Raw genomic sequence first — 53,958 nt, 5'->3', positions numbered from 1 at the left:
GACGCGATATCCATCAATTCGCAGCCCGGAAAATTGAGCTTCGTGTCGACACCGAATGGTGGATAGGAGGAGCGCTTAATCCCGTAGGCTGCATATCCCCAACGCCCAAGCAGCTAGCCTTGCATTTCTGCGGTCTCCCGCCGCATTGCGCCCATCTTGGTGCACCGCCAACATCAGGCTTCGATTCCGGAGGCTCATTATGGAAGACAACGGATGGTTGCTGTTGGCTGCTGCGGGCACCTTGCTCGCCGCCGCCCTGCATTTCGGCTGCATCGTTTTCGGTTCAGCCTGGTACGACGCCATGGGGGCCGGTGAAAGGATGGTCCGCCTGTCGCGCGAGGGCCGGTGGCAGCCGACCCTGATCACCGGCGCGATCACCCTCGTGCTCGTGATCTGGGCGCTGTACGCACTGGCCGGTGCAGGCATGCTCCCCGCCCTGCCGGCTGCCCGCTTCGTATTGTTCGCGATCACTGTCGTCCTGCTGTTGCGCGGGGTGGCAGGCCTGGCCATTGCCCGGTTCAGACCCGGCTACAACGGTGCCCGCTTCTGGATCGTCAGTTCGGCGACTTGCCTGATGCTCGGCGGGCTGTACCTGACCGGGACCCTTCAGGCCTGGCCTCGGCTGTAGGTGCAAGCCGAATCCGGTAAACCCCTCACTTTTCCGCCCGCCTCACAACTGGTGGCGTCCAAGTGCTGCGTTTCATTCACGATGGTTGGCGTTCGACGCCATGACCCGCTGATACATCCGCATCATGAAACCCAACTCGAATGCCGCCCTGGCCCGCTCGCCGCGCAACTGGCTGCGTCCTTCCGCCAATGCCGCCCAAGGCGTCGCGTTCGCGCCCTGCGCAAGACAGGCTTCGGCTGTTGCCATCCCAGCCAACACTGTCTGCCGATGCTTCCAGCGCCAGCCAACCAGAGGCAGTTCCCGGCAATGCTCAGTCGATGGAATACGACGACTGATGGGCCGTTGCAGGGCCTCCAGCAATGCCTGGTCCTCCTCGGCAACCTGCGCCGACAGCTCGATCATCTGGTAGGCATCCAGCAGCAGGTGTTGCAGGTACCGCAGGTAGGGCTCTCCATCGGCCCGGCTCTCGGGCGTGAGCGCCGCGAGCAGGCTGTCGACGGCTGCGCTGGCTTGCACCAATCGATAGCAGCCCAACTCTCGAAAGTCCCCCGGAGGCGAACATGCGTTCACCTCCTGCAACTGCTCGCTGAAGTCGGAAAGCAGCGGAAAGTAGGCGGTACGGCTCACGTCGCCGCCTCCCTGTCGCCCGGTTTGATTACCCGCTCATGCGCAGCCTCGTAGAGCGACCGCGCATCTCCCAGCAACAAACCCACCGCAAAGGACAACCGCGCGGCCTCACGCTGCACGAAATCGCCGTTCTCCGCTTGCTCCACCAGTTGCAACAGATCCAGCGCTGCGGACATGCGCTGGTGGGCGGTTTCGAACAGGTGGGCAGGACTGGCGCCGGCGTTGAAGAACATCACGTCGGAATAGGGCTGGGAGGGAGGAGCAAAGGCCTTGAAGTCAGGCATGGCGCACCTCCAGGGCGGAGGTGGTAACTCGGGAGGTGGCACGGAGGTGCGCGTGGGTAAAAGGTGGGTATCTGCTATCCATGGCAAGCACCTTGGTTGGGCCGTCGTTACCTGCCTGCAACCTTCCTACGGGTTGGGTGGCAGGGCCGTGCAAGGGTAGGAATACCGGCAACCAAGAACCGGATAGGCCAGGAGGCCTCCTCGCACGGCCCGCCATAGGTGTACTGGACAGCTTCAACGCCTGTTCCAGCAGCCATGTCGCGACCGTGTCTTGATTGAGTTCCGGGTTCCTACGCCCAGGTCACGGGATTGACCGTGACGAGGCGGGACTCTAAGCGGCGCGTTTGTAGGCGCTCAAGGCTAAATGTCTGTGGGAAATTTCTCTGTAGGACGGCGGGCTAGGCGCACAGGAAAGGCTGTAGGAAATGGCCTTCACCGTACGTCGCCGGGGTCAGGTCCGCCGACGCAAGGTAGTGTCCGGCCCGGATTGAAACTGGTCAAAAACTATACTGGGAGTGCGGGGGTGAAACGTGGGGGGACCATGCAGGAGGGCTCGCCATGCGTATCCTCAAACCGTTCATCTTCTTCCTGGCTTGCGCTGCCAGCGGGCTGGCCCTCGCTCAGCAACCCTGGCCAACCCCCAGCAGTTCTGGCGAAACCCTGCTTGCCTGGAATGGTGGCGGCCACGGCGGTGGCAAGCACTTCAAGGGCAACCGCCACGGCTATGGCCACAAACACTTCTACCGTCACCGCGCCTACCACAACCACGGCCCGCGCGTTATCTACGCCCCCCGCTACTACGGTGGCTACTACCTGGGCGAACGGCCCTATTACTACCAACACTACGGCAGCCCACGGATCGTGATTCAGTATTACGACCCGAGGCTGGGGATATTCATCGGGTCGGACATCGGGGGGTATTGAGCTCATACCTGAACTGCTGGTCGGCACCCGCTGGCCAGCAAGTCGTAAAGCGCAGAAATTTCGTTCGCTGAAGTTACTTCGCGGCAGCCAGGTAATGCGCAACCAGCGCATTGGCATGCCCGTGGCCCATGCCATGTTCAGCCTTGAGCCAGGCCACCATCTCCATGTGCTTCTTTCCGTTCACCGTTTCCAGCAGATTCAGCCAGTGGGCAATCGGCTGTCCGTATTTCTTTTCGATGGAGGGGAAGTACGAGGCCGGTCCTTTTACCTTGGTGTCTTCCGACATGGTGAAACTCCTTTGAATGTTTTCGGGCGTAACTACGTTAGTTCAGGACTGAACGTGCCGCTGGAAACATGACCGGGCCACTTGCTGATCGAGGCAGGAGGAGAACGATGCGGGGGGGGGCGGGGGAGAGCGGAGAGAGTGGGCGCCACCGAACGGCGGCGCCTTGGAACCATCAGTCCTGGCGGCTGGTGACTTCCAGCAGGTGATAACCGAACTGGGTTTTCACCGGGCCTTGCACGACGTTCAGCGGGGCGCTGAATACGACGGTGTCGAATTCCTTGACCATCTGGCCACGGCCGAAGGAGCCGAGGTTGCCGCCATCGCGGCTGGAGGGGCAGGTGGAGTGTTGTTTGGCGATTTCAGCGAAATCGGCGCCGCCTTCGATAGCAGCTTTGAGTTCATTGCACTTGGCTTCGGTGGAAACCAGGATGTGACGGGCGGTGGCGCGTGCCATGGTGGGTACTCCTCATAACATTGAGGGGGCAGAGCCTAGCGGAATTGGCGGCTGATTCAAGGTGCTTGGTCGGGGGTGGGGAGTGGATAGGTCGATCCTGCGGATCGATTGGCGAATGAATTCGCCCCCACAGGTTGCTTCCCCCACCCCCGGCCCCTCTCCCGGAGGGAGAGGGGAAAGCGCAGGGGGAGTTGGCCGGACCCCCGGTGCTGCGCCGGGCGGGCAAGCGATATGGCGCTTCATGTCAACGCGCCCAATGGGTTCGGGCGTTGGTGCTCGGCATGTGCTCTTTTACGGTGCGGCGGCTTTGGCATGCCTTGTTATGTTTGCCCGGCTTGAGCCTCGGCGACCAGCCAGTCCACCAGTTCGAGCAGCTGCGGGCTGGGCGCCGGGCGCTCGGGGTAGACCATGAAGTAGGCGCCGCCGGTGGGGACCTTGAGGTCGAAGGGCGCCACCAGACGGCCGGTAGCGAGGTCTTCGCCGATCAGCGCCCAGTCGCCCAGGGCTACGCCATTGCCTTGGGTGGCGACGGACAGGGCCAGGTCGAGGGTGTCGAAGTGGTGCCCGCTCCCAAGTTTGTCGAGGGTGGCTCCGGCGGCCAGAAGCCAGGTTTTCCAGTCCTGGTCATCACGGGTGGGGTGAAGCAGGGTGTGCAGCGCCAGGTCGGCGGTGCTGGCCAGTGGTATGGGGCCATCCATCAACTGCTGGGAGCACACGGGCGTGAGCTGTTCATCGAACAGGTGGTGGGCGACCTGGGCGCTGCCGGGCTGGGTGCCGTAGATCACCGCGGCGTCGAATTCTTCCCGGCGAAAATCCACGCCATATTGCACGGTGGTGGTCAGCTCCACCGGCACGTCCGGGCGCTCTGCCTGCCAGCGCATAAGGCGCGGCAGGAGCCAGCGCATTACGCAGGTGGGGGCCTTGAGTTGCAGGGCTTCGCGCTTTGCGCCGACTTGTTCGACGGCCTCGTCGATCAGGATGAAGACCTGCTGAATGCGCGGCAATAGCTCTCGCCCCTGGGTGGTGAGGCTGAGCCCGCGCGCCTGGCGTTGGAACAGTGGGTAACCCAGATGGCTTTCCAGCCCGGAAATCTGCCGACTCACGGCGCCCTGCGTGAGGTGCAGCAGTTCGGCTGCACGGGTGAAGTTGCAGCATTGGGCAGTGACCAGGAAGGTGTGCAGCGCAGGCAGGGGTGGGAGGCGTTTCATCAGGGCAGCCATGACGTGAGGACATGGCAAGTATGACGAATTTTGCCTTGTCATGGCCGCCGCCCGACGGGTCCAATTACGCATCCTACCTGCCCCAGCTCTTGCTGCCGCGCATTCAGCGGCAAGGCGCTCACTGTCACCCGCGCCGATTGCAGGTTCGGCGGCCAGAATCGACGGAATTACGCAATGCAGAACACTCTCCCGACCTACACCGAAACCCTCGCAGGCGTTTACATCGATGGTCAGTGGCTGACCGGTGGCGCCGAACTGGCGGTGATAAACCCGGCCACCGAAGCTCCACTGGCGACTATCGGCAGCGGTGATGCCACCAGTGTCGAGCTGGCTGTACAGGCCGCCAGCAAAGCCTTCCCAGCCTGGGCCCGCAGCAGCGGTGCCGAGCGCGGTGCTGTGCTGCGCCGTATTGCCGAGGGCGTGCGGCAACGCCGCGAAACCCTGATTCAGCTGCAGTCCGCCAACAACGGCAAACCGCTTTTCGAAGCTGCCATCGATGTTGATGACGTGATCGGCACTTTCGAGTACTACGCCGGCCTCGCGGAGGGTCTTGATGCCCAGCAGGACCGCCCGGTTGAGCTGCCCACCGAAGACTTCGCCGCACGACTGCGCCGCGAACCCTATGGCGTGGTGGGCCTGATCGTGCCGTGGAACTTCCCCATGGTGACCACCGCCTGGAAACTCGCCCCGGCCCTGGCCGCCGGTTGCACCGTGGTGCTCAAGCCCTCTGAAGTGACGCCGCTGCCGGAACTGGAACTGGCGCGCATCATCCACGAAGCCGGCCTGCCGGCTGGCGTGCTCAACATTGTGTGCGGCACTGGCCTGGCGGTTGGCGCGCCGCTGTCGTCCCATCCGAAGGTGGCCAAGGTGTCCTTCACCGGAAGCAATGCCGTGGGTGTGCAAGTGATGCAGCGTGCGGCGGAAACCGTGAAGGGCGTCAGCCTGGAACTGGGCGGCAAGTCGTCGCTGCTGGTGTTGCAGGACGCCGACCTGGAGCTGGCCGTGGAATTGGCGTGTGGCGGTGCCTTCTTCAACGCGGGCCAGATGTGCTCGGCTACCAGCCGCGTGCTGGTAGCCGCTCCCCTGATGGCGGATTTCCTGGCGCAGGTGCAGGCTCGCGCCGAGGCCACCAAGGTGGGTGACCCCTTCAGTGAGGATGTGGAGATGGGTGCCCTGGTGAACCAGGCGCAATACCAGCGCGTGCGTGGCCATATCGAGCGCGGCATCGCGTCCGGTGCGCGCCTGGTGTGCGGTGGCGAGCGTCCGGCGGAGCTTGCGCGCGGTTACTTCCTGCGGCCTACCGTGTTTGCCGATGTACCGCGAGACAGCGCCCTGTGGAACGAGGAAATCTTCGGCCCGGTGCTCTGCGTACGCAGCTTCGCCACCGAGGAGGAGGCTATCGAACTGGCCAACGATAGCGAGTTCGGCCTGGTGGCCAGCGTGGTGAGCCGCGACCTTGATGCCGCCGAGCGCGTGGCCAATGCCCTGCAGGCCGGCATGGTGTGGATCAACTCGCCGCAGGTGATCTTCCCGCAGACCGCATGGGGTGGTTACAAGCAGAGCAGCATCGGCCGCGAGCTCGGCCCGTGGGGGCTCTCCGCCTTCCAGGAAATCAAGCACGTGGTGCGGGCGGTCTGACACCTGCCTTCGTTGCGGGAACGATTTCGATCGCGAATGAATTCGCTGTGCCTTCCCCTGTAGGGGCGATTTCAATCGCCGAGCAGGCCGAAGGCACTGCCCCACAGTGGGTTGAGAGGCCGCTGCGAACCCCATCGCGAATGAATTCGCCCCCAAAACGACCCGCATGAAACCCAACAAGGCCGCCCTCGGGCGGCTTTGTCATGTCTGCTCTCCAGCCATGCATGGAAGACATGGCTCCGATGACGAATTTTCGATTGTTGCGCTATGCGGTGCGCCGCAGGATGACCGCGCCGGGCACTTCGCTGCCGCAGCTCCATACAAGAACAAGAGGAGTCCTCAATGGGCGAGCATGATCTGAGCAGAAGAAATTTCATCAAGACGGTGGGTGTCGCTTCGGTGGCCGCCGCCACCCTTTCGATGCCCTTCATCCGGGCCAGCGCCAGCGATACCCGCTTCCAGGGCAAGACCCTGCGACTGCTGACCTGGTCGGACGACACCGGGCTTGCGGCATTGCGCAATATCGCGGCCACCTTCGAGGCCAAGACCGGCGCCAAGGTGATCGCCGACCGCACCGGCAGCACCTCGGAAATGGTCGCCAAGCTGAAGGCCGGTGGTGATCGCCCGCAGTACGACATCATCACCCTCGCCGGGGTAGGTGCCGAAGGCCTGGCCAGTGCCGGGCTGCTGGAGAAGCCTGACCTCAACCGCATTCCCAACCTCAAGGATGTGCCCGCCCAGTACCAGACTGGCGCCAACGGCCACGGCATCGGTTACCTGCTGTGGTGCAACAGCCTGGTGTACAACACGCGCACCGTGAAGGACGTGCCGGACAGCTACGCCGCGCTCTGGGACCCGACCTACGAAGGCCGTCTGTTCCTGCCGCCGCCGAACTGGACCGAGGCCATGGACCTGATCATCATCGCGGCCAAGCTGGCCGGTGGTGATGTGCATAACATCGAACCGGGCTTCAAGAAGCTGGAAGAGCTGAAGGACCGCGTGATGACCCTGGGGGAGAACCCCAACCAGATCGCCGAGCTGTTCCGCACCAACTCCCTTGACATGGGCGGCCTCTACGCCCCGGCCTTCTTCCCCAAGCAGATCCGCGATCCCGCCTACAGCCTGGGCGCCACCTTCGGCATGAAGGAAGGCTTCTACACCGACCTGATGCTCTCGGTCATGCCCAAGCACCGTCCGGGTGATACCGACCTGGCTTACGCTTTCCTCGACCATTCGCTGGACCCGCTGGTGCAGGGCAAGATGGCCGAAGACATCTTCAATGGTCCGGTCAACTCCAAGGCGATCATCTCCGCCGAGGCGCGCAAGAGCCCCTTCATCCTTACGCCGGAGCAGATCGCAGAGAAGGCGATCATGCACGACAACGCCTTCCTCGCCACAGTCCACGACCAGTGGATTCGCCGCTACACGGAAATCTTCTCTTCCTGATGCAGCCACGGCGCCTGCCGTGAGTCGCGCCGGGCGGGTGGCTTTTGGCCGCCCGCCCGGGCGCGTGGTTTCCCTGTTCTGACGAGATGAGCGAAATGGAACACATTGATCTGACCGAACCGGTCGGCGCGGCACCGCTGCGTCCGGCGAAGGCGGTTTCCCCTACTGTTCGGGCCTGGCTCTTCCTTACCCCTTCAATGCTCTTTCTGGCCGTGCTGGTGGCCGCCAGCTTGCTGGTGCTGCGCATGAGCATCGGGGATAAGGGGGCCGAGTGGAGCGGGTTCAGCCTGGCCAGCTATGCCCAACTGGCTGAGCCCTACTATCTGAAGTCCCTGTTGCTGACCCTGCGCCTGGCGCTGTTCAGCGCGCTGATCGCGGTGGCCCTGGCGATTCCGGTGGGCTATTGCATGTCGCGTTTGCAGTCGCCTTTCCTGCGCCGGGTGTTCCTGGCCGCGGTGCTCCTGCCGTTGCTGGTGAACCTGCTGCTGCAAAGCTACGGCTGGCTGGTGATCCTCGGTCCGGCTGGCATGCTCAACCAGGCCCTGATGGGGCTGGGGCTGATCGACCGGCCGGTGATGCTGCTCTACAACCAGACCGGCGTGTTGATGGGGCTGGTGCAGACGGCTTTCCCGCTGGCGGTGCTGCCGATCGCCAGCGCCATGCGCGGCGTGTCGCGCACCTACGAAGAGGCTGCCGCGACCCTGGGCGCCAGCCGCGTGCGGGTGTTCTGCCAGGTGGTATTGCCGATGAGCCTGCCGGGCATCTTCACCGGCGCCACGCTGGTGTTCGCTTACAACGCCAGCAGCTTCGTGGTGCCGCTGCTGCTCGGTGGGCGGCGCGTGCCGATGCTGGCGGTGATGGTGCATGACCAGATCGCGCCGCTGATGAACTGGCCCGCGGCCTCCGCCGCTGGCGTGGTGCTGATCGTCACCACCTTGGCAATCATGACCTTCTCCGAGTACGTCACTGGCCGTCGCCGCCGCATGCTGGAGGCTTCGCAATGAGCAATCCGTTCCGTTCCCACGCAGCGCTTCCGGGGGAAACCGGCCGCTTCGCGATGATCCTCTCCGGCGTGATCCTGCTGCTGGCGGTGCTGCCGATCCTGACCATGATCGTGATGTCCTTCAGCGGCGCGTCGAACCTTGACTTCCCGCCGTCGAGCTACAGCCTGCAATGGTACGAAGCAGCCTGGCGCACCTTCGTCTCGCCTGATGCCAGTGATGTGCTGAGCCTGGGCCAGGCGCTGACCACCAGCCTGCTGGTGTCCTGCCTGACCATGGTGCTGGCCACCCTGGTCGCGGTGCCGGCGTCCTACGCGCTGACCCGCTGCGAGTTCCGTGGCAAGGCCGTGGCGCTGCAGCTGATGTCGCTGCCCCTGGTGTTCCCCATGGTGGTACTGGGGCTGGCTCTTTTGCTGGTGTTCGACAGCCTGCCGTTCCACATGGATACCTCGCGGCTGGTGATCGCCCACGTGATCCTCGCGCTGCCCTTCGTAGTGAAGAATTGCACGGCGGCCATGGTTTCCATCGGCACCGAAGTGGAGGAGGCCGCGCAGATGCTCGGCGCGTCGCCGCTGCGAGCGATCCGGGATGTGGTGGTGCCGTTGATGCGCTCGGGCATCCTGGCCGGGATGCTGCTGGCCTTCATCGTGTCGTTCAACGAGTTCACCGTTACCTACTTCCTCTACAACATCGATGTGATGACTGTGCCGATCTGGATGTACAGCCGCACCGTGTCGTCCCTCGATCCCACCGTATTTTCCTTTGCCGTGCTGATCGTGCTGATCGACTTCGCCCTGATCTGGGCGCTTGAGAAGCTGGTTGGCGATGGCGGCGTGTCTTTCTGAGTCGAGGTGAAGCATGTCTGGACTGATTCTGCAAAATGTCGAAAAACGCTACGGCTCCATTTGCGCCGTGACCGACGTCAACCTGCACCTGCCGGAGGGCAAGCTGGTGTGCTTCCTCGGCCCCTCGGGCTGCGGCAAGACCACCCTGCTGCGAATGATCGCCGGCCTGGAGAGCCTGAGTTCCGGGCATATCCACCTGGATGGCCAGGACATCGGCTACACGCCGGCGCACCAGCGCAACTTCGGCATGGTGTTCCAGTCACTGGCGTTGTTCCCGCACATGACGGTCGGCGAGAACATTGCCTACCCGCTGCGCCTGCGCAATGTGCCCAAGGTCGAGCAGCAGGCGAGGGTGGCCGAGCTGCTGCAGATGATCCAGTTGCAGCAAATGGTCGACCGGCCGGTGTCTCGGCTTTCCGGTGGGCAGCGCCAGCGCGTGGCCATCGCCCGCGCCATCGCCTCGCACCCCAAGCTGCTGTTGCTGGATGAACCCTTGTCGGCGCTGGACGCCAAGCTGCGCGAGTCGATGCAGATCGAGATTCGCCAGCTGCAACAGCGGCTGAACATCACCACCATCATGGTCACCCACGACCAGCGTGAAGCCATGACCATGGCCGACATAGTGGTGGTGCTGGGCGAGCATCGGGTGCAGCAGGTGGGCACGCCGATCGAGATCTACCGCAATCCGGCCAATGAGTTCGTCGCCGACTTCATCGGCACCGGCAACATCTTTGCGGCCACTGCCCTGGGCAGCGGGCGAGTCGGCCTACCCGGCGGCGCAGCGATCCAGGCGCCGATCTGCAACAGCATCCAGGCCGGTGCGCCGATCAAGCTGCTGGTGCGCCCGGAGGACCTGCAGCTGTCGGCACTCCAGGCCGGCGGCGCCAACAGCGTGCCGGGTACGGTGACCTTCGTACGGGACATCGGTGCCACCATCGAGACCACGGTGGAGTGCTCCGGCGTTTCCCTCACCGCGCTGACCACGCCTTGCCAGGACATCGGCCTGGCCATTGGCAATCCGGTGTCGGTGACCATTCCAGAGCATGCCTGCCGGGTGCTTTCGGCATGAGTCAGCAGGCTTCGGCTGCGCATTGGCCTGCACCGCTTCCAGGCGCACACTGGCGGGTGAATCTGGAAGTGGAGTACTGACCATGGACCTTCAACTTGAAAACCGCAGCGCCCTCGTGTGCGGTGGCAGCTCCGGGTTGGGCTTCGGCGTGGCCGAGGCCTTGGCCAGGGAAGGCGTGCGGGTCTGCCTGCTGGCGCGCAACCTGTCCAAGCTGGAACTGGCGGTGGAGCGTATCCGCAAGGCGGGCGGCGAAGCCCAGGCGGTGGCGGTTGACCTGAACGACCTGGGCGCTGTGGACATGGCCATCGAACAGATAGTGGCGGCTGTCGGCGCACCGGACATCCTGATCGCCAACAACGGTGGGCCGCCGCCGGTCAACGCGGTGGATTTCGATCCGTCGCTCTGGCATCGCCAGCTGGATGCCATGTTGCTGAGCACCATGGCGCTGGTGAACGCTTTCCTCCCCGGCATGCGCCAGCGACGGTTCGGCCGCATCCTGATGATTTCGTCCACCAGTGTGGTGGAGCCCATTCCTGGCCTGGTGCTGTCCAGCGCCTTACGCAGCGCCTTGGCCAATTGGGGCAAGACGCTATCGGCAGAAGTGGCCGCCGATGGCGTGACGGTGAATACCCTGATGCCCGGTTCGTTCTGGACCGAGCGCACCGAAACCCTGCTGTTGCGCGCCGCAGAGCGCAGCGGCACGTCGGTATCCAGCCTCATGGCCGAGGAGCAGGCGGCGATTCCGGTGGGCCGCTATGGCGCGGCGGAGGAGTTCGGTGCGATGGCCGCGTTCCTGGCCAGTCCCTTGGCCAGCTATGTGACCGGAACGCTGATTCCGGTCGATGGCGGCGTGCTGAAAGGTTGATTGGGTAGGCCTTCGGCCGGCTTGATTAATGAATTCGCCCCTACACGAGGCACGTCCATTCCTGTAGGGGCGATTTCAATCGCCAAGGGCCGCGAAGCGGCCCCACAATTCTCACCACGCGCACGACGGCTCGAAGCTGTCGGCCCGCGCCATATCCCACATGCGTTCGTAGAAGTCCGCCTCGATCTTTTCCTTGAGCAGGTCGCCTGGATTGAGGAAAAGGTGAATCTGCGAGAACAGGCGGATTTCCTTGTCCGAAACGCGTCGCACCAGGTGGCGGGGTTCCAACTGGTTGGGGTGATCCAGGCCGGCGGCCGCGAGCATTTCGGCCAGGGCTTTCAAGGTATTGCGGTGGAACATCTGCACCCGCTGTGCCTTGTCTGGCACCACCAGGGCGCGCTGGCGCAGCTTGTCCTGGGTGGCGACGCCGGTGGGGCATTTATTGGTGTGGCAGGACTGCGACTGGATGCAGCCAATGGCGAACATGAAGCCGCGTGCGGAGTTGGCCCAGTCGGCGCCTATGGCCAGCACGCTGGCGATGTCGAAGGCGCTGATGATCTTGCCGCTGGCGCCGAGCTTGATCTTGTCTCGCAGGTTCAGTCCCACCAGGGTGTTGTGCACGAACAACAGCCCTTCACGCAGGGGCACGCCGATGTGGTCGGTGAATTCCAGAGGCGCCGCACCCGTGCCGCCTTCCTTGCCGTCGACGACGATGAAGTCGGGGAGGATGCCGGTTTCCAGCATGGCCTTGGCGATGCCCATGAACTCCCAGGGGTGCCCCAGGCAGAACTTGAAGCCCACTGGCTTGCCGCCCGAAAGCTCTCGCAGTTTCGCGATGAACTGCATCATTTCGATGGGGGTGGAGAAGGCGCTATGGCGTGAGGGGGAGACGCAATCTTCGCCCATGGGCACGCCCCGGGTGAGGGAGATTTCCTCGGTGACCTTGTGCTTGGGCAGTATGCCGCCGTGCCCTGGCTTGGCGCCCTGGCTGAGCTTGATTTCGATCATCCGTACCTGCGGACTGCGCGCCTGGGTTGCGAAACGCTCCGGGTCGAACTGGCCGTCGCTGGTGCGGCAACCGAAGTAGCCACTGCCCAGTTCCCAGACGAGGTCGCCACCGTTCTCACGGTGGTAGGGGCTGATGCTGCCTTCGCCGGTGTCGTGATAGAAGTTGCCGAGCTTGGCGCCACGGTTGAGTGCGCGGATGGCGTTGGCGCTGAGCGAACCGAAGCTCATGGCCGAAACGTTGAAGACCGAGGCCGAGTAGGGCTGGGTGCATTGGGGCCCGCCGACCACCACACGGAAGCTGGACGGGTCACTGAGCGGCGCCGGGCGCATGGAGTGGCCGATGAATTCGTAGCCGGCGCGGTAGACGTCGATCAGGGTGCCGAAGGGCTTGTCGCCGCCTTCGTTCTTGGCGCGCGCATAGACCAGCGAGCGCTGGGCGCGGGAGAACGGCAGGCGGTCGTCGTCGGCTTCCAGCAAGTACTGGCGGATCTCCGGGCGGATGCCCTCGACCAGGTAGCGGATGTTGCCGAGGATCGGGTAGTTGCGCCGCACGGCGTGGCGCGATTGAAGTAGGTCGAACACCCCCAGCGCGCTAAGTGCCGCACCCAGTAAGGTGAAAGGCCATACCCATTCGTGACCGATGAAGGGCAGGCTGAAGAGAGTGAACAGGACGCAGAAGGTGAAGAAGGCGTAGCGGCTCAGCAGCGAAAGGCTCATGCGGACTCCTTGATTGCAGGTACCGGCACAGCGTAGTGCGAATGCGCGGTAATTGCCTTGCCGGGGCTCAAGGACAAGACCTTAATCGATGTAGGTTGGTGCTGAGCCTGCGAAGCCCAACGATTCGGGATTCCGCTGGCTTCTTGTGTTGGGCCTCGCTGCGCTCGACCAGCGTGACCCGGACCAACCTACGCATTGCATTCACTTGCTCCCAAAAACGAAAAGCCCGGCATCTGCCGGGCTTTGAGGGTTCGAAGCGAGTTTTTGATCAGCTTACGCGCTGGGCTTGCAGCAGACGGTCGGCACCACCTTCGGCAACGCGGAAGGCATTGGTGCGATCGGAGCCGCTTTCGGCGATGCGGTTGGCACCAGTGCGGTCGGAGCCACCTTCGGCGACGCGGTTGGCACCGGTACGGTCGGAGCCACCTTCGGCGACGCGGAAGGAATTGGTGCGGTCGGAGCCGCCTTCGGCGATGCGGTTGGCGCCGGTACGGTCGGAGCCACCTTCGGCGATGCGGTTGGCACCGGTACGGTCGGAGCCGCCTTCAGCAACGCGGTCCAGGACCATGAAGCTGCCTTCAGCGGCAACCGGGTCGATGGCCTGGGAGGAGGACTGCAGAGCGAAAACAGAGCTGCTCAGGGTGGCGATGAACAGTGCGGCGATGGCTTGAGTTTTCATGATCTGGGCTCCTCGAAGGGGGGGCTGGAAACTGGGTACGGAGCCAATCTTACGGATGGGGGGGTGATTAAAAAGTGATCACGCCCGATAGCGATCATTAACGCCATTGATGGTTGATTAAATTTATAAATATCAATGACTTGTGTTGTTTTGTGTCGCTCTCGAAGCAATTGGGTTCTGTTCGGCGCGTCCACAAGGGGTTAGGCAGCAGCAGGGGGCTTGGGTAGGTTGGTGCAGGGCCTGCGAAGCCTAACGATTCGGGATTCCTGATCCTATGTTTGTACGGCTTGCAGTCGCGAATGCTCCCGAATGCCGGAAAAAGAAAACGGCCCGCGAGGGGCCGTTTCTTGTACCGCGAAGTCGTCAGCCGCCGAGGTAGGCGTCGCGGACCTTGGGGTCGTTGAGCAGGTCGTCGCCGCTACCCTGCATGACGATGTGGCCGTTCTCCAGCACATATCCACGGTCGGCCAGCTTGAGCGCCTGATTGGCGTTCTGTTCCACCAGGAAGATGGTCACGCCGTCCTTACGCAGCTGTTCGATGATGTCGAAGATCTGCTGGATGATGATCGGTGCCAGACCCAGCGAAGGCTCGTCGAGCAGCAGCAGCTTGGGCTTGCTCATCAGCGCGCGGCCGATGGCGAGCATCTGCTGTTCGCCGCCGGACATGGTGCCGGCGCGCTGCTCGAAGCGTTCTTTCAGGCGCGGGAACAGGTGCAGCACCTTGTCCATCTGCTCCTGGAAGTCGCCCTTGGCGGTGAAGAAGCCGCCCATGGCCAGGTTTTCTTCGACGGTCAGGCGGGCGAACACGCGGCGGCCTTCCGGCACGACGGCGATGCTCTTGCGCATGATGTCGCAGGATTCCTGGCCAACGAGTTCTTCGCCTTCAAAGCGAATGCTGCCGCTGGCCGCGCGCGGCGAGCCGCACAGGGTCATCAGCAGAGTCGACTTGCCGGCACCGTTGGCACCGATCAGGGTGACGATCTCGCCCTTTTTCACATCCATGCTGACGCTGTGAAGCGCCTGGATCTTGCCGTAGAAGGTGGAAACCTTGTCGAAAGTAAGCATGGCTCAGGCCTCCCCCAGATAGGCTTTGATCACGTCGGGGTTGTTGCGGATCTGCTCCGGCGTGCCGTCGGCCAGGGGGGTGCCCTGGTTGATCACGTAGATGTGGTCGGAAATGCTCATCACCAGCTTCATGTCATGCTCGATCAGCAGCACGGTCACGTTGTGCTCGTTACGCAGCATGGCGATCAGCGCCTTGAGGTCGTCGGTCTCACGTGGGTTGAGGCCGGCGGCTGGCTCGTCGAGCATGAGGATGCGCGGGCGGGTCATCATGCAGCGGGCGATTTCCAGGCGGCGTTGCTGACCGTAGGCCAGGGTGCCGGCCGGGCGGTTGGCGACTTCGGTCAGGTTGACCTTTTCCAGCCAGTGGGCGGCGTAGTCCATGGCCTCGCGTTCGCTCTTGCGGAAGCCCGGAGTCTTCAGCAGGCCAGCGAGGAAGTTGGTGTTGAGGTGGCGGTGCTGGGCGACCAGCAGGTTTTCCACCGCCGTCATTTCCTTGAACAGGCGTACGTTCTGGAAGGTCCGCACCACACCTTTGCGGGCGATCTTGTGGCCCGGCAGGGCTTCGATCTGCTCGCCATCCAGACGGATGCTGCCGGAGGTCGGCTGGTAGAAACCGGTCAGGCAGTTGAACACGGTGGTCTTGCCGGCGCCGTTCGGGCCGATCATGGAGACGACTTGTTTTTCCTGTACGGTCAGCCCCACCCCGTTGACGGCCAGCAGACCGCCGAAGCGCATGGTGAGACCGCTTACTTCGAGAATCGGGCGGCTCATTGTTTCAGCTCCAGGTGGGGACGTTGCATCGGCAGCAGACCTTGCGGGCGCCAGATCATCATCAGCACCATCAGAGCGCCGAACATGAGCATCCGGTACTCGCTGAACTCACGCATGAGTTCGGGGAGCAGGATCATCACGATGGCCGCAAGGATTACGCCCAACTGGGAGCCCAGGCCACCGAGCACCACGATGGCGAGGATGGTCGCCGACTCGATGAAGGTGAAGGACTCAGGCGTCACCAGGCCCTGGCGCGCGGCGAAGAAGCTGCCGGCAAAGCCTGCGAAGCAGGCGCCCAGGGTAAAGGCGGAGAGCTTGATCACGGTGGGGTTCATGCCCAGCGCGCGGCAGGCGATCTCGTCCTCGCGCAGGGCTTCCCAGGCGCGGCCCAGCGGCATGCGCAGCAGGCGGTTGATCACGAACAGGGTCAGCAGCACCAGCAGCAGGGCGATCAGGTAGAGGAAGACCACCTTGTTCACCGAGTTGTAGGCGAAACCGAAGTACTCGTGGAAGGTCTGCAGGCCTTCTTCGGCACGGCGCTCGAACGACAGGCCGAACAGGGTTGGCTTGTCGATGTTGCTGATGCCATTGGGGCCGCCGGTCAGCTCGGTCATGTTACGCAGCAGGATACGAATGATCTCGCCGAAGCCGAGGGTCACGATGGCCAGGTAGTCTCCGCGCAGGCGCAGTACCGGGAAGCCGAGGATGAAGCCGAAGAAGGCCGCCATCAGGCCGGCGATCGGCAAGCACACCCAGAAGCCCAGGCCGTAGTAGTGCGAGAGCAGCGCGTAGCTGTAGGCGCCGACGGCGTAGAAACCGACGTAGCCCAGGTCCAGTAGACCTGCCAGGCCGACCACGATGTTCAGGCCAAGGCCGAGCATCACGTAGATCAGGATCAGAGTGGCGATGTCGACTGCACCGCGCGAACCGAAGAACGGCCAGACCAGGGCCAGGACGATCAGGCCGAGAATGAACCAGCGCTGGGTCGAGGGCAGGGTCAGGAAGTTGCTGGTCTTCTTCGACATGCCCGGCAGCTTGGGCGCAGCAGCCCAGGCGCCCTGGACTTTTTCACGCATCAGTTGCCAGAAGAACATGGCCACGGCGCACGCCGCGATGGCCAGCAGGGTGGGGGTGTCGGCACCGGTGACCACCAGGCCCACGCCAACGACGCTGAGTTTCAGGCCGAGGATGGGGTAGGCGACGGCCAGCACCAGGAGGGCGCTGAAGAACGCCGTTTTGAGTCGAGTGTTCATACCTTCTCCACCTCCGGACGGCCAAGGATGCCAGTCGGCCGGAACAACAGGACCAGAACCAGCAGGCTGAAGGCCACGACGTCCTTGTACTGGTCGCCGAAGATGTCGGCGCCGAAGGCTTCGGCTACACCCAGCACAAGACCACCGAGCATGGCGCCCGGAATACTGCCGATGCCACCCAGCACGGCTGCGGTGAAGGCCTTGATACCGGCGAGGAAGCCGATATGCGGGTTGATCACGCCGTATTGCATGCCCAGCAGCACCGCGGCCACGGCGGCCAGGGTGGCGCCGATGACGAAGGTCAGGGCGATGATGTTGTTGGTGTTGATGCCCAGCAGGTTGGCCATGCGGATGTCTTCAGCGCAGGCGCGGCAGGCACGGCCCAGGCGCGAACGGGAGATGAACAGCGTGAGACCGTACATGACCAGGAAGGTGACGACGAAGATCAGGATCTGCATGTAGGAGATCACCACGCCATTCATGGTGCTCTCGCCGAACACGAAGTTGCCCGGAATCAGGTTGGGGATGGCCTTGTCCTTGGAGTCCTGAGTCAGCAGTACTTCGTTCTGGAGGAAGATCGACATGCCGATCGCGGAGATCAGCGGGATCAGGCGGTTGCTGCCGCGAAGGGGGCGGTAGGCGACCCGTTCGATGCTGTAACCGTAAGCGCTTGCAACGATGATGCTCGCGGCGAAGGCCGCGACGATGACGATCGGAAGGCTTTCCAGACCGAGCATGGTGAGCCCGGCAATCACGATGAAGGCTACGTACGAGCCAATCATGTAGACCTCGCCATGGGCGAAGTTGATCATGCCGATGATGCCGTAGACCATGGTGTAGCCGATGGCGATCAGGGCATAAGTGCTGCCAACGGTGAGACCGTTAACCAGCTGTTGCAGATAGTGGTAGAGATCAGGCATTCCCTAACTCCTCGGGCATCACGAAAAGCGGCGCTTGTGGCGCAGCGGAGCCCGTAAAACACGGATAAACAAAGCCCACTGCCTAAGCAGTGGGCTTTGCGTTCAGGCGGGAAGCTTATTTAGCTTCGGTTTTGGTGCCGTCCTTGTGCCACTCGTACACCACGAAGCTGAAGTCCTTCAGATCGCCCTTCTCGTCGAAGGCCAGGTTGCCGGTCGGGGTTGCGAAGGAGTTGGCGCGCAGGGCGGCAGCTACCTTGGCGGTGTCGTCTTCGCCGGCTTTCTTGATGCCTTCGGCAATTACTTGTACCGCGGCGTAGGCCGGGAACACGAACGGACCGCTCGGGTCTTCGTTCTTGGCCTTGAAGGCGTCTACCAGGGCCTGGTTCTTCGGATCCTGGTCGAAGGACTTCGGCAGGGTTACCAGCAGACCTTCGGAAGCCGGGCCAGCGATGGCGGAGAGCTCCTTGTTGCCCACGCCTTCCGGACCCATGAAGCGTACTTTCAGACCTTTTTCAGCCGACTGACGCAGCAGCAGGCCGAGTTCCGGGTGGTAGCCGCCGTAGTAGACGAAGTCCACACCGGCCTGCTTCAGCTTGGAAACGATGGTGGAGAAGTCCTTGTCGCCGGCGTTGATGCCTTCGAACAGGGCGACTTTCACGCCTTTGCTTTCCAGGGTCTGCTTGACGGCAGTGGCGATGCCTTCGCCGTACTGCTGCTTGTCGTGGATGACGGCAACGGTCTTCGGCTTGACGTGATCGGCAATGAAGTTGCCGGCGGTCGGGCCTTGCAGGCTGTCCAGGCCGATGGTGCGGAACACCAGCTGGTAGCCACGGGAAGTGATGTCCGGGCTGGTGGAAGCCGCGGTGATCATCAGGATGCCTTCGTCTTCGTAAATGTCGGACGCGGGCTGGGTGGAGCTGGAGCAGAGGTGGCCAACTACGTAGTGGATACCGTCGTTGACGATCTTGTTGGCTACGGCAACAGCCTGTTTCGGATCGCAAGCGTCGTCATAGACCACGCCTTCGAGCTGAGAGCCGTTCACCCCGCCGGCCTTGTTGATCTGCTCGATCGCCATCTTGGCGCCGATGAACTGCATCTCACCGTACTGGGCAACCGCACCGGTCACCGGGCCAGCCAGGGCGATCTTGATGGTGTCAGCTGCTACGGAGTAGCTGGCGACACCGGCGAGAGCCATGGCGGCGAACAGTTTGGAAATCTGCTTGGTAGCCTTATTCATAGTGCTCCACTCTTGTGTTTTCGTTGTTGTTGTCCTGTTTGCCGAAGCTACGGGACAAGGTATTGCACCCCGCCAACATGCCCCGGCAACTGTACCGGAACAGTGTAGATTGCTGATTTGCGGCTTGAAAAGTCGGGTTTTGATGGCGGAATGATCTTGTGTCGCTTAATTGAAACAAACGTATAGAAATACGGCGTGTCTCGTGCGCGGCTGGCATCGTCAGGCAGGGCTTGTCTGAAAGTTGCTCGACGCTATCATTGCGCCCCCCAGTCCTTTCGTTACCAACCAACTCAAAACAAGCCATGAACGATAACGCTAGCACCCTCTATGCCAAGCTGCTCGGCGAAACCGCCGCCATCACCTGGGAAGAGCTGCAACCCTTCTTCGCCAGGGGCGCTCTGCTTTGGGTGGATGGCGCCGCAGACCTGGTCGGCGTGGCCCTGGCTGTAGCCGAGGACGACAAGGCCCAGGTCGCGGCGCTTCTGGCCGCCGGCAAGCTCAGCAAGGTGGAAGAGTCTCTCGCCCAGGATCTATTGGCGCGCGATCCGAAGCTCTGGGCTGTGGTGGTAGCGCCCTGGGTCCTGATCCAGGAGCGGGACGAGGCGCCGATCGTTCACTGAGCCGGCGTTAACATGGAGGTCAGGGAAGGCCTCCAGGAGTGTGCTGCCCTTTTTGATCGTGCACCGGTCAGGGGCGGCCAGCGAAACTGGTGGAGCGGGCTAGACTCAACCCACCTTCTTCTTCTCTTTGATATCGACAGGGAGCGTAACCATGTTCGAACCAGGCCATGTACATCGGGCCAGCGTGCCCGGTTTTCCGGGGCAGCAGTTTTCCATCGACCTCTATTACGAAGCGCGCCCGAATGCGAAGGAAGGCACCATGCTGCACTTCCGCATGGTCGGCGAAATCGAGGGCAAGTCATTTACCGAAGAGTTCGAGATGCACCGCGACACTGCGTTCAACTTCGCCAGCGTGGTTTCCAAGGTGGCGGTGAAGAACGGTCTGCACCCGAATACCACGCTGATCATGCGTAACCACAAGGAATACGACCAGATCTTCGAAGATATCCGCCGCGTGCTGGGTGCCGAACCCGGTGAGAAGGTGAACTTCGACCATCTCGAGAAAGACGGGTTCTGATCCTTGCTCCGGATGTAAGCCGCCTTGCGGTTTACACCTTTCCATCAAGGAGGCCTTTGGCCTCCTTTGTTGTTTCTGTGGGGGTGGAATCGCCCCCACAAGGCATCCACTTTGTGTTCGCACTATCTATGCACTGACCCAGCGTTGGCGCATCCAGCCGCTCAGGGCATCCACTCCCAGTACCAGAATCAGCATTGCCAGGATCACGCTGGCCGCCTGGGCTTCCTGGAACAGGGACAGGCTCATGTAGAGCATCTGCCCCAGCCCTCCGGCGCCGACGAAGCCGAGCACGCTGGCCATGCGGATGTTGTTCTCCCAGCGATAGAGCATGTAGGCCACCAGTTGCGGCCAGACCCCCGGCAGGGTGCCGTAGCAGAAGGCGGCAACTCGTCCGCCGCCATTCAGACGGATGGCTTCGGCGGGTTCGGGCGGGGTGTTTTCCAGGGCCTCGGCGAACAGCCGGCCCAGCACGCCGGCGGTGTGCAGGGCCAGGGCCAGGGTACCGGCGTTCGGACCCAGGCCGGCAGCCAGGACCATCAGCGCAGCCCAAACCAGTTCAGGCACCGCACGTAGCGCATTCAGCAGCAGGCGCGCGGTCCCTTGGGCCAGGCTGCCGAAGCGGCCGGCGGCAGGCAGGGCGATGAGCAGGCCCAGCAGCGCCGCCAGCAGCGTGCCGAGGGCCGACATCGCGAGCGTCTCCAGGGCGCCCCAGCCGATGGCCTTGAGGTGTGCGGTGGAAAAGTCCGGGTGGAGGAAGCGCATGGCGTAGCTGCCCATCTGGTGCAGGGCGTCGCCACTGACCAGGGCGCCAAGGTCGACGCCCAGCCACACGAAGGACGCGACTGTCGCCGCCAGCAAGGCGACGATCACCAGGATATTGCCCGGCCTCACGCGAATCTCCCGCGCAGGAAGCGGCTGAGTTGGTCGGCCAACAGCACCAGGGCGAGGAAGGTCAGCAGCATGCTGGCAACTTCGCCGCCGGCGAACATGCGCATCGACAGGTCCATCTGCTGGCCCAGGCCGCCGGCGCCGACGAAGCCCATCACGACTGAGGCGCGCACTGCGCACTCCCAGCGGTAGACGGTGTAGGAAATCACTTCTGCCGCTGCGTTGGGCAGTACGCCATAGGCGAACGCCGCCAGACGTGGGCTGCCGGCGGCAAGCAGTGCGCGGGTGGGGCGTGGGTCGACGGACTCGAAGATCTCCGCGTAGACCTTGCCGAGCATGCCGCTGTAGGTGATGGCGATGGCCAGCACCCCGGCGGTGGGGCCCAGGCCCACGGCGCGGACGAACAGTAGTGCCCAGACGATTTCCGGAACACTGCGCAGGAAAATCAGCAGGCCGCGCACCGGCCAGCGCAACACCTGTGCCCACCAGGCTGGACGCCCGCCGCGGTGCAGGGCCGACAACGAAAGGGCTCGACTGGCCCAGAGGGAGGCGGGTAGGGCGATCAGCAGCGCCAGACTCATGCCTGCGGTGGCGATGGCCAGGGTTTCCAGCGTGGCGCGACCTAACAGATGAAGGAACTCCTCGCCGTGCTCGGGTGGCCAGAAGGCCGACAGGAATTGCCCCATGGTGCGGGCGTTGCCCTCATCCAGCAGCACTGCCGGGTTCAGTTCGCTCAGTTCCAGCCCAGGCCAGAGCAGCGCCAGGGCCAGCAGGGTGAGCAGTAGGCGGGGCAGCGCGGCGGGGTCGCGTGGTGTGGCTTTCAGCATCGCGGAATGTGCAGCACGGGGGCCGCTATGGGCGGCGAGGATGGGGTGTCGCCGTGCAGTTGCTCGTTGGCGTAGAGGGTATCCAGGTCAGCCTGGCTGACAGCTTCCCGCGGGAGGTCGAAGGCAACACGGCCGTCGCGTACGCCGATGATGCGCGGAAAATGTTCCAGTGCCAGCTCCACGGCGTGCAGACTCGCCAGCAGCGTGACGCCACGGCGACTGGCGTCGGCGCAGAGTACGTCGAGGGTGTGATCGGCGAGCACCGGGTCCATTGCGGAAACCGGCTCGTCGGCGAGGATCAATTCGGGTGCCTGGTAGAGCACGCGGGCGATGCCCACGCGCTGCAATTGGCCGCCGGAGAGCTGGTCGCAGCGCTCGAAGAGCTTATCGGCCAGATCCAGCCGTGCCAGGGCGGCCTGGGCGCCGGTACTGTCCAGGGGATGCACCAGGCTGAGCAAGCCTTTGCCCAGGGACCATTGGCCGAGCTTGCCAGCCAGTACTGCGGTGACCACCCTTTGGCGTGGTGGCAAGGGCGGCGCCTGGTGCACCAGACCGATGCGCGCCCGCAGGCGCTGGCGCTCCCGCGCGGAGAGCGACCAAGGCGTCGCGCCGAGCAGTTGGAACTGCCCGGCGGCGGGTTTCAGGTTGGTGGCGAGCAGGCGCAGCAGGCTGGTCTTGCCGGCGCCCGATGGGCCGATGATGGCTACCCTTTCACCGCTACCGACAGTGAGATCGATGCCCCGGAGTGCAGGTTGGCCGTTGGCGTGGACCAGATCCACGCCATGCAGCGACAGGCTCACTTCAACAGGCCGGCCGAGCGTGCGGCTTCCTCTATGCCTTTGTAGTTCTCGGGCTTGGTCGGAATGAAACGGCTGGCGGCCTGCAGGTCGAGGATCGCCTTGTGTTCCGGATTGGCTGGGTCGAGCGCGAGGAAGGCCTGTTTGATTTTCTCGGCCAGGGCGGGGTCCAGGGTTCCGCGCACCGTCCAGTTGTAGTCGTAGTAGGTCGGGGTGGTGGCGAATACCTTCACCTTGCTGGTGTCGACCTTGCCGGCGTCCACCAGTTTCTGCCAGACGCTGGCGTTGAGCACGCCGCCATCGACCTTGCCGGCCTGGACCCAGGCCACTGTGGCGTCGTGGGCGCCGGAGTAGGCAACTCGGGAGAAGAACTGCTCGGGCACGATGCCGTCCTTCTGCATGAAGTAGCGCGGCATCAGGCTGCCGGAGGTGGAGGAAACCGAGCCGAAAGCGAAGGTCTTGCCCTTGAGGTCCTGCAGGGACTTCACTGCCGGGTCGGCGCTGATGAACTTGCTAGTGAACTTCTCGTCCTGCTCGCGTTGCACCAGGGGGATGGCGTTGCCGGTCTTCAGGCGAGTCTGGACGAAGGTGAAGCCGCCGAGCCAGGCCATGTCCAAACGGTCGGCCGCGAGGGATTCGACCACGGCCGCATAGTCGGCCACGGGAACGAACTCTACTTTCATGCCCAGTTGTTTTTCGAGGTACGCACCGAGCGGCTTGAACTTGCGCAGCAGTTCGGTTGGCGCTTCGTCGGGAATGGCCGAGACCTTGAGGACGTCGGCGGCCTGGGAAACAACAGCGGAAAAAGACAGTGCGATGCCTGCCACGAGGGCGAGAGAGCGTTTGAACATAGGATTCTCCGGTTCAATAGCGGAAAAGGCAGGCGGATTATAGTGAGCGCCCGGCGGCTTGGTAGCTTCACGTTGCTGGCCAGGCGTTTAAGATGTGCGTTTCGCTAATTGCCTGGAGCTTCGGCATGACCGATTCCCTGCCTTCCATCGCTTTCGCCGGCATCGGCCTGATGGGCCTGCCCATGACCCGCCGCCTGCTGGCCGCCGGTTACCCGCTGACCGTATGGAACCGCTCGCCAGAGAAGTGCGCGCCTCTGGTTGAATTGGGTGCACGCCGCGTGAAAGCACCGGCCGAACTGTGCGCCGAGGCGGACATTGTGATGCTCTGCCTGGCGGACACCCGCGTGGTACGCAAGGTGGTGTTCGGTGAGGGCGGCATTCTTGAAGGCGCTAAGCCGGGACAATTGCTGGTGGATTTCTCCAGCCTGGAACCTGCCGCCACCCGCGAGATGGCAGCCGATCTGGAGGCTCGTACCGGCATGCGTTGGATGGACGCGCCGGTATCCGGTGGTACGCCCGGTGCCGAGGCTGGCACCCTGGCGATCATGGCCGGCGGTCATGAAGACGATGTGGAGCGGGTGCGGCCGATCCTCGCCCACCTGGGCCAGCGACTGACCCGCATGGGTGCGGTCGGAGCCGGCCAGGTGACCAAGGTCTGCAATCAGATGATCGTGGCCTGCAACGCCCTGGTAATTGCCGAAGTGGTTGCCCTGGCGGAAAAGGCCGGTGTGGATGCGAGCCTGATCGCCACGGCGCTGGCCGGTGGCTTCGCGGATTCCAAGCCGCTGCAGATCCTCGCGCCGCAGATGGCCGCGAGCCATTTCGAACCCATCAAATGGCACGTGCGCACCCTGCTGAAAGATCTGGATACCGCAGTGCGCCTGTCTCGCGAGCACGACTCGGCAACGCCGCTCAGTGGCCTGGCGGCCCAACTGATGCGCCTGCACGGCAGTCAGGGCAATCTGGAACGCGATCCGGCTACGCTGGTGGAAATGTATCGGGAGAATCATTGATGAAGATCGCCGCGAACTTGTCCCTGCTGTTCACCGATCGCCCATTGATTGAGCGTGTCATAGCCGCCCGCGTCTGCGGATTTGACGGCGTCGAGGTGCAGTTCCCCTACGAGTTGCCGGCGATCCGCATGAAGGAAGTGCTGGAAGCAGCCGGTCTGCCGCTGGTCCTCTTCAACCTGCCGGCTGGCGACCTGATGGATGGCGGCCCTGGCCTCGCGGCCGTGCCGGATCGACAGGAGCAGTTCGACGATGCGCTGGCGCAGGCACTGAGCTACGCCGCCATGACTCGCCCGCGCTTCGTCAATGTGCTGGCAGGGCGGCAGGCCGAGGGCGTCAGCCGTGATCGAGCCTTGGCCTGCCTTGCGGCCAACCTGCGCAAGACAGCTGAAGCCTTTGCGGTGCTGCATATTGGCGTGGTGTGCGAGGCGATCAACCCGCTGGATATGCCTGGTTTCCTGATCAACACCCCGGAGCAACTGGACCGGTTGCTGCGCGATGTCGACCACCCCAACCTCAGTGCCCAGTACGACCTCTACCACATGGCCCGGCAGGGCGTGGACGCGGCGGCGGGTATTCGCCTGCTGGCTGGTCGCATCGGCCATGTGCAGTTCGCCGACTGCCCCGGCCGCGGTGAGCCGGGCACGGGCAACACCGACTTCGGCCCTGCCATGCGTGCCCTGCAGGAAGATGATTACCCCGGGTGGCTGGGAGCCGAGTACAAGCCCACCGGCGTCACTGCCGACACTCTGGGCTGGCTGCCGGACTGGAAGGCCAGGCTGGCCTGAGCCCACGAGAATCTATGTGGAACGTGCGCGAGTGGGAGCGAATTCATTCGCGATGCGAGTGGGCTGCCCGCTGGTGAACGCCTACGGGACTGCTGTGCAGTCCTTCGCGACTGAAGTCGCTCCTACAGATACCCCGATCGAATTGTTTCAGAGAGAGAACCATGACCGACCCCATACGCCTCACCCAGTACAGCCATGGAGCTGGTTGCGGCTGCAAGATTTCTCCCAAGGTGCTGGAAGTGATCCTTGCCGGCAGCGGCGCACAGAACCTCGACCCGAAACTCTGGGTAGGCAATGCCTCCAGGGATGATGCGGCGGTCTATGCGCTGGATGATGAGCGCGGCGTAGTTTCCACCACTGACTTCTTCATGCCGATTGTCGATGACCCCTTCGACTTCGGCCGTATCGCTGCCACCAACGCCATCAGTGATATCTACGCCATGGGCGGCGACCCGCTGATGGCCATTGCCATCCTCGGCTGGCCGGTGAACGTGCTGCCGCCGGAAGTCGCCCGCGAAGTGATTCGGGGTGGTCGTTCGGTGTGCGATGAGGCGGGAATCCCGCTGGCCGGTGGGCACTCCATCGATGCCCCCGAGCCGATCTTCGGCCTGGCCGTCACCGGCGTGGTGGACAAGCGCAACATGAAGCGCAATGACACCGCCACCGCTGGCTGCAAGTTGTACCTGACCAAGCCCCTGGGCATCGGCATCCTCACCACGGCGGAGAAGAAGGGCAAATTGCGCGAAGCCGACGTGGGCCTGGCCCGCGACTGGATGTGCACGTTGAACAAGCCTGGCAGTCGCTTCGGCAAGCTCGCCGGCGTCAAGGCGATGACCGACGTCACAGGCTTCGGCCTGCTTGGCCACCTGGTGGAAATGGCCGACGGCAGTGGCCTGACCGCCCGTATCGATTACGCCAAGGTGCCCAGCCTGCCGGGCGTGGAGTACTACCTGGAACGCGGCTGCGTGCCCGGTGGGACCCTGCGCAACTTCGAGAGCTATGGCGACCGCCTGGCGCCGCTCGCAGAAGTGCAGAAACTTCTGCTCTGCGACCCACAGACCAGCGGCGGCCTGCTGGTGGCGGTGGCGCCGGAAGGAGAGGCGGAGTTTCTGGCCGTGGCCGAGGAGCTCGGCCTGCAACTGGCGCCCATCGGCCAGTTGCACGAGCGACAGAGTCTCGCGGTCGAGGTGTTCTGATGCGTCCGGACACCTCGAATTACCGCGAAATCTTCCTCGATGACCTGCCGATGATGGATGCCCGCGCCCCGGTGGAATTCTCCAAGGGCGCCTTCCCCCATACGGTCAACCTGCCGCTGATGACCGACATCGAGCGGCAGAAAGTGGGGACGTCCTACAAGCAGCATGGCCAGCAGGCGGCCATTGCCCTGGGCCACCAGCTGGTGAGCGGCGCGACCAAGGCGGAGCGCATCGAGGGTTGGGCTGCCTTCGCCCGCGCTAATCCACAGGGTTACCTCTACTGCTTCAGGGGCGGTCTGCGTTCGCAGCTGGTGCAGGAGTGGTTGAGGACGGAAGCGGGGATCGAGTATCCGAGGGTGAGAGGCGGCTACAAGGCGATGCGGACCTTTCTCCTGGAAACGACCCAGGACGCAGTCAACCAGTGCGATTTCGTGCTGGTGGGCGGCCTGACCGGCACTGGCAAGACCGATGTGATCGCGCATCTGGCCAACAGCCTGGACCTCGAAGGCCACGCCAACCACCGAGGTTCGAGCTTCGGTAAGCGCGCGACTCCCCAGCCCGCGCAAATCGATTTCGAAAACGCACTGGCCATCGACATCCTCAAGAAGCGCGCCGCCGGCCATGAACAGTTCGTGCTGGAAGACGAGGGGCGCATCGTCGGTAGCTGCTCGGTGCCGCTGGAGTTGTACCAGGGCATGCAGCAATACCCGCTGGTCTGGCTCGATGACAGTTTCGACGACCGGGTGGAGCGTATCCTGCGGGATTACGTGGTCAACCTCTGTGCCGAGTTCATCGCCACCCACGGAGACGAACACGGCTTCACCCGCTTCGCCGAGCGCATGCGCCAGAGCCTGGACAATATCCTCCGGCGCCTGGGCGGCGAACGTCACCAGCGGATGTCGGCATTGATGGAGGCTGCCCTTGCCGAGCAGGAAGCCACCGGCAATGTGGAGCTGCATCGTGGCTGGATCGAAGGTTTGCTGCGCGAGTATTACGACCCGATGTATGCCTTCCAGCGCGAAAGCAAGTCGACCCGGATCGAGTTCGCCGGCGAACAGGCAGCCGTCCTCGAGTATTTGCGTCATCGCCAGTCGGCGCGCCGCTGACCGCGACTTCAGGCCGGGCTGGAGTCCTTGGGGCGCAGTGGCAGCACATTGCTGCCGCTCAGTCCGTAGGAGCTACGCAGGAAGGCTTCGATGGCCTCCAGCGACTGTGGGCGACTGAGCAGGTAGCCCTGGATGTAGTCGCAGCCTTGGCCATGGAGAAACTCCAGCTGTTCGCGAGTCTCCACCCCTTCGGCCACCACGTGCAGATGCAGGGTGTGGGCCATGCCGATGATGGCCTGGACGATCTCCATGTCGGCATGGCTGCCGGGGATGTCCATGACGAAGGAACGGTCGATCTTGAGCGTATCCAGGGGCAGTCGCTTCAGGTAAGCCAGGGATGAATAGCCGGTGCCGAAGTCATCGATGGAAATGCTCACGCCGAGGCTGCGAATGCGCTCCAGCAGGTACAGCGCCTGGTTGACGTTGCACATCAGGGCGTTTTCGGTGACCTCCAGCTCCAGCCTTTGCGGCCGTAGCCCGCTTTCCTCCAGGACACGCTGCACTTCGTCCGCCAGTTCATTGCGGCTGAGGTTGAGCGCCGAGCAGTTCACCGCCACTCGCAAGTCGTGGAATCCCTTGGCGGCCAGGCTGGCCAGGTCGCGACAGGCGCGGCGCAGCACCCAGCCGTCCAGTTCGGCGATGAAGCCATTGGCTTCGGCCACACCGATGAAGCGGTCGGGAGAGAGCAGGCCAAGTTGTGGATGCTGCCAGCGCACCAGGGCTTCCAGCTTGGTTACCTGGCCGCTGTTCAGGTCCAGGATGGGCTGGTAGTTGAGGAACAGGCCCTGATCCCTGGCCAGCGCCAGGTGCAGTTCTTCCTCCAGTTGCAGCTCGAATGTCGCCTTGTGCTTCAGGTGGTGGCTGAAGAAGTGGAGGTTGTTGCGACCGCTGCTCTTGGCCTGGTAGAGCGCGAGGTCGGCGTGCTTGAGCAGTTCCTCGCAGGTCTCGCCATCATCCGGAAAGAGGCTGATGCCGATGCTGGTGGTCATGGTGACATTGCGCCCGGCCAGGGTGATGGGCTCCTTCATGCGGTGCATGATGCGTTGGGACAGCGCCTTGGCTTCCATCAGGCTACCGAGGCTGGCCAGCACGCAGAACTCATCTCCTCCCAGGCGTGCGATGACATCCTCCCGGCGCAGTACGCTGCGTACCCGCTCTGCCACGACCTTGAGCAACTCGTCTCCGGCGTCGTGGCCGAGGCTGTCGTTGACGCGTTTGAAATGGTCCACGTCCAGGAACATTACGGCCAGCGGTTGCTTGTACTGGGCGTGCTGTTGAAGCTTCTCGACGAAGAAATCGTTGAATGCACGACGGTTGGGCAGGTTGGTGAGGGCGTCGTAATGGGCGACGTTCTGCAGTTTGACCTTAACCTGCTCCAGTTCCCGCAGCAGGTTGTTGACGTGTTGCAGGTCACGTTCCTTGCGTTGCAGCTTCTTGTCGGCCCAGGCCACGCACAGGGCGAACAGCAGCACCATGCCAGCGATCACCGCGAGACTGAGGCCGAGCTGTACGGCATTGTCGGCTTGTTTGAGGTGAAGTTCGGTGCCCGCGGGAACCGCCAGTTGCAGGGCCAGCATGCCGGTGAAGTGCATGCTGCAGATGGCGCCGCCCATGGCCAGGCTGGCGGGAATCTTCAGCAGTTGGTGGCCTTCGCTGCGCTCACGGAAGAATGCGGAAAGCAGCATGGCAGCCAGGCTGGCGGCCACGGCTACACCCACAGATACGACGACCATGACGGGGTGATAGTACTGGGTCGCCACCGAGCGGATCGCGGCCATGCCGCTGTAGTGCATTAGGGTGATGCCAAGGCCGATTGCCAGTGCCGCCGCGAGGTAGTGGCGGGGTTCGACGTTGGTCCGGCCGAGGGTGTACATGCCCACCAGTGAGGCGGAAACCACCATGACCAGCGAGAGCGTGGTGGTGGGGATGTCGTAGTCGATGGTGATAGGCGCTTCGAAGGCCAGCATGGCGATGAAGTGCATCGCCCAGATGCCGCCCCCAAGGCACCAGGCCCCAAGCCAGCACCAGCGCCGCCGGGTTTCCGGTTGCTGCGCATGGGCCACTCGTTCAGCCATGTCGAACGCGCAGTAACCGGCGCCTGAGGCGACGAGGAAGGCCAGCAACACCAACCAGCTGTTATGGGTGCAAGCCAGGAGGATCTGGCCGTCCGCAGGAAGATCGGTACCGAAGCGCAGACCCAGCCAGTCCATAGAGGGCGTTCCCATGCAGACTATTGAATATTCGGGGGAGGGAGTGCTTGCTGGCACCGTGCCTTCAGTATAGCCAGCGGTTGGCCGCTTCCTGAGACGATCGTACCTTGGCGCTGAACGGTAGTTCGCGAGGGATGACCGGCCAGCAGGGCTGTTCGTTCCGGCAGCATCGGGTTACATAAATCCCACGAATTTTCGCAGACAGTGGCCGGCCGCACGCTCTAGATTGCAGCCTGGACCCCGGCTTGCGGTTATCCGGGCGCCTTACAACAACAACGAGACCGACTCATGCAGCAATCTCTTCAAGCGGCCAATGCCTGGCGCGTGCTCTTCCTGCTTTTTCTGGCCAACCTCTTCAATTTCTTCGACCGGACCATCCCGGCCATCATCATCGAGCCGGTGCGCCACGAGTGGAGCCTGAGCGATTTCCAGCTGGGCTTGATCGGCACTGCCTTCACCCTGGTTTATGCGATAGCTGGCGTGCCGCTTGGACGCATGGCCGACACTGGCGCGCGGAGGAAGATCATGGGCTGGGGCCTGGCGGTGTGGAGCGGCCTGACGGCCGTGAACGGCCTGGCCTGGAACTTCTGGAGCTTCCTGCTGGTACGCATGGGGGTGGGCATTGGCGAGGCCAGCTACGCGCCGGCTGCCAACTCGTTGATCGGTGATCTTTTCCCCGCCCACAAGCGTGCCCGTGCCATGGGCATCTTCATGCTGGGCTTGCCGCTGGGGCTGGTGCTGGCGTTCTTTACCATCGGTGCGATGGTGAAGGCCTTCGACAGTTGGCGTGCGCCGTTCTTCATCGCCGCTGTGCCAGGGATCATCCTGGCGATCTTCATGTTCTTCATCAAGGAACCTGCCCGTGGCGCCGCCGAGGCTGTGCAGGTGTCCACTGCAACCCCAATGGACAAGCCGCTACGCCGGGTGCTGGCGATCCGCACATTCTGGTGGCTGACCGTTGCGGGCCTGACCTACAACTTCGCCACTTACGCCACCAACTCCTTCATGGTGCCGATGCTGCAGCGCTACTTCCTGATGCCCCTCGAGCAGGCGGCAGTCGCCACCGGCATCATTACCGGCCTGACCGGATTGGTTGGCCTGACCCTGGGGGGCTGGGTGGCGGATAAAGTGCATCAGAAGTCTGAACGTGGCCGTCTTCTGCTGGCGGCATTCAGCATGGCGGTGGCGGCTGTCTGCACTGGCTATGCCCTGTTCGCCGGACGCATCGAGATCGGCCTGTTCGTAGGAGTGTTCAGCCTGGGCTGGCTGTTCGCCTACAACTTCTATACCTGCGTCTACACCGCCATCCAGGATGTGGTGGAGCCGCGCCTGCGGGCTACCGCGATGGCGCTGTTCTTTGCCGGTCTCTACCTGCTCGGCGGCGGTCTCGGCCCGGTAGTGGTGGGGCTGCTGTCGGACCATTACTCCCAGGCGGCGATGCTGGCGGCCGGTGCCAGCGAAATGAACGAGACGTTCAAGGCCGTGGGGCTGCATAACGCAATGTTCCTGGTGCCGGTGGCACTCACCCTGACCATGCTGGCGCTGTGCCAGGCGGCACGCTGCTTCGTGCGCGATGCGGCGAACATGCGCCAGGGGATGGTGGCAGCCGCGGCCTGACAGTACTCCGTAAGCAAGAAGGCCCGCATTTCTACGGGCCTTCTTGTTAGTGGGGTTCTCTCCTGTGGGGGAGTGGACCGGCCAATTACCCCGCTACCAGCACCCGGATCGACTCCAATCGCAGCGCGGCCTTGTCCAGCAGTTGCTGGCCTTCGTCACGCTGGTGGCGGACGGCTTCCAGCTCGCTGTCGCGCACACTCGGGTTGACCGCCCGAAGTGCGGTGAGGCGGGCCAGTTCTTCGTCCAGTTCGGCCTTCAGACGGCGCTTGGCTTCGGCAACGCGCTCGGCATGGCGCGGGGCGATCTTGGCTTCGGCGGCGTTGATTTGCGCTGCGAGCACGTCGCGCTGGGCCTGGACGAATTTGTTGGCGCTGCCGCGCGGCACGCTTTCCAATTGGTCGTTGAGGGTGTCGAAGGCCACCTTGGACGCCAGGTCGTTACCGTTGCCATCCAGCAGGCAGCGCAGGGCCTTGGGTGGCAGGAAGCGGCTCAGTTGCAGGGCACGCGGGGCGACGGCTTCGCTGACATAGAGCAGTTCCAGCAGCACGGTGCCGGGCTTGAGCGCCTTGTTCTTGATCAGCGCCACCGCGGTGTTGCCCATGGAGCCGGAGAGCACCAGGTCCATGCCGCCCTGCACCATGGGATGTTCCCAGGTGAGGAATTGCATGTCCTCGCGGGACAGGGCCTGGTCGCGGTCGTAGGTGACGGTCACGCCTTCGTCGTCGCCGAGGGGGAAGCCGGCGTCCAGCATCTTCTCGCCAGGCTTGAGCACCAGAGCATTCTCGGAGTGGTCTTCACTGTCGACACCGAAGGCTTCGAACAGAGACTCCATATAAAGAGGCAGGGCGAACTGGTCGTCCTGGTCGAGAATGTCCTCGACCAGGCGCTCGCCTTCGCCGGCACCACCGGAGTTGAGTTCCAGCAAGCGGTCGCGGCCGTTGTGCATTTCACCTTCCAGGCGTTTGCGCTCGGCTTCGGCTTCGCTCACCAGGGCATCCCAGGCGCTGTCATCACCCCCTTCGAGCATCGGCAGCAGACGCGGTCCGAACTTGTGCTGGATGGCGCTGCCGGTAGGGCAGGTGGCGAGGAAGGCGTTCAATGCCTGGTGGTACCACTGGAACAGGCGCTCCTGCGGACTGGTTTCCAGATAGGGCACATGGAGTTGGATGGTGTGTTTCTGGCCGATCCGGTCGAGGCGGCCGATGCGTTGTTCCAGCAGGTCCGGATGGGCCGGCAGGTCGAACAGCACCAGATGATGGGCGAACTGGAAGTTGCGGCCCTCGGAGCCGATTTCAGAGCAGATCAGCACCTGGGCACCGAATTCCTCGTCCGCGAAGTAGGCGGCGGCGCGATCGCGCTCGAGGATACTCATGCCTTCGTGGAATACGGTAGCCGGGATGCCGGAGCGCACGCGCAGCGCGTCTTCCAGGTCCAGGGCGGTTTCCGCGTGGGCACAGATCACCAGCACCTTGAACTTCTTCAGCATCTTCAGGGTGTCGATGAGCCATTCGACGCGCGGATCGAAGCGCCACCAGCGTTCGGTTTCGTCGCTGTTGTCCTGCTGGGACTGGAAGCTGACTTCCGGGTAGAGATCAGGGTGCTCGCCGATAGGCAGCTCCATGTACTCGACCGGGTTGGGCAGCGGGTAGGGGTGCAGCTGGCGCTCGGGGAAGCCCTGCACGGCGGCGCGGGTGTTGCGGAACAGCACGCGGCCAGTGCCATGACGGTCGAGCAACTCGCGCACCAGGCGTGGTGCGGCTTCTTCGTCGCCACCGGCAAGGGCGTGCAGCAGACCTTCGCCTTCTTCGCCGAGGAAGCCCTTGATGGTTGCTTCGGCCTTGGCGCTCAGGCGGCCCTGGTCCAGCAGTTCCTGGACGGCTTCGGCCACCTGGCGATAGTTGGCGCTTTCCGCACGGAAGGCCTCCAGGTCGTGGAAACGGCTCGGGTCCAGCAGTCTCAGGCGCGCGAAGTGGCTTTCCAGACCCAGCTGTTCCGGGGTGGCGGTGAGCAGCAGGACACCGGGGATGACCTCGGCCAATTGCTCCACAAGACGGTACTCAGGGCTGGCCTGCTCCGGATGCCACACCAGGTGGTGCGCTTCGTCGACGACCAGCAGGTCCCAGCCGGCGGCAAAGGCTGCATCCTGGGCGCGGTCGCTGCTCTTGAGCCACTCCAGGGACACGAGAGCCAACTGGCTGTCTTCGAAGGGGTTGCTGGCATCGCTCTCGGCGAAGCGTTCGGCATCGAACAGGGCGACCTGCAGGTTGAAGCGACGGCGCATTTCTACCAGCCATTGGTGCTGGAGGTTCTCCGGTACCAGGATCAGTACCCGGCTGGCGCGGCCGGAGATGAGCTGGCGGTGGATGACGAGGCCGGCTTCGATGGTCTTGCCCAGGCCTACTTCGTCGGCCAGCAGTACGCGCGGCGCAACGCGGTCGGCTACCTCACGAGCAATGTGCAACTGGTGGGCGATCGGCTGGGCGCGGGCGCCGGACAGACCCCAGAGGGAGGATTGCAGCAGGCGCGAGCGGTGTTCCAGCGTGTGGTAGCGCAGGGCGAACCACTTGTGCGGGTCGATCTGCCCGGCGAACAGGCGATCGTTGGCCAGGCGGAACTGGATGAAGTTGTTCAGCTGGGTTTCCGGGAGGATGCGAGGTTCGTTCTGGGCAGTGATGCCGTGATAGATCAACAGCCCATCGATATCTTCGACTTCCTGGACATTGAGCTTCCAGCCGTCGAAGTGGGTGATCTCGTCGCCCGGAGCGAAGCGCACGCGGGTCAGCGGCGCATTGCGCAGCGCGTACTGGCGGGTCTCGCCAGTGGCCGGGTAGAGCACGGTGAGCAGCCGGCCATCCGATGTCAGGATGGTTCCGAGCCCAAGCTCTGCTTCGCTGTCACTGATCCAGCGTTGCCCCGGTTGATACTGCTGCGCCATGCGTGTCTCCCTGAATTGAAAAAAGCCGCGTATGTTAACGGAACCGAAGGCGCAGGGCGACGCCGGATACGGGCCGTATATCCGCAGAAGTTTAGCGAGCGCCGGTAAAGAAACCCCCCAAGTGGCCGACAGACTGACCAAAGGAGGGCGCGATCATGTTGCCACCCATTCCGCAGGGCCTGGTCCCCGTCACGGCCCAACAGGACGTGGTCAAGCCGCGTCCTGACATCGCGCCCGTCACTCCCATGCAGGAGAGTGCGCAGGAAAGCGCCGTGAGCCTGGACAAGCGCCATCCCCAGGAGGCCGAGGAACTGCTGCGCGAAGAGCAGCGTCGTCGTCAGCGGAGAGGTTATTCGCCCCAGGAACTGGCGGCCGGAGAGGTCGCCGAGGAAGATCAGGCCGTTCTCCAGGAGCTGCCACGTCAGGGGCTATGGGTGGATGTGGAGGTCTGAGGCGCGCAGAATGAGGCGTCTTGATTCCTGAAGCCTATACCGGTGGATCTGTTCGACGATATTCCCCTTCAGTTGCCAAACGCCGAGCTGCACTACGAGCCACACTTCCTTTCTCCGGACGTGGCCAGTGACTGGCTGGCGCGTTTGGTGGCCGAGACTGCCTGGGAGCAGCCACAGGTTCATCTGCATGGCCGCTTTTATCCGGTTCCCCGATTGGTGGCCTGGTACGGTGATGCCGAGGCCAGCTACCGCTATTCCGGCCTGACCCACGAGCCGCTGCCCTGGACGCCGTTGCTGGCGGAGATTCGCGCGCGGATCGTGGCGGCGGTGGGGCAGCCCCTGAATGGCGTGCTGCTCAACTACTATCGTGACGGTCAGGACTCCATGGGCTGGCACAGCGATGACGAGCCCGAGCTTGGCAGCAATCCGTTGGTCGCCTCGCTCAACCTGGGCGGCACCCGTCGCTTCGACCTGCGGCGCAAGGGTGGCAATCGCATCGAACATTCCCTGGAACTTGGCCATGGCGCACTACTGGTCATGAGTGGGCCGACACAGCATCATTGGCAGCACCAGGTGGCGAAGACCCGTACCGCTTGCGCCCCCCGTCTCAACCTCACCTTCCGATGGATTCGCTGATGAGCAACGACGACAACCTGATCGATTTCGGCGCCGAGCGCGACAAGCGCATCCATGACGTCCACGACAAGCGTCTGAACGACATGCGCAAGGCCTTCGAACAAGCCATGCCACTGTCCAAGGGCAAGAAGCCGAAGAAACCGAAGAAACGCTGAGAACCGCTCCTTTTCCTGCCCATTGTGGGAGCGAATTCATTCGCGAATGAATTCGCTCCCACTGTTCGTTTTGCCCCTCCCGCTTCCTGCCAGATGCTCCGAAAATTGACTTGGATCAGTGCCCTGGCAGGCTTGCCGCGGGCGCTCCAGGGCTATTGATCCAGATCAATTTCTCCTGCCTGCCGTGCGGGTAACTTGAACCCATCGAAGCAACAACGCCACAACGCAGGAGGCAGATCATGTTCGTCGATACAGTGGTTCTCGCCGGTATAGGCACCGTCGGTCTCATGGTCGCTTTCTTCGCCGGTGTTGGTTACTTCATCTGGAAGGACTCGCACAAACGCAAGCCGCGTTGAGTTTTCTGGGTTTACAGGCACGCAAGGCACCTCGGGCGACTTCGGTCGCCCATTTTTTTGTCCCCACTTTTCTTCCTCCGCAGCCCGCGCCAGACTGGCGCCATGTCGATCCAGCCCCTTTCCCGCCTCAATGAACTCGACCCGCAGCAGTGGGATGCCCTTCTGCCGGACGATCAGCCATTCGTGCGCCACGCCTTTTTATCCACCCTTGAAGAAAGCGGCAGCGTGGGTGGTCGCAGCGGATGGCATCCTGCCCACCACTTGCTGCGCGGATCGAAGGGCGAGTTGCGTGCCGCGTTGCCGGCTTACCTGAAGAGCCATTCCTATGGCGAATACGTATTCGACTGGGCCTGGGCCGATGCCTGCCAGCGCGCGGGCATCCCCTATTACCCCAAGTTGTTAGCGGCCGTGCCCTTTACCCCGGTGGGAGGCGCGCGCGTGCTGGCGGTGAATGACGCCGCAGCGAGCGAACTGCTTGATGCGGTAGTCGTCGATGTAGCCACTGACAATTTGTCCGGACTGCATATCAACTTCACCGACTCTTTTGCCGACCACCATTTGCGCGGGCGCGAAGGCTGGTTGGAGCGCTTGGGTTGCCAGTTTCACTGGCGCAACCACGGGTACCGGGATTTCCAGGATTTCCTCGACGCGTTGAGTTCACGCAAGCGCAAGCAGATCCGCAAAGAGCGCGAACAAGTAGCGGGGCAGGGGATCGAGTTCCAGTGGCGCCAAGGCCGGGAGTTGGATGAAGCGGATTGGGATTTCGTTTACGCCTGCTATGCCAACACCTACCGGGTGCGGGGCCAGGCGCCATACCTGACGCGAACCTTCTTCAGCCTGCTGGCGGAGCGGATGCCGCAAGCCATTCACGTGGTGTTGGCGCTGCAGGCAGGCCGGCCAGTGGCCATGGCATTTTCGCTACAGGGCGGAGACACCCTCTACGGGCGATATTGGGGTTGTCTGGCGGAGTTCGACAGGCTGCATTTCGAAACCTGTTTCTACCAGGGAATCGATCAGGCTATAGCCACGGGTCTGCAGCGCTTCGATGCGGGTGCTCAGGGCGAGCACAAATTGATTCGGGGATTCGAGCCAGTGATCACCCGCTCCTGGCACTGGCTCGCCCACCCCGGCTTGCGGGCTGCTGTGGGTGATTTCCTAGTGCAGGAGCGGGTTGGCGTGCTGGCCTACGCCGAGGAGGCGCGAGGCTTGCTGCCATATCGGCAGGATTGATCAGCCGATATGGGGGAGGTCGGGAGTGGCGGTGCTGCCACCCCACTCGAGGAAGCGGAGCTTGTGGACTTCGCCCTCGCTGTCTTCGTAGACGAGCGTGACGGGCACTACACCGGTCTTCTGGGAGGTGTCGGTGCGGTGCAGCACTTTCTGGATATCGACTTCCATCCCGTAGTGGTAATCCACCGGCGCGATGCCGGAGCCTTGATTCTGGGGGCCATCCTGGGCGAATACGCTGGGCGCGAGGCTAGTGAGCAGGGCGCTTACAACCGAGGCCATTTTCATAAGGCTTGTTTTCCTCTGTTGGGTTTCGCTTACAAGGGACTTAATCTGACCGACTGAAAACGGTTAGTTCAGCGCCCACGATCCGAGTGCCTCGTCTGAGCGTTTTTTGATCATTCGCAATTGCCCAAGCTTGAGGGGTTGCGACCGTTTGTCGCAGTTCCTGAAAAAATTGATCGTGGTCTACCTCGTACCGCGGTGCCATGTACGAGAAGCCGGGTACCCGGAGAAGGGGCGCCCGGCTCATTTTTCTCAGCTGTTGCTGGTATGGCTGCCCCATTCGAGGAAACGAACCTTGTGCAGGTCGCCCTGGCTGTCCTCGTAGACCATGGTTACCGGAACCACGCCTGCACGCTGGGTTGCGTCGGTGCGATAAAGGACGCGCTGCACGTCCAGTTCCATGCCGTAGTGATAGTCGACTGCGGGAATGCCGGCGCCTACGTCACGATGGTGGTCCTGGGCGAACACACTTGGAGCGAGGCTGGCGAGCACGGCGCTGACGGCGGATGCGATCTTCATGGGCTGATCCTCTCGGGTTCCGTGGTGGGTTTGAGGTGAAACCGGATACGGGGTCCATATGACCAGCCAGATGCGCCAGGTTGAAATCGAAGCGCCTTGTATTAGAGATCAGCCGCGTCGATGGAGCGACGCGGCTGGTACTCATTCCACGCCGACGAACCCTCCGGTCTGGTGCTGCCAGAGCCGCGCGTAGAGACCACCGCACTCCAGCAACTGCGAGTGACTGCCGCTTTCCACTATTCGCCCCTTGTCCAGCACCACCAGGCGATCCATGCGCGCGATGGTGGACAGACGGTGGGCGATGGCGATGACCGTCTTGCCGTGCATGAGCGTTTCCAGACTTTCCTGAATGGCGGCTTCCACTTCAGAGTCCAGTGCAGAGGTGGCCTCGTCGAGGATCAGGATGGGGGCGTCCTTGAGCAGCACGCGGGCAATGGCGATGCGCTGGCGCTGGCCGCCGGAGAGCTTTACGCCGCGTTCGCCGACATGGGCGTCGAAGCCGCGCCGACCGTTGGCGTCCGAAAGCTGTGGGACGAATTCGCCGGCGCGGGCCTTTTGCACCGCATCCAGCAGTTCGGCATCGCTGGCGCCGGGGCGGCCATAGAGCAGGTTGTCGCGGATCGAACGGTGCAGCAGCGAGGTGTCCTGGGTGACCATGCCGATCTGAGCCCGCAGGCTTTCCTGGGTTACCTGGGCGATGTCTTGGCCGTCGATGAGGATGCGTCCGCTTTCCAGGTCGTAAAGTCGCAGCAGCAGGTTGACCAGGGTCGACTTGCCGGCACCGGAGGGGCCGACCAGACCGATCTTCTCGCCAGGCCGCACCACCAGGTCCAGGCCCTCGATCACTCCGCTGCCCTTGCCGTAGTGGAAGGCGATGTGCTCGAAACGCACTTCGCCTCGCTCTACCCGCAGCGGTGCGGCGTTCGGGTGGTCGGTCACCTGGCGCGGCACGGCGATGGTCTGCATGCCGTCCTGTACCTGGCCGATGTTGTCGAAGATGCCGGTGACCACCCACATGATCCAGCCGGACATGCTGATGATGCGGATCACCAGCCCGGTGGCCAGGGCAATGGCGCCGACGCTGATCAGACCCTGGTTACAAAGCCACAGGGCCAGGCCGCAGGTGCTGACGATCAGCAGGCCGCCCATGATGGTCACGGTGGCGTCCATGGCGGTGATCACTCGCGCCATCGCCTGGCTCTTCCGGGTTTGGTCGCCGATGGCTTCTCGGGCGTAGTCCTCTTCCTCGCGGGTATGGGCGAAGAGCTTGAGGGTGGCGATGTTGGTGTAGCCGTCGACAATGCGCCCCATCAGCCGCGAGCGGGAATCGGAGGATTCCACGGAGCGCTGCTTCACTCGCGGCACGAAGTAGTAGAGCGCATAGAGGTAGCTGGCTATCCACAGCACCAGGGGAATCATCAGGCGCCAGTCGGCCTCGGCGAACAACACCAGGGAACTGATCGCATAGATCAGCACGTGCCAGAGGGCGTCCACCGCTTGCACCGCCGAGTCGCGCAGGGAGTTGCCGGTCTGCATGATGCGCTGGGCGATGCGCCCGGCGAAGTCGTTCTGGAAGAAGCCCAGGCTCTGTTTCAGCACGTAGCGGTGGTTCTGCCAGCGGATCAGGTTGGTCAGCCCGGGCGTGATGCTCTGGTGCACCAGCAGATCGTGCAGGCTGTTGAACAGCGGTCGCAGGATCAGTGTCACCACGGCCATCCAGGCCAGTTCTGCACCATGCCGCTGGAAGAGTTCTCCGACCGGCGTGGCCTGGACCAGGTCGACGAGGCGGCCGAGGAAGCTGAACAGTGCCACTTCGATCAGGGCAACGATCAGCCCCACCAGCAGCAGGGCGCTGAAGATCGGCCATACCTGGCGCAGGTAATAGACGTAGAAGCGCAGGACGCTGCGCGGCGGCATTTCGTCTGGCGCCTGACGAAAGACGTCGATCAGACGCTCGAAGCGTTGGAATAGCATGGCGAATCCATCCGAAGGATAAGCGGTCGACCCGGGCTTCCTTCCCGGGTCGAGAGCGTCAGAGCCGCTTGGCGGAGAGAATCACTACCGGCTGCAGCGGTACGTTCTGGAACATGCCGCGATTGCCGGTGGGCACATTGGCGATCTGGTCCACTACATCCATACCACGCACTACCTTGCCGAACACCGCATAGCCAAAGTCGCGGCTGCCGTGGTCGAGGAAGGCGTTGTCGTTGTGGTTGATGAAGAACTGGCTGGTGGCCGAATTCACCGCCTGGGTACGAGCCATGGCGAGGGTGCCACGCAGGTTGCGCAGGCCGTTGTCGGCTTCGTTCTTGATCGGGTCACGGGTGTCCTTCTGGCTCATGTCGGTATCGAAGCCGCCACCCTGGATCATGAAACCAGGGATCACGCGATGGAACACGGTGCCGTTGTAGAACCCAGCATCCACGTAGTCGAGGAAATTCTTCACGCTGACAGGGGCCTTGTCGGCTTCCAGTTCCACCTCGATTTCCCCAGCACTGGTGGTCAGAAGCACATGGGGCTTGTCGGCGGCCATCAGGCTCAGGGAGACGAACAGGGCGCAGGCGCCCAGGACGAGTTTCTTCAGCATGGGATTTGGTCCTTTTTGCGCTCCACTTCAGCAATGAAGTCGAGCAGGGTGGTGTTGAAACGTTCGGGTTGATCGAGTGGGGTGGCATGGCGGGAATTCTTGATGACCACCAGGCGCGCGTTCGGTAGTTCCTTCACATAGGTCTCTTTCTTGGCGACCGGGGTGTAGTCACGGTCGGCGGTGATCACCAGTGTTGGGCACTTGATGCGCTGCAGGCGATCGCGTACGCCCCAGCCAATGATGGCGTTCAGCGCGGAAAGGTAGGCGCGTTTGTCGTTCTGCGGCCAGCGTTCTTCGATCTTGCGGCGCAGGTCAGCCTGCTCGGGCAACGGGAACAACAGGCCGCCGAGAGCCTTGGCGATGCTATCGAGGCTGAGCAGGCGCGAAAGGGTCCAGCGCTTGGCGATTTCCAGGTACTCCTTCGGCGAGTGGGGTTTCACCTCGGGACCGCTGTTGACGATGGTCAGGCTGCGCAGCAGTTCCGGGTGATCGACGGCGAGCTGGAAACCGATCATCCCGCCCATGCTGATGCCGACCAGATGCACGTCGATCAGCTTGAGGTGCTCGATCAGCGCCGTCACGTCATCGGCGAAGGCGGCGATGCTGTAGCGCTCATTGGGCTTGTCGGAGCGGCCGTGGCCGCGCACATCGATGACGATTACCCGATAGTGGGCGGCCAGGGCAGGGACCTGGTATTCCCAATCGCGGGTGCTGGAGCCGAGACCGTGAATCAGCAAGACCGGCATGCCGCGGCCGTAGTCCTCGTAGTGCAGTTGGCAACCGTCGTTATCGAAGTAGGACATGCGTGGACTCCTGTCAGACGCTGGAAAGTGGCGCGGCGAAGGGGGCGTCCAGCGGCGCGGAGTCGAAGGTCTTGATCAGTTCGACCAGGATCTGCGACGCCGGCCCCAGGGCCTTGTCCTTGTTGGCATATAGATAGAACGCGGGGTGGCGGCTACCGCCCTGTTCCATGGGAAGCGGCTTGAGCTGCCCTTCCTTTATTTCCCGTTCGATGAGATGTCGTGGCAGCCAGGCGAAACCCAGTCCGCTGCTGACGAAGTTGGCGGCCGTGGACAGGCTGCCAACCGTCCAGCGCTGTTCCGCGCCCAGCCAGCCGACGTTGCGCGGCTGGGTGCGGCCGGTGTCGCGGATTACCACCTGCAACTGGCTTTCCAGGTCCTGGAAGCTGATCTCCCGCTGCAAACGATGCAGAGGGTGGTCTGGGTGAGCGACGGCGACGAACTCCACCGAGCAGAGTCCGGCCCCCAGGTAGCCCTGGATATCCAGCGTGGTGATTGCGAGGTCGGCTGAGCCTTCCAGCAGCACTTCCTCGACGCCGGACAGTACTTCCTCGCGCAGGCGCACGCGGCAGCCCCGGCTTTGCGGCATGAAAGCGGTGAGGGCACGCACCAGGCGGGCGTTGGGATACGCTGCGTCCACCACCAGGCGCACTTCGGCTTCCCAGCCCTGCTCCATATGGTGGGCGAGTTCTTCGAGCTGGCTGGCTTGCTTGACCAGTTGCCGCGAGCGGCGCAGCAGCACTTCGCCGGCTTCGGTCAGCACCGCCTTGCGCCCTTCGATGCGCAACAGGGGCACACCCAACTGCTCCTGCATCCGCGCAACGGTATAGCTGACCGAGGATTGCGAGCGGTGGGTCGCTTCGGCTGCCTGGGCGAAGCCGCCGTGGTCCACGACCGCTTGCAGGGTTCGCCACTGGTCCAGTGTCACGCGCGGGGCTTTCATGCGGAGCTGCTCCTCTAGCTGCTTATGCCGGCAGATTGCGCGCGCTCATGGCGCTGATTCCGCTTGCGGCGCTCTGTTAAGCTGGCGTTCTCTGCACTGGAGATCGCCCATGAAAAAACTGTGCTGTGCCTTGCTCGTCGTGTTGCCAACCCTGGCTTTCGCTTACCCCATCGAAGTGGAGAAGCAGTACAACGGCGCCGAGCTCGTCTACGACACCACGGACATCGACAACAACCTGGCCGCCATCAACATCCAGAACGTCGGTGGAACCACGGCAGAGTGCAAGGTGGTGTTCGTCAACGGACCCGAGACTCCCAAAGTGCGCAAGGCTGTCATCGAGAGTGGCAAAAGCGCCTACCTGACGGCCAACTTCAACCGCGCGATTATCAAGCTGCGGATCAAGCTGACCTGCAATCCCAAGTAGTCGGGGCGCGGATTCGGGCACAGCAAGCAGCCTAGTGCCCTTCCTGCTACAAATCAAATTTCTTGATACTTAGAAGCGGATATTTACGCTTTTTAATCGATTCTTGTCGAAATAATCTGCGCCCCATCGACGCAATCAACCCCCCGATGGAGGTAGCCCCAAATGTCCCGTGTACTCGTCATCGAAAGCAGCGCCCGTCAGCAAGGTTCCGTTTCCCGCCAACTCACCCAGGACTTCATCGCCAATTGGCAAGCCGCCCATCCGGCCGATGAAATTACCGTTCGCGACCTCGCCGTCGATCAGGTACCGCACCTGGACGCCGACTTGCTGGGTGGCTGGATGAAGCCCGCGGACCAGCAGAGCGACAGTGAGAAAGCCTCCCTGCAGCGCTCCAACCTGCTGACCGAGGAACTCCTGGCTGCCGACGTACTGGTAATGGCCGCTCCCATGTACAACTTCGCCATCCCCAGCACTCTGAAGTCCTGGCTGGATCATGTGCTGCGCGCTGGCGTTACTTTCAAGTACACCGAAACCGGTCCGAAAGGCCTGCTCACCGGCAAACGCGCTTTCGTCCTGACTGCTCGCGGTGGCATCTACTCCGGCAGCCCCCTGGACCATCAGGAGCCCTATCTGCGCCAAGCCATGAGCTTCATCGGGATCCATGACGTGACCTTCATCCATGCCGAAGGGCTGAACATGGGCAACGAGTTCCAGGAGAAAGGCCTGGCTTCGGCCAAGGCGCAACTGGCCCAGGTGGCCTGATTCACCGCGTCGCTCCTCGCTCCCTCCAGGTGCGCTGACGCTCCGTGCGCGCACCTCGCCTGCCCGGCCTGATACAGGTCGGGCTTTTTTGTTGGTGTCTGGGGGAGGTCGTCGGCCTCGATGGCGAATGAGTTCGCCTCCACCGGTAGGGCGCAATGCCGTTTTCAACAATGCGGGCGGCGGCCCTGCCCGGATGGTCAGATTTCGCCCTTGATAAGCTTCCGCTCGCGGCAAGGAAGGCGTATGTTCGCCGGCTGCTTTGCGAGGCCCCAGATGATTTCGCTCCACTCCCTTTCCTGCCTGCTGAGGCGGCCATGAGGCTGTCCGGTCGAGGTGTTGCGCTGTCGCTGACGGCGTCCGTCCTGTTTGCCCTGATGCCCGGATACGTGCGGGAGCTGGCGCCGCTCGATGGCGTGCAGATTTTCGCCCAGCGCGTGCTCTGGTCGATTCCGGTAGTGCTCCTGATGCTGGCGCTGACGCGCCAGTGGTCCACCTTTGTCAACGTGCTCGGGCGTCTGCGTCGTGAACCCTTGCTGTTGGCGTCGTTGCCGCTCGCGGCGGTGCTGATCGGCCTGCAATGGGGGCTTTTCCTCTGGGCGCCCCTGCAGGGGCGGATGCTGGAGGTTTCCCTTGGCTATTTCCTGTTGCCCCTGGCGATGGTGGTGGCAGGGCGAGTGTTCTATGCCGAGCACCTTCGGCCGCTGCAGTTGCTGGCGGTGATCTTTGCGTTGATCGGGGTGCTGCACGAGTTCTGGCTGACGCGAGCGTTTTCCTGGCTGACCCTGGTCACCGCCCTGGGGTATCCGCCGTATTTCATGCTGCGTCGCTGGATGAAGCTGGATGCATTGTCCGGTTTCATCCTGGAAATGGCGGTGCTGGCGCCACTGGCCATCTGGCTGATCCTGAACTTCTCACCGCCGGGTGCTTTCAGCCAGGCGCCGCAACTCTGGTGGCTCATTCCCGGTCTGGGGTTACTGGGCACCCTGGCTTTTGCGGCGATGATGGCGTCCAGTCGACTTCTCCCGCTTGGATTGTTCGGGATTCTCAGCTACGTGGAACCGGTGCTGCTGTTCGCGGTGGCAGTGGCCTTCCTCGGTGAACCGTTCAATCCCGCACAGCTCTGGACCTACCTGCCGATCTGGCTGGCAGTGCTGCTGATTGGCTGGGATAGCGCCAAGCTGTTACGCAAGCAGGCCCGACAAGGCCTGTAGCACGTGGTCCCGCAGCAGTGGGGCGAGGTTCTCCGGTTGAGGCTCGCCGGGTTCGAACCAGGCCAGTTCTTCCAGTTCGGCCGCCGCTTCCACGCCGTGGGGCAGACGGGCGACGAAGATTTCTGCGTCCACCCAGGTGTTCGCTTCGTTGGCGGCTGGCGCGTGGAAACGGCCCAGTGGATTCAGGGCTGATGCGTCAAGTCGCAATTGCAGCTCTTCCCATAGTTCACGCTGCAGCGCCTGCAGCGGACTTTCGCCGTCCTCGCGCTTGCCGCCCGGCAACATGAACGCATGGGTGCCACGCTTGCGCACCAGCAGCAGGCGGTCTTGTGGGTCCAGCAGGCATGCGGCGGCGATATTCAGGGTGGTCATGGTGTCTCGGCTTCCGGCAGGAGTTGGTAGTGCAGCTGCACCACGCCGGTGGGAAAGCTGCGCTGCTCGCGAAGCTGGAGGCGGCGCCCGAGGCCGGTGGCGAACATCGGGATACCCGCGCCCAGAAGCAGCGGTATGAAGCTGACCACCAGTTCGTCGAGCAGCCCGGCAGAGTAGCAGGTCCCCGCCAGCGAACCACCTCCCACCAGCCAGATTCGTTTGCAGCCGGCGGTGGTCAGTTGCTCGATGGCCTGGGCTGGCGTGTCGTGGCTGATCTGCACCGCTGGCGCTGCGGGAGACATATCGCTACGGGTCAGCACGATGCAGGGCTTGCCCGGGTAGGGCCAGTCACCGCCGAAGGCCAGGATGGTTTCGTAGGTTGCTCGTCCCATCAGCAGGCCGTCGACGCTGTCGTAGAACGCCTGGAAGCCGTGGTCGTCTCCCGAGGCCTCGATCGGTTCCAGCCAGTCGACGCTGCCATCGGGACGGGCAATATATCCGTCAAGGCTGGCGGCTACGTAGTAGATCAGCGCTGCGCGCATGACGAGGCTCCGGAAAACGAGTGGGAAAAGCCTATACCCGCTTGGCGATTCCGTCGCTGTATCGCTCGGAAATCGGGCGTTTGCTCGCAACTCCGGGTAACCTATGCAGCTGTTTACGCTTTCGATCGAGGTAGTCCTGTGTTTTCCCAATTCGCCCTGCACGAACGTCTGCTCAAGGCCGTTGCCGAACTCAAATTCGTCGAGCCGACTCCGGTGCAGGTGGCGGCCATTCCGCCTGCCCTGGAAGGGCGCGACCTGCGGGTGACAGCCCAGACCGGTAGCGGCAAGACCGCCGCCTTCGTCCTGCCGTTGCTCAACCGACTGATCGGCGAGGCCAAGCCGCGCGAACGCATCCGCTCGCTGATCCTGCTGCCGACTCGCGAGTTGGCCCAGCAGACCTTGAAGGAAGTGGAGCGTTTCTCCCAGTTCACCTTCATCAAGTCCGCCCTGGTTACCGGCGGCGAAGACTTCAAGGTGCAGGCCGCGCTGTTGCGCAAGCTGCCGGACGTCCTGATTTCCACCCCTGGGCGCCTGATCGAGCACCTCAATGCCGGCAGCCTCGACTTGCGTGAAGTGGAAGTGCTGGTACTGGACGAGGCTGACCGCATGCTCGACATGGGCTTCGCCGAAGACATGCAGCGCATCACCGAGCTGTGCAGCAACCGCGACCAGACCCTGCTGTTCTCCGCCACCACCGGCGGCAACGCCCTGCGCGAAGTGGCCAACAAGGTGCTGCGCGATCCGCTGCACCTGCGCCTGAACAGCATCGACCAGCTCAGCGAAGGCACTCGTCATCAGATCATCACGGCCGACCATCCTGAGCACAAGGAACAGCTGGCGCGCTGGCTGCTGGCCAACGAGACCTACCAGAAGGCAATCATTTTCACCAACACCCGCGTCCAGGCCGATCGCCTGTACGGCCATTTGGTGGCTGGCGGTTACAAGGCCTTCGTGCTCCATGGCGACAAGGACCAGAAGGACCGCAAGCTGGCCATCGACCGCGTGAAACAGGGCGGCACCAAGGTGCTGGTGGCGACGGATGTCGCCGCCCGTGGCCTGGACATCGAAGGCCTGGACCTGGTGATCAACTTCGACATGCCGCGCTCCGGCGACGAGTACGTACACCGTGTCGGCCGTACCGGTCGTGCCGGTGGCGAGGGCCTGGCGATCTCGCTGATCTGTCACAACGACTGGAACCTGATGTCCAGCGTCGAGCGTTACCTCAAGCAGACTTTCGAGCGACGGGTCATCAAGGAGCTGAAAGGCACCTACACCGGTCCGAAGAAGGTCAAGGCATCCGGCAAGGCCGCTGGCGTCAAGAAGAAAAAGACCGACAAGAAGGGCGACAAGAAAGCGCCTGCCAAAGCCGCCGCGCCCAAGCGCAAGCCGAGCAAGCCTCGCGAGGAATCTCGCGTGGTCAGCAACGACGGTCTGGCGCCGCTCAAGCGCAAGAAACCGGCTGCGGAGTAACGATGCGTAGGGTCGCCGCCTTGGCTTCGCTGCCCGCGGCGATCCCGGCATCGGCTGAGGTCTATCGCTGCGTACAGCCTGATGGGGTGGTGCAGTACACCGATCGTGGCTGCGCTTCTCTAGATGCTTCGCAACCCTTGGCGAGCGGCGATCCGGGAGCTGTAACGGGATTGCTGCAGCATGCCGAATCCAGCGTTCGCCAGGTTGTTCCATGGCTGGATGGCCTCAGCCTGTGGCAGCTGCTACTGCTCACCTACGCGCTCATGAGTCTGGTCTGCTTCGTTGCCTATTGGCGCGACAAGCGATTCGCCAGGGCCGGAGCGCAACGCACTCCCGAATTCCGCCTTCACCTGTACGAACTCCTCGGCGGCTGGCCGGGCGGCCTGCTGGCCCAGAGGTTGATCCGCCACAAGAACCGCAAGGTCGCCTACCAGGTGAAGTTCTGGCTGATCGTGGCCTTGCATCTGGGATTGCTGGGGTACTGGGCGTTGCATTGAGGCGAGCCCGGCGGACCTGCGGCCCGCTTGGCGAATGAATTGGCCCCTACAAGCAAAGCGTCGAGGTGCGGGTAAGGCACGTACCGCGCCCTCTCCCACTAGTGGGGAGAGGGCTTGGGCGAGGGGGTTTCTTAGGGCACCAGCACGATCTTCCCGTCTCGTTCGCCAGCGGCTGCTGCGGCAACGGCTTCCTTGATCCGGCTGATGTCGTAGGTCGCGGCAATTCGCGCCTTGAGCTTGCCGGTGGCTATTAGCTGGATCAGTTCGCCGAACAACTGCATCTGCTGCTGCGGGGTCGCCTGGCGGAACCAGCGAGCCAGCCAGAAGCCCTTCAGGGTCACATCACGGAACACGAAGGAACCGGGGTTCACCTGGCAGGGCTCGCCACTCATGCGACCGTAGTTCACCAGCACGCCGCCTTCGGCCAGGCTGGCCGCGAGGTGGTCCGTGGAGGCGCCGCCTACCGCGTCGATGCCCAGTTTCACCGGTGCGCCGCTCGTGGCTTCACGGACGCGCTTGGGCAGGTCGGGGCCGTCCACCAGCACCACGTCACCGCCTTCGGCCTGCACGCCGGCCACCGCCGATTCGCGGCGTACCACGTTGATGGTTTTCAATCCGCGAATCTTAGCCAACTGGACCAGGTAGCTACCCACTCCCGAGTTTGCGGCGTTCTGGATCACCCAGTCGCCCGGCTGCAGGTCGACGAAGTCGCGCAGCATCAGGTAGGCGGTGGGCGGATTGACGGTGAGCATCGCCAGTTGCTGCGGATCGGCACTGGGCAACGGGATCAGTTGTTTGGCGTCGGCGACCAGATGCGTGCGCCAGGTGCCGCAGCCCACCGGCAGCAGCACGGTCTGGCCGGGCTTGAGGCCCGTCACGTCGGCGGCCACTTCGAGCACTTCGCCAACGCCTTCGTTACCGCCGATGGCGGGCAGTGGTGGCAGCATGCCGTATTCCCCAGTGAGGGTGAGCACGTCGGACGGGTTGATGGGGGCTGCCAGTACTTTCACCAGCGCCTGGCCGGCGGCCACCGGCGGGAGTTCCAGTTCCACTGCCTCGATCACATCCTGAGGCACCGGGCCACGGGTCTTGTATTCGGCTTTGAGCATGACGCTTCTCCTGGCGGCTTGAGGGGAGGTTGAGTCTAGCCGCAGGCGGGCGAGGGCGACTGAATCCAGCATTATTCCCACGGCTGATCGGATGGCGCGATGAAGACGCTGGAGGTCGTTCTGAGGCTGGCCACAGGCAGCGCCTTTGCTAGGTTCGGCGGCGAAGCAGGATTCGGGGCTTCCTCACGCTCACGCAAATCATCGAGGGAACAAGAAGATGAAGATCGCCAAGACACTGATGTCCGTTGTGCTGTCCATAGGCCTGGCTGGAGCCGCCCAGGCCGCCACCGAGTTGAAGCACTGGCCGGAGCCGGCCGCCAAGCAGTTGGATGCACTGATCGCCAAGCATGCCAACCAAGGCAACTTCGCCGTGTTCGACATGGACAACACGAGCTATCGCTACGACCTGGAGGAGTCCCTGCTTCCGTTCCTGGAGATGAAGGGCGTGCTCACCCGCGAAAAGCTCGATCCTTCGCTCAAGCTGATCCCTTTCAAGGACTTGAAGGGCCACAAGGAAAGCCTGAACAGCTACTACTACCGGCTCTGCGAAGTGGACGATCTGGTCTGCTATCCCTGGGTCGCCCAAGTGTTCTCCGGTTTCACCCTGCGTGAACTGAAGGGGTACGTCGATGAGCTGATGGCCTATGGCAAGCCGATTCCCTCCACTTATTACGAAGGGGATGAGGTGAAGTCCATCGAGATCAACCCGCCGAAGATATTCACCGGGCAGAAGGAGTTGATGAACAAGCTCAGCGAGAACGGCATCGAGGTATACATCATGACTGCGGCCCTCGAAGAGCTGGTGCGCATGGTCGCCTCGGACCCGAAGTACGGCTACAACGTCAAACCGCAGAACGTCATCGGCGTCACCACCCTGTTGAAGGACCGCAAGAGTGGTGCCGTGACCACCAGCCGCATGCAGATCACCGATGGCAAGTATGACGAGAAAGCCAACCTAGACCTGGAACTGACCCCGTATCTCTGGACTCCTGCTACCTGGATGTCTGGCAAGTACGCGGCCATCCTCAGTTACATCGACGAGTGGAAGAAACCCATCCTGGTCGCTGGCGACACGCCGATCAGCGACGGCTACATGATGTTCCACGGCACTGACGTGGCCAAAGGCGGCATCAACCTCTGGATCAATCGCAAGGCCAAGTACATGGACCAGATCACTGCGATGCAGAAGCGCAATGCCGAGGCCCAGGCCAAGCAAGGGCTGCCGGTGACGGCGGACAAGAACTGGGTAGTGGTGGTGCCCGAAGAGATTCAGTGACAGCCAGTTCACGATCATTCTGCAGCGGCCGCCTTCGGGCGGCCGCTTCGTTTCATGCACTAGAGTCACTCCTGTCGGCTTGATTGGTGAATCTGCCTGTCCTGCCTGGACAGTGAAGCCGTGTGGCATGGCTGCTACCCTGCCGGGCCTTGCTCGAAATCCAGTCACGGAGTGATCGATGAAGTACCTGGCGCTCGCGCTCAGCCTGAGCCTCCTCGGCTTGCCATCCGCCGCCATGGCCTGGTCCAACCATGCCCTTGGCACCGCTCTGGCGCTGGCCGGCCTGCCGCAGGTCAAGGACGCGCCGCCGGTGCAGGTGGAAAGCCTGGAGTCTTTCCTGGAAGAGGAGGGCGTTGCCCTGGAGCAACTGCTGGACGAGCAGGAGGAGTTCTTCCGGGAAAACCTGCCGGACTACCCGGCTCGGCCCGACGACCTGCGCTGGATCCCAACCCACGGAGGCGACCATCGCAAGGCCTTCCTGATGGCGCTGCGGGTGAACCCGGAGATCAAGCTGGCGTACTTTGTCCAGGCCCTGCCGGGCATGGACTGGAGCGGTCGGACGTCCCTCGATGCCTCTGACGTGCTGGTATTCCGCAAGCTCAGCCTGTGGCGCGAATGGCGTTTCTACCAGGTGCAGCCCGGCGAAACCCTGCCGGCCCTGGCGGTGGTCGCCAGTGCTGCCGATGAACCGGACTACGGTCACGACATCAACCTGTTCAGCGACAACCCCGGTGAAGTCGGCGCCCGCTACAACTTCGGCAAGCAGCCGTTCGGCGATGCCCGTTTCGAATACTCGTCCCAGGCGCCGTTCCACATCGGTTATTACCACGAGGATGAACTCATCTATCGGGCCGCGCCGTACCTGTCGCGCACCTACCCCGAGGTGCGGGTCTACCAGTACCTCGGACTGGCGCGCTTCGCCTTCGAGAGCGGCCACCCGTACTGGGGCTATCGCTTCCTCGGCTGGGGCCTGCATTACATTCAGGATATCACCCAGCCCTATCACGCCAAGGCATTGCCGGGGCACGGTACGCCCCGTCTGTTCTGGATCGCCCTGAAGGCTGCGGTGGGTCTGGACAGCGACAAGCTGGCGGCCATCGAGCAGGTGGCCAACCGGCATACCCAGGTGGAGCAGTACCAGGCCGACTGGCTGCGTAAACTGCTGCGCGAAGGCAGCAACGACAATCCGTTGCTGCGCGCCTATGCCGACAACCGTACCGACGATGACTACCCGCCCTTCGATGGAGAGTCGCTGCGGTTGGTGGTGTCCCAGGAATCCTACGATGCTGCCGATGACTTCGACGAGCGCATCGGTCACTGGCTGGCGAGTGGCCAGGCGCAGTCCGGGTTCAGCCAGGGCAACCAGCTCGCGCCCCTGCCCGAGGACGTCCAGCTCAACCAGGCGCTTGTGCGGCTGATCCGCCACTTCGGAGCGCACAGCCGCAATGCCACTCGCGCGACCTTGCCCTGATCCACCTCAGAGGCGGATCACATGGCCTTCGTCGGCGGCCACCCGGCCGTGGAAGAGGTTGCCGATCAGCTCCTGGGCCGCTTCGTAGCCCTGGCCCTCGACCACCCGTAGCCAGGGGCGGGGCGAGCGACTGACCTGCTCGTAGAAATTCAGCAGCCCCTCGCCGATGTGCCGGCTGACCTGTTCCGGCCCCCACTCCGCATTGCGTTTGCGGATCTGTACCGGGGCGAAGAAGAACTCCGGCTGTGGGCCAACGGGGCAACTCAGCGCGTTGGCTTCCGGAGTCTGTGCGGAGCCTGCGAAGCAGCTGTATACGAGGCTCGATCCAAAGTGCCGGTGTACCCGGGCGCGCAGTGCGAGGTCGCCGGAAAAGTCGACGTAAAGGGTGGGCTGGTCCGTCGTCAGGCTCTCCAGTTGGTCATAGGTGCAACTCTGCTGGTAACAGCCGAGGGCGTTCACGAAGTCGCTGTTGCGTGGTGACGTCATGGCTACCAACTGGCGACCGGCGTGGTGTCCAAGGCAGGCGGCGGTGCCATAGGCGGTCTTGCTGGAGGCGCTGGAAAACACCACCTGACGGGCGCCGAACAGATCGTTGTCGCCGAGGAAGTCCGCCAGCATGGACGAGGTCAGGAACAGCGGCTTGAGCAGTATCTGCAGCGCCTCGGTCTCTGGGCTGTAATAGCTATCCCAACTGCAGCGCGTGTACTGGTTGTAGGCCGAGGTGAGGTTGCGGCGGTGTTCTGCACCATCGTAGAAACCCCGCGGCGTAACCCGTTCCGGTTGCATGCGGACATGGCTGGCGATGGGGAAGTATCCATAGAAGCGCTCGCCGATTTCGATGCCCGCTGCTTTTGAGTCCAGCACGTCGGCAAAACCCCACACGGGCATGTGACCCCAGCCTTCTTCATGTGTGGGGAAGAACTGCCAGTACTGCATGGAGTCGCCAAAGGCGGCGTAGGTGATGTTGTTGGTAGTGAGGGAGAAGAGGTCCAGGCGCAGGACGATCTCGCCATCGGCCGCTTCCAGGCTTTCTTCCTTTTGCACGAGGCGTGTCTGATCAAGTGCGCCCTTACGGGTGAACAGGCGTGATACTGTGCTGTGATTCGACATTTCCGGCTCCAGCGTTGGTGGGGTTGGAACAGGCTAGCAAGAGCCTTCCAGGCTCGGGTTCGGAAACCGCAAGAGATCCCCATGGAGTCCGCAAAGCCCCGCAATAAGCCGCTCAAGCGGCCCTCGCAAGCACGCGCCCGATTCACGGTTGAGGCCATCTACGAAGCCTTCGTTCGGATTCTTCGCCAGCGCGGCTGGAGTGGCGTGACCACCCGCGCAGTCGCCTTGGAAACCGGCGTTGCCGTCGGCACGCTCTACGACTATTTCCCCAGTAAGGAAGCCCTGCTTTCCGGCTATGTCCGCCACCAGCTCGACCTACTGTTGCAGCGTCTGGAGCGGGAAGTGGTGCTGGCAACGGGCGTCGACTGGCAGACCCGCGTGCGACGTCTGGTACGACTTTCTTGTGGCCATTCGCAGGAGCAGGCGAGGCCATTCTTCGATAACGAGCTGATGGAGTTGGAGCGCCTCATCGCCGAACCCTGGCACCACCAGCGCGTTTACCAGGAGCTGGCGGGCAAGTGGCGCGAAGCGGTGGCGGCCTGCTCCGACATGCCGCGCCAACCGCGTCCGGAAAGCATTGATGCGCTGTTCGTAGCCGTGTGGGGCGGGCGTCGTTACGGTCTCACTGCACAGCTTACGGCGCAGCAGGTGGAGGCCTGGTTGGTGGAAATGGAAGAACTCTGCTGCGCGCGCATCCTGATGGAAACGGCCCGTGCCGAGTCGGATTTAGCGCCACAGGTTTCGTTCTGAGTTCAGGCGGCAATCAGCATGAAAAAAGGGCAGCCAAGCCGCCCTTCCTGTGAGCCCGATTCCGCAACTCAGTGATACTGCTGCAATCGCAGTTCGGTGCTTTCCGGCAGCACCGCGCGCTCCTCACCCGGAGTCTCCAGCTCGCTCTCCATCGCATCCTGTTGGCGTGCAAGCAGGCCGAAGAGGGTGGTAATGGGGTGCAGCGGGCGCTTCTGTGCCACTTGACCGTTGCTTTCGGCGGCTTGGGTGGGCGGCGGCAGCGGTTCGGTGCTGACCCGGAAGTCGCTGATCTCGATCACGCCCCGGCCTTCGGCCAGCAGGTGGAAGGAGAAGGCCTTGCGCGCTTCGGGGTTGTCGAAGGCGAAATTGACCTTCAGCGGCTTACCCTGTTTCAGCAGGGGCATTTCCGGGATCGGCAAGGCCACGTCGCGCTCGAACTCCTTGGCCTTCAGGCGCAACTGGGCTCCCTGCTTGTCCATGCGCAGCACCTTGATTGTCATCTGCACGCTGGTGCGGCTGTCCTTCGGCAATTCCATGTACTGGGCGCCGATCAGGTTGTCGGCCCAGTCATCCTTGGCCTTCTCTTTCAGGCGAATCCGTTCGCGGGTGGCGAACTGGTATTCCTGTCCGAGGTTGCCGCCTTGCAGCGACTGGTCAAGCATTGTCGCGCGCTGGGAAATCAGGCGGGCCTTCTTGCCGCTGTAG

At 63.1% G+C, this 53,958-nt stretch carries 56 protein-coding genes and 2 pseudogenes (1 of these 58 only partly in view); 29 read left to right on the top strand and 29 right to left on the bottom strand.

The window, feature by feature from the left end; translation table 11 throughout:
- Positions 1-199 precede the first annotated feature (199 nt).
- Positions 200-628: a hypothetical protein gene (locus E8E75_RS21735; RefSeq protein ID WP_153917774.1), complete on the top strand. Its 429-nt coding sequence runs from the start codon at positions 200-202 to the stop codon at positions 626-628.
- 72 nt (positions 629-700) lie between these two features.
- Here the strand turns inward: E8E75_RS21735 and E8E75_RS21730 are convergent, their stop codons facing one another.
- Together E8E75_RS21730 and E8E75_RS21725 are read right to left on the bottom strand one after the other, a co-directional pair.
- Complete coding sequence (locus tag E8E75_RS21730) at positions 701-1,255, bottom strand: LasR-specific antiactivator QslA (RefSeq protein WP_153917776.1); 555 nt, start codon at positions 1,253-1,255, stop codon at positions 701-703.
- The gene (locus E8E75_RS21725) at positions 1,252-1,539 is read right to left on the bottom strand and encodes a hypothetical protein (protein WP_120652239.1); all 288 of its coding nucleotides are present in this window, start codon (positions 1,537-1,539) and stop codon (positions 1,252-1,254) included. The genes E8E75_RS21730 and E8E75_RS21725 overlap by 4 nt, the downstream gene beginning before the upstream one ends.
- Positions 1,540-2,097: 558 nt before the next feature.
- Between E8E75_RS21725 and E8E75_RS21720 the strand changes: the two genes are divergently transcribed.
- A complete protein-coding gene (locus E8E75_RS21720; RefSeq protein ID WP_153917778.1) occupies positions 2,098-2,463 on the top strand; it encodes a hypothetical protein in 366 nt (121 codons plus the stop codon).
- A gap of 73 nt (positions 2,464-2,536) precedes the next feature.
- Here E8E75_RS21720 and E8E75_RS21715 read toward each other — a convergent pair whose 3' ends face one another.
- The 3 genes from E8E75_RS21715 to E8E75_RS21705 all read right to left on the bottom strand — a co-directional run bounded on the left by E8E75_RS21715 (position 2,537) and on the right by E8E75_RS21705 (position 4,411).
- On the bottom strand, positions 2,537-2,749 hold the full coding sequence (locus E8E75_RS21715) for a DUF4287 domain-containing protein (RefSeq protein ID WP_120652235.1): 213 nt from the start codon (positions 2,747-2,749) through the stop codon (positions 2,537-2,539).
- 172 nt (positions 2,750-2,921) lie between these two features.
- Positions 2,922-3,203: a peptidylprolyl isomerase gene (locus tag E8E75_RS21710; protein WP_120652233.1), complete on the bottom strand. Its 282-nt coding sequence runs from the start codon at positions 3,201-3,203 to the stop codon at positions 2,922-2,924.
- 320 nt (positions 3,204-3,523) lie between these two features.
- The gene (locus tag E8E75_RS21705) at positions 3,524-4,411 is read right to left on the bottom strand and encodes a LysR substrate-binding domain-containing protein (protein ID WP_153917780.1); all 888 of its coding nucleotides are present in this window, start codon (positions 4,409-4,411) and stop codon (positions 3,524-3,526) included.
- Between the two features lie 186 nt (positions 4,412-4,597).
- Here E8E75_RS21705 and E8E75_RS21700 point away from each other — a divergent pair, with 186 nt between their 5' ends.
- The 6 genes from E8E75_RS21700 to E8E75_RS21675 all read left to right on the top strand — a co-directional run bounded on the left by E8E75_RS21700 (position 4,598) and on the right by E8E75_RS21675 (position 11,287).
- Positions 4,598-6,061: an aldehyde dehydrogenase family protein gene (locus E8E75_RS21700; RefSeq protein WP_120652232.1), complete on the top strand. Its 1,464-nt coding sequence runs from the start codon at positions 4,598-4,600 to the stop codon at positions 6,059-6,061.
- A 342-nt stretch (positions 6,062-6,403) separates the two neighbouring features.
- Positions 6,404-7,507 (top strand): extracellular solute-binding protein, encoded by a 1,104-nt coding sequence (locus tag E8E75_RS21695; protein ID WP_120652230.1) that lies wholly within the window; start codon positions 6,404-6,406, stop codon positions 7,505-7,507.
- A 95-nt stretch (positions 7,508-7,602) separates the two neighbouring features.
- On the top strand, positions 7,603-8,511 hold the full coding sequence (locus E8E75_RS21690) for an ABC transporter permease (RefSeq protein WP_120652229.1): 909 nt from the start codon (positions 7,603-7,605) through the stop codon (positions 8,509-8,511).
- Positions 8,508-9,353, top strand: a complete 846-nt coding sequence (locus E8E75_RS21685; RefSeq protein WP_120652227.1) for an ABC transporter permease — start codon at positions 8,508-8,510, stop codon at positions 9,351-9,353. Before E8E75_RS21690 ends, E8E75_RS21685 begins: the two co-directional genes overlap by 4 nt.
- Before the next feature lie 13 nt (positions 9,354-9,366).
- Positions 9,367-10,422: an ABC transporter ATP-binding protein gene (locus E8E75_RS21680; RefSeq protein ID WP_153917782.1), complete on the top strand. Its 1,056-nt coding sequence runs from the start codon at positions 9,367-9,369 to the stop codon at positions 10,420-10,422.
- A gap of 82 nt (positions 10,423-10,504) precedes the next feature.
- Positions 10,505-11,287, top strand: coding sequence for an SDR family oxidoreductase (locus E8E75_RS21675; protein WP_120652223.1), 783 nt, complete (start codon positions 10,505-10,507; stop codon positions 11,285-11,287).
- Positions 11,288-11,398: 111 nt separating this feature from the next.
- On the opposite strand, the gene E8E75_RS21670 is transcribed toward E8E75_RS21675, so the two are convergent.
- From E8E75_RS21670 to E8E75_RS21640, 7 genes are all read right to left on the bottom strand, one after another.
- Positions 11,399-13,012: an FMN-binding glutamate synthase family protein gene (locus E8E75_RS21670; protein WP_120652221.1), complete on the bottom strand. Its 1,614-nt coding sequence runs from the start codon at positions 13,010-13,012 to the stop codon at positions 11,399-11,401.
- A gap of 268 nt (positions 13,013-13,280) precedes the next feature.
- A complete protein-coding gene (locus E8E75_RS21665) occupies positions 13,281-13,691 on the bottom strand; it encodes a phage infection protein (protein ID WP_280359773.1) in 411 nt (136 codons plus the stop codon).
- A gap of 363 nt (positions 13,692-14,054) precedes the next feature.
- Positions 14,055-14,756, bottom strand: coding sequence for an ATP-binding cassette domain-containing protein (locus E8E75_RS21660; RefSeq protein ID WP_120652217.1), 702 nt, complete (start codon positions 14,754-14,756; stop codon positions 14,055-14,057).
- Between the two features lie 3 nt (positions 14,757-14,759).
- Positions 14,760-15,527, bottom strand: a complete 768-nt coding sequence (gene livG, locus E8E75_RS21655) for a high-affinity branched-chain amino acid ABC transporter ATP-binding protein LivG (RefSeq protein WP_028626684.1) — start codon at positions 15,525-15,527, stop codon at positions 14,760-14,762.
- Complete coding sequence (locus E8E75_RS21650) at positions 15,524-16,780, bottom strand: high-affinity branched-chain amino acid ABC transporter permease LivM (RefSeq protein WP_120652214.1); 1,257 nt, start codon at positions 16,778-16,780, stop codon at positions 15,524-15,526. Before E8E75_RS21650 ends, livG begins: the two co-directional genes overlap by 4 nt.
- The gene (livH, locus tag E8E75_RS21645) at positions 16,777-17,700 is read right to left on the bottom strand and encodes a high-affinity branched-chain amino acid ABC transporter permease LivH (protein WP_120652212.1); all 924 of its coding nucleotides are present in this window, start codon (positions 17,698-17,700) and stop codon (positions 16,777-16,779) included. Before livH ends, E8E75_RS21650 begins: the two co-directional genes overlap by 4 nt.
- Before the next feature lie 115 nt (positions 17,701-17,815).
- A complete protein-coding gene (locus E8E75_RS21640; protein ID WP_153917784.1) occupies positions 17,816-18,937 on the bottom strand; it encodes a branched-chain amino acid ABC transporter substrate-binding protein in 1,122 nt (373 codons plus the stop codon).
- Between the two features lie 302 nt (positions 18,938-19,239).
- Here E8E75_RS21640 and E8E75_RS21635 point away from each other — a divergent pair, with 302 nt between their 5' ends.
- Together E8E75_RS21635 and E8E75_RS21630 are read left to right on the top strand one after the other, a co-directional pair.
- Entirely contained in the window at positions 19,240-19,557 is a 318-nt protein-coding gene (locus E8E75_RS21635) for a DUF2288 domain-containing protein (protein WP_153917786.1), read from the top strand.
- 151 nt (positions 19,558-19,708) lie between these two features.
- The gene (locus tag E8E75_RS21630; RefSeq protein ID WP_153917788.1) at positions 19,709-20,074 is read left to right on the top strand and encodes a DUF5064 family protein; all 366 of its coding nucleotides are present in this window, start codon (positions 19,709-19,711) and stop codon (positions 20,072-20,074) included.
- A 126-nt stretch (positions 20,075-20,200) separates the two neighbouring features.
- Here the strand turns inward: E8E75_RS21630 and phnE are convergent, their stop codons facing one another.
- From phnE to E8E75_RS21610, 4 genes are read right to left on the bottom strand one after another with little or no spacing between them, the layout of a single operon-like run.
- Complete coding sequence (phnE, locus tag E8E75_RS21625) at positions 20,201-20,965, bottom strand: phosphonate ABC transporter, permease protein PhnE (protein WP_280359769.1); 765 nt, start codon at positions 20,963-20,965, stop codon at positions 20,201-20,203.
- Complete coding sequence (locus E8E75_RS21620; RefSeq protein ID WP_153917790.1) at positions 20,962-21,789, bottom strand: ABC transporter permease; 828 nt, start codon at positions 21,787-21,789, stop codon at positions 20,962-20,964. The genes phnE and E8E75_RS21620 overlap by 4 nt, the downstream gene beginning before the upstream one ends.
- Positions 21,783-22,589 carry an ATP-binding cassette domain-containing protein gene (locus E8E75_RS21615; protein ID WP_280359768.1) on the bottom strand — a complete coding sequence of 269 codons (807 nt, stop codon included), beginning with the start codon at positions 22,587-22,589 and terminating at the stop codon, positions 21,783-21,785. The genes E8E75_RS21620 and E8E75_RS21615 overlap by 7 nt, the downstream gene beginning before the upstream one ends.
- Complete coding sequence (locus E8E75_RS21610) at positions 22,586-23,437, bottom strand: putative selenate ABC transporter substrate-binding protein (protein WP_120652201.1); 852 nt, start codon at positions 23,435-23,437, stop codon at positions 22,586-22,588. The genes E8E75_RS21615 and E8E75_RS21610 overlap by 4 nt, the downstream gene beginning before the upstream one ends.
- 125 nt (positions 23,438-23,562) lie before the next feature.
- Here E8E75_RS21610 and E8E75_RS21605 point away from each other — a divergent pair, with 125 nt between their 5' ends.
- The 4 genes from E8E75_RS21605 (at position 23,563) to mnmH (ending at position 27,537) form a co-directional block, all read left to right on the top strand.
- Positions 23,563-24,450 carry an NAD(P)-dependent oxidoreductase gene (locus E8E75_RS21605; protein ID WP_120652199.1) on the top strand — a complete coding sequence of 296 codons (888 nt, stop codon included), beginning with the start codon at positions 23,563-23,565 and terminating at the stop codon, positions 24,448-24,450.
- Entirely contained in the window at positions 24,450-25,235 is a 786-nt protein-coding gene (locus E8E75_RS21600; protein ID WP_120652197.1) for a TIM barrel protein, read from the top strand. The genes E8E75_RS21605 and E8E75_RS21600 overlap by 1 nt, the downstream gene beginning before the upstream one ends.
- A 161-nt stretch (positions 25,236-25,396) precedes the next feature.
- A complete protein-coding gene (gene selD / locus E8E75_RS21595) occupies positions 25,397-26,431 on the top strand; it encodes a selenide, water dikinase SelD (RefSeq protein WP_153917792.1) in 1,035 nt (344 codons plus the stop codon).
- Positions 26,431-27,537, top strand: a complete 1,107-nt coding sequence (mnmH, locus tag E8E75_RS21590) for a tRNA 2-selenouridine(34) synthase MnmH (RefSeq protein WP_153917794.1) — start codon at positions 26,431-26,433, stop codon at positions 27,535-27,537. The genes selD and mnmH overlap by 1 nt, the downstream gene beginning before the upstream one ends.
- Positions 27,538-27,545: 8 nt before the next feature.
- Here mnmH and E8E75_RS21585 read toward each other — a convergent pair whose 3' ends face one another.
- Positions 27,546-29,747 carry an EAL domain-containing protein gene (locus E8E75_RS21585; RefSeq protein WP_153917796.1) on the bottom strand — a complete coding sequence of 734 codons (2,202 nt, stop codon included), beginning with the start codon at positions 29,745-29,747 and terminating at the stop codon, positions 27,546-27,548.
- A gap of 288 nt (positions 29,748-30,035) precedes the next feature.
- Here E8E75_RS21585 and E8E75_RS21580 point away from each other — a divergent pair, with 288 nt between their 5' ends.
- Positions 30,036-31,364: an MFS transporter gene (locus E8E75_RS21580; protein ID WP_120652189.1), complete on the top strand. Its 1,329-nt coding sequence runs from the start codon at positions 30,036-30,038 to the stop codon at positions 31,362-31,364.
- 85 nt (positions 31,365-31,449) lie between these two features.
- Here E8E75_RS21580 and rapA read toward each other — a convergent pair whose 3' ends face one another.
- Complete coding sequence (gene rapA / locus E8E75_RS21575; protein WP_120652187.1) at positions 31,450-34,299, bottom strand: RNA polymerase-associated protein RapA; 2,850 nt, start codon at positions 34,297-34,299, stop codon at positions 31,450-31,452.
- Between the two features lie 155 nt (positions 34,300-34,454).
- On the opposite strand from rapA, the gene E8E75_RS21570 reads away from it, so the two are divergent.
- From E8E75_RS21570 to E8E75_RS21550, 5 genes are all read left to right on the top strand, one after another.
- Positions 34,455-34,751, top strand: a complete 297-nt coding sequence (locus tag E8E75_RS21570) for an aspartate-semialdehyde dehydrogenase (RefSeq protein ID WP_153917798.1) — start codon at positions 34,455-34,457, stop codon at positions 34,749-34,751.
- Positions 34,752-34,793: 42 nt separating this feature from the next.
- The gene (locus tag E8E75_RS21565; RefSeq protein WP_280359763.1) at positions 34,794-35,387 is read left to right on the top strand and encodes an alpha-ketoglutarate-dependent dioxygenase AlkB; all 594 of its coding nucleotides are present in this window, start codon (positions 34,794-34,796) and stop codon (positions 35,385-35,387) included.
- A complete protein-coding gene (locus E8E75_RS21560) occupies positions 35,387-35,542 on the top strand; it encodes a hypothetical protein (protein ID WP_162945836.1) in 156 nt (51 codons plus the stop codon). Before E8E75_RS21565 ends, E8E75_RS21560 begins: the two co-directional genes overlap by 1 nt.
- 239 nt (positions 35,543-35,781) lie before the next feature.
- On the top strand, positions 35,782-35,898 hold the full coding sequence (ccoM, locus tag E8E75_RS21555) for a cytochrome c oxidase subunit CcoM (RefSeq protein WP_280359762.1): 117 nt from the start codon (positions 35,782-35,784) through the stop codon (positions 35,896-35,898).
- 102 nt (positions 35,899-36,000) lie between these two features.
- Positions 36,001-37,128 (top strand): GNAT family N-acetyltransferase, encoded by a 1,128-nt coding sequence (locus tag E8E75_RS21550; protein WP_120652181.1) that lies wholly within the window; start codon positions 36,001-36,003, stop codon positions 37,126-37,128.
- Here the strand turns inward: E8E75_RS21550 and E8E75_RS21545 are convergent, their stop codons facing one another.
- The 6 genes from E8E75_RS21545 to E8E75_RS21520 form a co-directional block, all read right to left on the bottom strand.
- A complete protein-coding gene (locus tag E8E75_RS21545) occupies positions 37,129-37,413 on the bottom strand; it encodes a DUF2790 domain-containing protein (RefSeq protein ID WP_153917802.1) in 285 nt (94 codons plus the stop codon).
- 249 nt (positions 37,414-37,662) lie between these two features.
- Entirely contained in the window at positions 37,663-37,929 is a 267-nt protein-coding gene (locus E8E75_RS21540; protein WP_120652177.1) for a DUF2790 domain-containing protein, read from the bottom strand.
- Positions 37,930-38,070: 141 nt separating this feature from the next.
- Positions 38,071-39,903 carry an ABC transporter ATP-binding protein gene (locus E8E75_RS21535; protein WP_120652175.1) on the bottom strand — a complete coding sequence of 611 codons (1,833 nt, stop codon included), beginning with the start codon at positions 39,901-39,903 and terminating at the stop codon, positions 38,071-38,073.
- Positions 39,904-39,961: 58 nt separating this feature from the next.
- Entirely contained in the window at positions 39,962-40,516 is a 555-nt protein-coding gene (locus E8E75_RS21530) for a peptidylprolyl isomerase (protein ID WP_120652173.1), read from the bottom strand.
- The gene (locus E8E75_RS21525; protein ID WP_120652171.1) at positions 40,510-41,319 is read right to left on the bottom strand and encodes an alpha/beta hydrolase; all 810 of its coding nucleotides are present in this window, start codon (positions 41,317-41,319) and stop codon (positions 40,510-40,512) included. Before E8E75_RS21525 ends, E8E75_RS21530 begins: the two co-directional genes overlap by 7 nt.
- Positions 41,320-41,332: 13 nt before the next feature.
- A complete protein-coding gene (locus E8E75_RS21520) occupies positions 41,333-42,259 on the bottom strand; it encodes a LysR family transcriptional regulator (protein ID WP_120652169.1) in 927 nt (308 codons plus the stop codon).
- Positions 42,260-42,368: 109 nt separating this feature from the next.
- Here E8E75_RS21520 and E8E75_RS21515 point away from each other — a divergent pair, with 109 nt between their 5' ends.
- The 3 genes from E8E75_RS21515 (at position 42,369) to rarD (ending at position 44,656) form a co-directional block, all read left to right on the top strand.
- A complete protein-coding gene (locus E8E75_RS21515; protein ID WP_120652167.1) occupies positions 42,369-42,683 on the top strand; it encodes a 3-phosphoglycerate kinase in 315 nt (104 codons plus the stop codon).
- Between the two features lie 162 nt (positions 42,684-42,845).
- Complete coding sequence (locus E8E75_RS21510) at positions 42,846-43,445, top strand: FMN-dependent NADH-azoreductase (RefSeq protein WP_153917804.1); 600 nt, start codon at positions 42,846-42,848, stop codon at positions 43,443-43,445.
- Positions 43,446-43,759: 314 nt separating this feature from the next.
- Positions 43,760-44,656, top strand: coding sequence for an EamA family transporter RarD (rarD, locus tag E8E75_RS21505; RefSeq protein ID WP_120652163.1), 897 nt, complete (start codon positions 43,760-43,762; stop codon positions 44,654-44,656).
- Here rarD and E8E75_RS21500 read toward each other — a convergent pair.
- Together E8E75_RS21500 and E8E75_RS21495 are read right to left on the bottom strand one after the other, a co-directional pair.
- A complete protein-coding gene (locus tag E8E75_RS21500) occupies positions 44,627-45,028 on the bottom strand; it encodes an NUDIX domain-containing protein (RefSeq protein WP_120652161.1) in 402 nt (133 codons plus the stop codon). The genes rarD and E8E75_RS21500 overlap by 30 nt on opposite strands.
- Positions 45,025-45,570 (bottom strand): dihydrofolate reductase family protein, encoded by a 546-nt coding sequence (locus E8E75_RS21495; protein ID WP_153917805.1) that lies wholly within the window; start codon positions 45,568-45,570, stop codon positions 45,025-45,027. Before E8E75_RS21495 ends, E8E75_RS21500 begins: the two co-directional genes overlap by 4 nt.
- Before the next feature lie 138 nt (positions 45,571-45,708).
- Here E8E75_RS21495 and E8E75_RS21490 point away from each other — a divergent pair, with 138 nt between their 5' ends.
- The 3 genes and pseudogenes from E8E75_RS21490 to E8E75_RS21480 form a co-directional block, all read left to right on the top strand.
- The gene (locus tag E8E75_RS21490; RefSeq protein ID WP_120652157.1) at positions 45,709-47,040 is read left to right on the top strand and encodes a DEAD/DEAH box helicase; all 1,332 of its coding nucleotides are present in this window, start codon (positions 45,709-45,711) and stop codon (positions 47,038-47,040) included.
- A 2-nt stretch (positions 47,041-47,042) separates the two neighbouring features.
- Positions 47,043-47,144 (top strand): annotated as a pseudogene (locus E8E75_RS21485) (DUF4124 domain-containing protein); the annotation flags it as partial.
- Positions 47,145-47,252: 108 nt separating this feature from the next.
- Positions 47,253-47,504 (top strand): annotated as a pseudogene (locus E8E75_RS21480) (DUF1294 domain-containing protein); the annotation flags it as partial.
- A 164-nt stretch (positions 47,505-47,668) separates the two neighbouring features.
- Here the strand turns inward: E8E75_RS21480 and E8E75_RS21475 are convergent.
- Positions 47,669-48,646, bottom strand: coding sequence for a zinc-dependent alcohol dehydrogenase family protein (locus E8E75_RS21475; protein ID WP_120652153.1), 978 nt, complete (start codon positions 48,644-48,646; stop codon positions 47,669-47,671).
- Positions 48,647-48,863: 217 nt separating this feature from the next.
- Between E8E75_RS21475 and E8E75_RS21470 the strand changes: the two genes are divergently transcribed.
- Positions 48,864-49,922, top strand: a complete 1,059-nt coding sequence (locus E8E75_RS21470) for a haloacid dehalogenase-like hydrolase (RefSeq protein WP_153917809.1) — start codon at positions 48,864-48,866, stop codon at positions 49,920-49,922.
- Between the two features lie 178 nt (positions 49,923-50,100).
- Positions 50,101-51,393 carry a phospholipase gene (locus E8E75_RS21465; protein WP_153917810.1) on the top strand — a complete coding sequence of 431 codons (1,293 nt, stop codon included), beginning with the start codon at positions 50,101-50,103 and terminating at the stop codon, positions 51,391-51,393.
- Between the two features lie 6 nt (positions 51,394-51,399).
- Here the strand turns inward: E8E75_RS21465 and E8E75_RS21460 are convergent, their stop codons facing one another.
- Complete coding sequence (locus tag E8E75_RS21460; protein WP_153917812.1) at positions 51,400-52,503, bottom strand: DUF2855 family protein; 1,104 nt, start codon at positions 52,501-52,503, stop codon at positions 51,400-51,402.
- An 81-nt stretch (positions 52,504-52,584) separates the two neighbouring features.
- Between E8E75_RS21460 and E8E75_RS21455 the strand changes: the two genes are divergently transcribed.
- On the top strand, positions 52,585-53,253 hold the full coding sequence (locus E8E75_RS21455; RefSeq protein ID WP_153917814.1) for a TetR/AcrR family transcriptional regulator: 669 nt from the start codon (positions 52,585-52,587) through the stop codon (positions 53,251-53,253).
- 68 nt (positions 53,254-53,321) lie between these two features.
- Here the strand turns inward: E8E75_RS21455 and E8E75_RS21450 are convergent, their stop codons facing one another.
- A protein-coding gene (locus E8E75_RS21450) for an LTA synthase family protein (protein ID WP_120652144.1) crosses the window boundary here: on the bottom strand, positions 53,322-53,958 show its end. The gene runs 1,697 nt beyond the window's last position; the window shows 637 of its 2,334 coding nt (coding positions 1,698-2,334); its start codon lies beyond the right edge, outside the window — the gene reads right to left on this strand; its stop codon occupies positions 53,322-53,324.

Origin of the sequence: Pseudomonas sp. BN606 (genome assembly GCF_029873115.1) — a bacterium.
Classification (GTDB): domain Bacteria; phylum Pseudomonadota; class Gammaproteobacteria; order Pseudomonadales; family Pseudomonadaceae; genus Metapseudomonas.
The sequence above is the reverse complement of the archived record's forward strand: the minus strand, read 5'-3'. Positions and strand labels throughout refer to the sequence as shown.

What these genes read in the sequence shown, in the direction of transcription:
- E8E75_RS21735 (WP_153917774.1), top strand. Translation starts at nt 200, where the DNA reads ATGGAAGACAACGGATGGTTGCTGTTGGCTGCTGCGGGCACCTTGCTC.
- E8E75_RS21725 (WP_120652239.1), bottom strand. Translation starts at nt 1,539, where the DNA reads ATGCCTGACTTCAAGGCCTTTGCTCCTCCCTCCCAGCCCTATTCCGAC.
- E8E75_RS21720 (WP_153917778.1), top strand. Translation starts at nt 2,098, where the DNA reads ATGCGTATCCTCAAACCGTTCATCTTCTTCCTGGCTTGCGCTGCCAGC.
- E8E75_RS21715 (WP_120652235.1), bottom strand. Translation starts at nt 2,749, where the DNA reads ATGTCGGAAGACACCAAGGTAAAAGGACCGGCCTCGTACTTCCCCTCC.
- E8E75_RS21710 (WP_120652233.1), bottom strand. Translation starts at nt 3,203, where the DNA reads ATGGCACGCGCCACCGCCCGTCACATCCTGGTTTCCACCGAAGCCAAG.
- E8E75_RS21705 (WP_153917780.1), bottom strand. Translation starts at nt 4,411, where the DNA reads ATGAAACGCCTCCCACCCCTGCCTGCGCTGCACACCTTCCTGGTCACT.
- E8E75_RS21700 (WP_120652232.1), top strand. Translation starts at nt 4,598, where the DNA reads ATGCAGAACACTCTCCCGACCTACACCGAAACCCTCGCAGGCGTTTAC.
- E8E75_RS21695 (WP_120652230.1), top strand. Translation starts at nt 6,404, where the DNA reads ATGGGCGAGCATGATCTGAGCAGAAGAAATTTCATCAAGACGGTGGGT.
- E8E75_RS21690 (WP_120652229.1), top strand. Translation starts at nt 7,603, where the DNA reads ATGGAACACATTGATCTGACCGAACCGGTCGGCGCGGCACCGCTGCGT.
- E8E75_RS21685 (WP_120652227.1), top strand. Translation starts at nt 8,508, where the DNA reads ATGAGCAATCCGTTCCGTTCCCACGCAGCGCTTCCGGGGGAAACCGGC.
- E8E75_RS21680 (WP_153917782.1), top strand. Translation starts at nt 9,367, where the DNA reads ATGTCTGGACTGATTCTGCAAAATGTCGAAAAACGCTACGGCTCCATT.
- E8E75_RS21675 (WP_120652223.1), top strand. Translation starts at nt 10,505, where the DNA reads ATGGACCTTCAACTTGAAAACCGCAGCGCCCTCGTGTGCGGTGGCAGC.
- E8E75_RS21670 (WP_120652221.1), bottom strand. Translation starts at nt 13,012, where the DNA reads ATGAGCCTTTCGCTGCTGAGCCGCTACGCCTTCTTCACCTTCTGCGTC.
- E8E75_RS21665 (WP_280359773.1), bottom strand. Translation starts at nt 13,691, where the DNA reads ATGAAAACTCAAGCCATCGCCGCACTGTTCATCGCCACCCTGAGCAGC.
- E8E75_RS21660 (WP_120652217.1), bottom strand. Translation starts at nt 14,756, where the DNA reads ATGCTTACTTTCGACAAGGTTTCCACCTTCTACGGCAAGATCCAGGCG.
- livG (WP_028626684.1), bottom strand. Translation starts at nt 15,527, where the DNA reads ATGAGCCGCCCGATTCTCGAAGTAAGCGGTCTCACCATGCGCTTCGGC.
- E8E75_RS21650 (WP_120652214.1), bottom strand. Translation starts at nt 16,780, where the DNA reads ATGAACACTCGACTCAAAACGGCGTTCTTCAGCGCCCTCCTGGTGCTG.
- livH (WP_120652212.1), bottom strand. Translation starts at nt 17,700, where the DNA reads ATGCCTGATCTCTACCACTATCTGCAACAGCTGGTTAACGGTCTCACC.
- E8E75_RS21640 (WP_153917784.1), bottom strand. Translation starts at nt 18,937, where the DNA reads ATGAATAAGGCTACCAAGCAGATTTCCAAACTGTTCGCCGCCATGGCT.
- E8E75_RS21635 (WP_153917786.1), top strand. Translation starts at nt 19,240, where the DNA reads ATGAACGATAACGCTAGCACCCTCTATGCCAAGCTGCTCGGCGAAACC.
- E8E75_RS21630 (WP_153917788.1), top strand. Translation starts at nt 19,709, where the DNA reads ATGTTCGAACCAGGCCATGTACATCGGGCCAGCGTGCCCGGTTTTCCG.
- E8E75_RS21620 (WP_153917790.1), bottom strand. Translation starts at nt 21,789, where the DNA reads ATGCTGAAAGCCACACCACGCGACCCCGCCGCGCTGCCCCGCCTACTG.
- E8E75_RS21610 (WP_120652201.1), bottom strand. Translation starts at nt 23,437, where the DNA reads ATGTTCAAACGCTCTCTCGCCCTCGTGGCAGGCATCGCACTGTCTTTT.
- E8E75_RS21605 (WP_120652199.1), top strand. Translation starts at nt 23,563, where the DNA reads ATGACCGATTCCCTGCCTTCCATCGCTTTCGCCGGCATCGGCCTGATG.
- E8E75_RS21600 (WP_120652197.1), top strand. Translation starts at nt 24,450, where the DNA reads ATGAAGATCGCCGCGAACTTGTCCCTGCTGTTCACCGATCGCCCATTG.
- selD (WP_153917792.1), top strand. Translation starts at nt 25,397, where the DNA reads ATGACCGACCCCATACGCCTCACCCAGTACAGCCATGGAGCTGGTTGC.
- mnmH (WP_153917794.1), top strand. Translation starts at nt 26,431, where the DNA reads ATGCGTCCGGACACCTCGAATTACCGCGAAATCTTCCTCGATGACCTG.
- E8E75_RS21585 (WP_153917796.1), bottom strand. Translation starts at nt 29,747, where the DNA reads ATGGACTGGCTGGGTCTGCGCTTCGGTACCGATCTTCCTGCGGACGGC.
- E8E75_RS21580 (WP_120652189.1), top strand. Translation starts at nt 30,036, where the DNA reads ATGCAGCAATCTCTTCAAGCGGCCAATGCCTGGCGCGTGCTCTTCCTG.
- rapA (WP_120652187.1), bottom strand. Translation starts at nt 34,299, where the DNA reads ATGGCGCAGCAGTATCAACCGGGGCAACGCTGGATCAGTGACAGCGAA.
- E8E75_RS21570 (WP_153917798.1), top strand. Translation starts at nt 34,455, where the DNA reads ATGTTGCCACCCATTCCGCAGGGCCTGGTCCCCGTCACGGCCCAACAG.
- E8E75_RS21560 (WP_162945836.1), top strand. Translation starts at nt 35,387, where the DNA reads ATGAGCAACGACGACAACCTGATCGATTTCGGCGCCGAGCGCGACAAG.
- ccoM (WP_280359762.1), top strand. Translation starts at nt 35,782, where the DNA reads ATGTTCGTCGATACAGTGGTTCTCGCCGGTATAGGCACCGTCGGTCTC.
- E8E75_RS21550 (WP_120652181.1), top strand. Translation starts at nt 36,001, where the DNA reads ATGTCGATCCAGCCCCTTTCCCGCCTCAATGAACTCGACCCGCAGCAG.
- E8E75_RS21545 (WP_153917802.1), bottom strand. Translation starts at nt 37,413, where the DNA reads ATGAAAATGGCCTCGGTTGTAAGCGCCCTGCTCACTAGCCTCGCGCCC.
- E8E75_RS21540 (WP_120652177.1), bottom strand. Translation starts at nt 37,929, where the DNA reads ATGAAGATCGCATCCGCCGTCAGCGCCGTGCTCGCCAGCCTCGCTCCA.
- E8E75_RS21535 (WP_120652175.1), bottom strand. Translation starts at nt 39,903, where the DNA reads ATGCTATTCCAACGCTTCGAGCGTCTGATCGACGTCTTTCGTCAGGCG.
- E8E75_RS21530 (WP_120652173.1), bottom strand. Translation starts at nt 40,516, where the DNA reads ATGCTGAAGAAACTCGTCCTGGGCGCCTGCGCCCTGTTCGTCTCCCTG.
- E8E75_RS21525 (WP_120652171.1), bottom strand. Translation starts at nt 41,319, where the DNA reads ATGTCCTACTTCGATAACGACGGTTGCCAACTGCACTACGAGGACTAC.
- E8E75_RS21520 (WP_120652169.1), bottom strand. Translation starts at nt 42,259, where the DNA reads ATGAAAGCCCCGCGCGTGACACTGGACCAGTGGCGAACCCTGCAAGCG.
- E8E75_RS21515 (WP_120652167.1), top strand. Translation starts at nt 42,369, where the DNA reads ATGAAAAAACTGTGCTGTGCCTTGCTCGTCGTGTTGCCAACCCTGGCT.
- E8E75_RS21510 (WP_153917804.1), top strand. Translation starts at nt 42,846, where the DNA reads ATGTCCCGTGTACTCGTCATCGAAAGCAGCGCCCGTCAGCAAGGTTCC.
- rarD (WP_120652163.1), top strand. Translation starts at nt 43,760, where the DNA reads ATGAGGCTGTCCGGTCGAGGTGTTGCGCTGTCGCTGACGGCGTCCGTC.
- E8E75_RS21500 (WP_120652161.1), bottom strand. Translation starts at nt 45,028, where the DNA reads ATGACCACCCTGAATATCGCCGCCGCATGCCTGCTGGACCCACAAGAC.
- E8E75_RS21495 (WP_153917805.1), bottom strand. Translation starts at nt 45,570, where the DNA reads ATGCGCGCAGCGCTGATCTACTACGTAGCCGCCAGCCTTGACGGATAT.
- E8E75_RS21475 (WP_120652153.1), bottom strand. Translation starts at nt 48,646, where the DNA reads ATGCTCAAAGCCGAATACAAGACCCGTGGCCCGGTGCCTCAGGATGTG.
- E8E75_RS21470 (WP_153917809.1), top strand. Translation starts at nt 48,864, where the DNA reads ATGAAGATCGCCAAGACACTGATGTCCGTTGTGCTGTCCATAGGCCTG.
- E8E75_RS21465 (WP_153917810.1), top strand. Translation starts at nt 50,101, where the DNA reads ATGAAGTACCTGGCGCTCGCGCTCAGCCTGAGCCTCCTCGGCTTGCCA.
- E8E75_RS21460 (WP_153917812.1), bottom strand. Translation starts at nt 52,503, where the DNA reads ATGTCGAATCACAGCACAGTATCACGCCTGTTCACCCGTAAGGGCGCA.
- E8E75_RS21455 (WP_153917814.1), top strand. Translation starts at nt 52,585, where the DNA reads ATGGAGTCCGCAAAGCCCCGCAATAAGCCGCTCAAGCGGCCCTCGCAA.